This is a genomic window from Pseudomonas sp. A-R-19, assembly GCF_019956575.1.
Taxonomy (GTDB): Bacteria; Pseudomonadota; Gammaproteobacteria; order Pseudomonadales; family Pseudomonadaceae; genus Aquipseudomonas.
Map to the genome: position 1 here is coordinate 1 of NZ_JAHBDR010000080.1, position 41,797 is coordinate 41,797.

The window sequence follows — 41,797 nt, forward strand, 5'->3', positions numbered from 1 at the left end:
TTGGCCAGAAGCCGAAGACGGCTTCCACGAATAGGCCTAATACATAGATGCAACGGGGCAGCGGTTTTTCAAAAGCGGGTAGACAGTGGGGGCGAGTCCATACATAGGAGCTGGCTTGCCAGCGATGAGGCCGGTACATCCGATGCACCTGTTTCGGTCGAAATACCGCTTTCGCCAGCAAGCCGGCTCCTACAAGGGGCTGTTCAGCGTTAACAAGGGGCGAATTTCGGTCAGATGTTTTGGCCATATCGATCCCCTTTTGGCCTTTCCTGCCGTTCTCCGATTCGCCGTGCACCGCAACACTGGAGGCAACCGAATCAGCCCTGCGGAGAACAACAAATGCTGACGATCTACTCTGACGATCACCACCTGCACCACGGCCGTTGCGAATTGATAGACGGGCAACTCAAGCCCTGCTTCGAAATGCCTTCGCGTGCCGACCACGTGCTTTCACGGGTGCAAAAACAGAACCTCGGTCCCGTCGAAGCGCCGAAGGATTTCGGCCTCGGGCCAATCGAGCGTATCCACAGCCGCGACTATCTTGACTTCTTCAAAGGCGCCTGGGCCCGTTGGACCGAGTTCAACACCGATGGTGATTTGCTACCCTACACTTGGCCGGCCCGCACCCTGCGCCGCATCAAACCCACCAGCCTGCATGGCCAGCTCGGCTATTACAGTTTCGACGGCGGCGCGCCGATCACCGCCGGCACCTGGCAAGCGGCGTACAGCGCAGCACAAGTTGCGTTGACCGCCCAAGCTGAAATCCAGCGCGGCGCTCGCAGTGCCTTCGCCCTGTGCCGGCCACCGGGACACCACGCCGCCAGCGACTTGATGGGCGGTTATTGCTACCTCAACAACGCCGCCATCGCTGCCCAGGCCTTCCTCGATCAGGGTCACAAGAAGGTCGCGATCCTCGACGTCGACTACCACCACGGCAACGGCACCCAATCGATTTTCTACGAGCGCAGCGACGTGCTGTTCACCTCGATCCACGGTCATCCCGAAGCCGAGTTCCCGTTCTTCCTCGGCTACGAAGATGAGCTGGGCGACGGCGCCGGTGAAGGCTTCAATTTCAACTATCCTTTGGCCGCAGGTTCAGGCTGGGAGACTTGGAGTGCAGCGCTGGAACAGGCCTGCAAAGAGATCGAAAGCTACGGCGCCGACATCGTCGTCGTGTCCCTGGGCGTCGACACCTTCAAGGACGATCCGATCTCGCAATTCAAACTCGACAGCCCTGATTACCTGGCCATGGGCAAGCGCATCGCCGGTCTTGGCAAGCCGACACTGTTCGTCATGGAAGGCGGCTACGCAGTCGAAGAAATCGGCATCAATGCCGTGAACGTTCTCGAAGGTTTCGAAAGCGCTTAACGAGGAAGTAGAAACATGAAAAGTCTTAAGCGTTTAGTCGTGCCTGCGCTGTGCGCCACGGTGCTCAGCAGTGCCGTGCACGCCGAAGAACGCACGTTGCGCGTCTACAACTGGTTCGACTACATCACCCCCAAAGCCCTGGAAGACTTCAAGGCGCAGAACACCCAGACCAAACTGGTCTACGACATCTTCGACACCAACGAAGCCCTTGAAGCCAAGCTGCTGACCGGCAACTCCGGCTACGACGTCGTGGTGCCGTCCAACGTGTTCCTCGCCAAGCAGATCGAAGCCGGGGTGTTCCAGCCCCTGGATCGCAGCAAGTTGCCGAACTGGAATCACCTCGACCCCAAGCTGATGAAGCTGATCGAGGCCAACGACCCGGGCAACAAATTCGCCGTGCCCTACATGTACGGCACCATCCTGATCGGCTTCAACCCGGACAAGGTCAAGGCTGCCCTGGGTGCCGATGCGCCGGTAGACAGTTGGGACTTGATCTTCAAGGAAGAGAACATCAGCAAGCTCAAGCAGTGCGGCGTCGCCCTGCTCGACTCGCCGTCGGAGATCCTGCCGCTGGCCCTGCAACACCTCGGCCTGGACCCCAACAGCAAGAAGCCTGCGGACTACGACAAGGCTGAAGCGTTGTTGATGAAGATCCGCCCGTACGTGACCTATTTCCATTCGTCGAAGTACATGGCCGACATCGCCAACGGTGACATCTGCGTCGCGGTCGGTTATTCCGGCAGCTTCTCGCAAGCCGCCAACCGCGCCAAGGAAGCCAAGAACGGTGTGATCGTCGACATGCGTTTGCCGAAAGAAGGCGCGCCGATCTGGTTCGACATGCTGGCGATTCCGAAGGGTGCGAAAAACACCGAAGACGCCTACACCTTCATCAACTATCTGCTGCAACCGCAGGTGATTGCGCCGGTCAGCGACTTCGTCGGTTACCCGAACCCGAACAAGGACGCCACGGAACTGGTCGACCCGGCGATCCGCAACAACCCCAACCTGTACCCGACCGACACGGCGATGAGCACGCTCTACACCCTGCAACCGCTGCCGCGCGATGCCGAGCGTGCGCGGACCCGGGCCTGGACCAAAATCAAGTCCGGTACCTGACACCCGCCCCGCTCCCGTCGTCACCAGGACCTGCGTTTACGCAGGTCTTTTTTTGCCCGCAATATTTATTTACCGCCAATGCCGACCTCCCCGTCACTACCTTGCAGTGGTTCGCGCACCGAACGTTCAACGGTGCCGGCTTCGCCCACACAGGATGTGACCATGCCAGATACTTCCAGCCCCGCTTCTGCCTCCGGCCTCTCCGACGATCAAGACGCCCTGCTCACCCAATTGGTGGCCGGGCCCTCGATCCGGGAAGTCGCTACACATGCACTGCAACCCGCATTGAAAGCGCTGTACCCAAACCTGCACATCGACCCGCGCCTGGCGATGGTGGTGACACCTGCCTGGACTCTTCACAACCAGCGCATAGTGCCCGGGCCGCGCCACTTTGAATCACTGACCGATGCACTGGTACGCCACGGCGTAGCGGCCACTCCCGTGGTCTATCTCGATGGCGAGCACTACCTCACATTGCAACCCTGGGAGCAGACACCGGCGCAACTGCCCGTGCGCATCGACGCCATCGCACGCTTGCTCAATGAACTGGCGCCGTTGCTGTTTATCGCGTTCCAAGAGCAACAGGTCGACTACTGGAACCAGTTCACTCATGCCTCCACACCGCGCTGGCAGGGGTTGTCCAAATCACTGCGCGAACTGTGGAACATCGAAACCAGTTCGAACTGGGACAATGACCGTTACGCCATGGCCCGCAACCTGTTTGCGTATCCGGACAAAAGCACGCGCAAGGCTCACGACCGATATCATTCACGCGCCTGCCTGATCGACCTCGACTACGTGAGCAAGGGTGTCTCGACCCACCTCAACATACTCGACATGGCCGTGCTGATCGGCACCCAAGGCACCCGCAACCTGATCATCAGCCATAGCATCACCCGTGGTTTCCAGACATACGACTCGTTCCAGCAACTGGGCGAATCGTTGCTGACGTACACCGATGGACAGCTCCCCGACAACACGCTGCAATGGCGGCTGATCGAGCCCGAAGGCAATTATTTCGACCATCTGGCGTGCAACCTGATTGCCCTGCAAGCGGACTCGATTGCCGCCCTGGCGAACGATAGCTCGGCGCCAAACCCCGACCTGGCGCCCCACATCAGTCGCACAACCAACGAACTCGATCCGACGAACAAGCAGTCTTCTTCAAGATTCAATCAAGTCGAACAAGCGCTGCCGGACTGGATGAGCAGTGCCTCACCCAGTGACCTCACCGCTTACAGCCGCCACCTGATGGATCTGGCGACAGTTCAGGATCAGAACGCCGGACAGTCCTTCCAGGACGGGATCAAGCCTATCCGCGAGTTCGCCCTGGATCAGCTGCGCGATGCCATGCTCAAAGAGCATGCCGACGCCGACAAACTGGATCTGGCGGACATCGAGATCGTCATCGACAGTGTCGTGGTCTGGGGCAGCTTCTTGCCCCCGGTCGGGGCCGAGCGCACCACCCTGAGCCTGGTCGATCTGGCGCTGCAAAACCTGATTGCCCTGCCGCTGGGCAACAAGTCCGTGCGCAGCACCAAGGCCACAGCGCTGCCGGACTGGATGACGGTAGATTACCTGGAGGCATTGATTGTCAGTGTCAATATCGGTCAGACCTACCCCACGCTGATCAAAAGCAAACTGCTCGACGACCCTGTTGAAAGCCTGCGCCGGCAGAACCTGTTCACCCGTCAGTTGCGGGTTGAGCTGCCGCTGCTGGCCTTGCAACAAAAGATTCGTCAACAGGGCGGGGTCGACGGGTTGGGTTACCGCTATGTCGCTGCCGTCGTCCAGTTGCTCGATGCCAATCGCTGGGTGGATGGGCAGGAGATTGTCATTCGCCCGTTGGGCTTTACTCCCGCTCGGCGCCTCATTGCGTCTACGGACGAAGTAACCAACATGTTCGTGATTGGCCCCAAACAAATGGACAAGGGGCCTTGCCTGCTCTACCGGCCAATGCTCGACCGCCCCTTGAGCCAATACCCGACACCGGCCAACCTGATTTACGCCATCAAGCAATCGGCGGCATTGCGCGAGTCCGTGCTCGCCTGGCTGCCGGACACAGAGCGCGCCAATTACGCCAACTATGTGTTCACCGGCGACCTGCCTTCGGTCTGGTCCCTCCCGCAACTGCTGGCCGACCCGCTGACTTCTGCGCAAATGATCGGGCCGGTTTTACTCGGCTCCGCAACCATGGCCACCGAAGCCATGGCCACTTTGTACAAGACCAACGTCAATGCACTGGTCGAACTGGCGCAACGGCAATCGGTGTCCAATGCACAAAATCGCTGGGCGACGTTCAAGCATGCCGCCTGGATGATCCTCAACGCAGCGCTGCCCTTTCTCGGTCGCACCGTCGGCACTTCCGCCTGGATCTGGCAAGTACTGGATGACCTGCAACAAACCGTGGACGCCAGTGAAAGCGGCGACCGTCAGCAACAGAAAACAGCGATGACCGACCTGCTGCTGACCCTGGCCATGGTGCTCGCCCATCACGCAGCCACACGCCATCCGACCGCCCGCACAATCGAGGAAAAACCCACGTCAACGGTCGCGATCGAGCCCGAGAAAAAACCGGCTGCGCCCCCTGTAACCTTTGTCCAATTGCCCGATGTCGTCGGCGAACCTCTTTCCGCTGAGCATCACCTTTCAGTGGTGACGGATGCCGCCCTGAGCCTCACCAAAACCCTGGATCGCTTCAAGATCACCCAACCCGAAAATCTCATTCCCCCCAGTAAAGAGGGTGGCCCCCATCAATACCTCTATCGCCTTGAGAACCGCTCCTACACGAAAGTCGGTGAGCGTTGGTTTGAAGTGTCCGTCGAGGAAACCGGTGAAGTGTCGATCATCGATTCAACACCTCACCCCCCCGTTAAAGGCCCCTCACTGATCCGCAATAAGCGCGGCGAGTGGTTTGTCGATACTCGCTTGCGCTTGCGTGGCGGTGGTTTGTCGAGTCGGCGCATGGCGCTGAAAAAGCAAAACCGTCAGCGCATCACCGAGCTCAAGAAGCAGTTGAAGGACTTCAACGACCAAAGCGAAAGCGCAGGCAAAGAGCTGACGGACGCTTTCAACCAGTTGAAAACGGCCACAGACAAGACGAAGGCTGGGCTACAGCAGACATTTCTCGAAAAACTCGACCAGCGCACCAGCGACTATGCCGCCCCAATCGAGCAGCTGAATTCGTTGAACCTGCTCGACACGGTTTCCAATTACCGCAGCGAAATGGCCGATATGCTGGGCACTCAGCTGTTTTTCAACCAGGTATGGCTCGATGAAAAAAATCCGGCTTTCAGACAAACCCTACAAGAGACCTTGACCCTGCTTGAGGCTGAAGAAACGGCTGGTGCGGCCGGTGACCGTGCGACTTATCAAAAAATGGTCGACCTGACCGAGGGCGTAATCGGCAAAATCGAGTTTGCACAATCGCGTTTCCAGTTGCTGAGCCGACTGGGTAGAGGTGCTGCCGAAATGACCAGCACCTACAAGGCAAGACTGCCTGCCTTTACCCTCAACGATCTCAAGGCACTGCAGATCTCACTGGCCCGCGAGGTCTGCCTCAAGGAAGGTGACAGTCTGCCGCTGACCGAAGCCCGAAACGAACTGACACGCCTGCTCGATACAACCAACCTGGTAATCCAGACCTCCCAGGAGCTGATGCTGGAAGGCAGCACGTGGATCGCAAAGGAACGTATCGACGCGCTCAATGGCATGCTCGAACAATTTGCCACGATCGATCAGTCCTTCGAAGACTTCACGGTCAACCACAACGACGCGGTGCTGGAGCAACCGTTCAAGCATCTGCGCTCGCGAGTCGGCGAGTTCCAGCAGGATACCGAGGCCTACCTTGCTCAGTTGCTGCGCGAGCAACTGCCCCAAGAGCCTCGCCCCGGGCCTTCGAGGCCAACGCCAGCGTCGCGCAAACGGGTAGTCAAGACGCGATTCAATGGCACGGTCGTTGGCGAAGTTCGTCCTTCAGCGCCAGGAGAGCCCGTGCTGCTGGAAGTGCGCGCACCCATGACCGGCAAGGTCATCGCCACCTTTCACGAAAAAACACCCGGTGTCTGGCTTGAACGGGTACCGGCCAGGCGTCGCCGACTGCAAGCTCCACCACCGGTACTCACCGAACAAATCACCCACGGCCGGACCATGCTCGATGACCTGGAAAACTTCATCCGGCAAACCGAAGCAAACGCGAAAAAGCCAGGCCGTATCCCGGTGGAAATCGAAAAGTTGTTCCAGCACAAAGCCGATCAACTTGGCCAAGCGGCCCGATCCCTGGAACAAGCCGTATTGCGCTCGAACACAACCGACGGCCCGTCGGGTACCGCGTCAACCTTGACCAAGGAACTGAACGAGGCACGCGAGCGACTGTACGCCGAAGGTAACCGGATACGCATCGAAATGACCAAAGCCCAACCTCCAACTGCGGCCCGCGTCCAATGGCTGTTGAGCAAGGACGAAATCGACATTGTGAGCAATGCCAAGCGACGACGCCTGAAGGGCCCGCGCAAGGATTACCTGCAAGAGTATGAACTTCGCGAGCGCCGTACCCAGAAAACACTGTGGTATGCCCACTTCCACTACACCAGCCTGGATGCGCCGGCCGATGCATTCACCGCCGCCCATTTGAAACTGCGTGAACAACGACTGCTGGCAGGTGCATTCGACCTGCATTCGGCCTCGACCAACCCGCAAGTGATCGCTATTTATCGCAGCGAAATCAGCCCGCAACTGGCGCGCGAGTTGTTCTTCACTCAAGCCTGAACCGTCAAAAAGGAAAATGACGATGATTGAACACCCCGAGACTACCGAGCCACCGGTACTGCTGAAAAAAAGCCTGGTCATCCATCAGACAAGTCAGGGACCGACTGTCGATGAAGTCGCCACGCAGATGCTGCGCCAGGGCCTCAAGGCGCTGTATCCCGAGCGCGATATCGCCCCCGAACACACGATGCTCGCCACACCTCAATGGCAATGGCTCGACGGTTCGCTCGTGGCAATGCCTACGCGGTTCGAATCACTGACCCAGGTGCTGGTGCGTCAGTTCTACACCGCTGCCAACGCCAACTACCTGGAGGGTGAACACTTCCTGACGTTGAACCCGCAGGCCACACCGGTTGTGCATCTGGACCTCGACATCGAGGCCATCGCCAGGTTGCTCAACGACTACACCCCCTTGCTTTTCGTTGCCTTCAGGGAACGTCAACTCGCCTTCTGGAACGGCAGCGGACACCAGGCACCGCACTGGCAAGAACTGTCGCAAGCGCTGCGCAAAACCCTCGATGTTCAACGCGTCGACGGCTGGGATGACGATCAGTGCCATGTGGCCCGGGCTGTCTCACTTCACCCGGACAAACCCGAGCGGCAAAAACATGCACCGACGATGGCGGATATCCGGGCCAGCCTGATTGATATCGACACCGTCGATGAAAAAGGAAAAAAACAACACCTGGTCCTCGGTGGCGCTGCCGTACTCACAGGGCGCTATAAACAACGCGATCTGGTGATGATGTACACCGTGGAAACTGGCTATGAATCGTTCGATTCACTAGAGGCATTGGGGGCGTCATTACCGGCGCGCATCCAGGAACAAGTGGCCGGTCGGAACCTGCAGTGGCAGTTGTTCGAGCCCGAGGGTGATTTTTTCGACCATATGGCCTGGGCCCTGATTACCACCCAACTGGACGCTATCGCAGCGATCACCCGCGAAAGCCTCGCTGCTGATGTGGATGACAGTACCGGGCTGTCCGCTCTCCCTGAACACACCACCGTTCAAGAGAAAAACACCCGCAATGATCTGGAGAACTCAATACCCGCCTGGCTGCTCGACGCGTCGGCCGCTGATCTGGATCAGTACAGTCGATCCGTCAACGCATTGGGCAAACTGTACAAGCAGGCCAACAAAGACCTTTTCCAGATCCCTTCGATTGATGCCTTCGCCCAGCAGCGCATGCGCGAAGCGATATTTGCCGACAAGACATCTGCCGCCGGACCGCCCCTCGATAACCTTGAGATCACGATCACCAACAGTTTTGAATCCGGCGGATTGACGCTGCCCAACCCCCTCGACATCCACACCGAAACCCTGGGCGAGTACGCCCTGCAAAACGCCGCGCCGTATCAGGCAACCATTCGCTTCAATCCGCCGCAACCTGTGCCCGAATGGCTGAACGTGACGTATCTGACGAAGATCGCGAGCGAGGTCGATATTGGCCAGAAGTATCCCAGACTGATCAAGGACAAGCTGATCGATGATCCGGTGCAGGCCCGCCTGCAAGAGCACTTTTACATCAGCCAGTTGCGCGCGCTGCTGCCGCTGATTGCCCTGGAGTGCAAGGTCCGCCACATCGGCGGCGTGGATGAGTTGGGTTGCCGCTATGTAAACGAATGGCTCAACCCGACACCCGGCCACCCGCAACCGATCGTCATCCGCCCCTTGTGCTTCGTCCACGCCGCCAACACTGACGGCGACACCGTGGACAACATGTTCATCATCGCCCCGCGCCACCCGGACGTCGGGCCTTGCCTGCTCTATCGTCCACTGCTCGAACAGCCGTTGCTGCAGTTCCCCTCAGCGCAAAACCTGCTGTATGCCCTGCATCAACCGGGCGATTTGAGGGACTCGGTGCTGGCGTGGCTGCCTGACTCGAGCACCAGCTTCAAATACGCCCAATACACCTTCCCCGTCGGCCTACCCAGCCCATGGCTGGGGGCACAGTTACTCTCCGAACCCTGGACAGACGTGGACTGGGCCGGGCCGGTCGAATTGTCATCAACCGAACTGACCGGCGATGTATTCGCCACCCTGTTCCAGACCCATGCCAGGACCATGGCCGAACTCGCGGATCGCCAATCACAATCCAATGCGGAGCGACGCTGGGCATTGCTGCGCGACAGTGGCTGGGCACTGTTCAACGTCGCCGCGAATTTTCTCAGTGGGCCGGCCGGCGCCGCGGTCTGGGTCTGGCAAAGCATCAATGAAGTCGAGCAGGCAGTGGCTGCCCACCAGCACGGCGACAAGCTCACTGAGTGGAACGCGGTCGGGGATTTGCTGCTGACCCTGGGCATCCTCCTCGCCCACCACGCCGCCGTACGGCGCAAGACTGGCCGGCGCGAGGCTGCACCCATAGTCGTTAGCGTGCCCTCCCTGCCAAGCGGCGCTCCGGTCAAACCGGCAACGCCCACAGTGACACTGCTGCCCACACCATTGACCGGTGAACTGCCGTCCAGTCATTACTCCTCGCTCGAGGCCAACGGGTCCGTGCCCCATCGATCCGCCAATGCACTGGCCGAGTATCTGCAGAACCTGACAGTACCGGCACTCGATCTGCAGGCCCCAACCCTGGAGACCCTCCTGCGCGATACCGCGCCTCTTTATCGCCTCGCAGACAAGACCTACGCTCGCGTCGGCGAGCGCTGGTTCCGGGTGATGGAAAACGACGATCAACAGGTCCAGATCGTTTACCCGGATACGCCCTCGAAAACCGGCCCACTGTTGACCCACAACAAACAAGGCCAATGGTTTGTGGACACGCGGCTGCGCTTGCGTGGCGGCGCAGGTGGCCAGAGCCTGCAAAGCCAACTCAAGGCGCAGCGCAAGGAAAAGGCGCAACAGCTAAAACAACTGACCACGGTTCTGGAAACCTTCAAGCGTCAGGAAGCGGCTGGTGCGGCCGCGCTGAAGCAGGCCCTGGAAGCCATGGTCGGCGTCACCGGGCCGGCACTCGAAGAAGCGAACCGGCGTTACCTCACGCAGGTGGAAACGCTGGTTGGTGAGTACGACCAGGCGTTGAAAAATCTGCAGCAATGGCGTCTCAAGGGTGGGAGCGCAGGCTATTTCGATGATCTGCGAGCCATGACCACCCAGTTGCAGAAAAATCTCAGCATATGGTTCTTGCTCAAGCGCAACACCTACGCAACGCTTACCCGGCAGCTCGGCGGCAATACCGTCATTGATTCAAACGTTGCGTTGCAGAAGCACAGAGAAGGTGTCAAAGAGGTATTGGCGTTGAGCCAGGACATGATTGCTCGGCTGCAACTGTCCCAGACATCACTGATACCGCTGGAAATCCTTGGGGGTGCCGGCATGGCCAGCGCGCAACGTATGCGCGAACTGCTCCCGGCGTTCAATGAGTGGGACCTGAAATCCAACGAAATCGGCATGTCCCATGAAATGTGTCTGCGCGGTGCCGAAATCACGCACGTAAATCCTGCGCGAGACGCAGTCGGGACGTTGATCATTGAGGCGGCGACCGCCACCCACCGCCACGCCGCGATGATCAGAAATCCCAACAGCAATGAAGCTGTCGCACTGCGCATTGAACGCCTGAGCCGGCTGATCGATGTCTATGCCGACACCCATCAGCGCCTGCACGATCTTCTCGGTGAGTATCCGGATGACGTTGAACCTGCCCAACTTGAGCGGGTGCGCGGCGTGATCAGCGAGTTTCAGCAATTGGCTCGCCAACAACTGGATCTGCTGTTACCCGAAAGCGCAAGCATCGCCCTGCCTGAAACGCCGAAACCTGCGGTTGCCGGCCCTTCACGCCCGACAGGTAAAGTCACCAAGAGTCGTCCCCGTGATCCGGCGCCTGCCAAGGCGTCGACCTCCGAGGAACCGGCTCTCGACCAGATGCGCCCTGTCGCGCCGCACACCGCCCCCGTGCGAACGCTGGACGACATCGACACGATTGCCAATGCTTTGAGACTGAATGAAGACGTTGAAGGCTTCATTACGCGTACGCGCAAGGACGCCTTCAAACCCAATCGTATCCCTGCGGACATGCAAGACTTGTTCGATCAACAGGCCCGACGGCTGGAACAGGTAGCGATCAATGTCGATCAGGTCATGGCGCGCAGTGGGACGCAGCTTCCAGTGGCCACACTGAGTCTGGAACTCAATGAGGCCGCTACCCGGTTACGCGCCCAGGGTGTGACGACCAGAGCCAGCCTGCTCAAGGAGCGCCAGCCCCGACAAGCCTATTTGCAATGGTTGCTGGACAACGGCCAGGTCCGGATCGACAGGAACGAACAAGGTCGGATCAGGACCAAACAGCGTCGGGATTATTTTCAGGAGTACCGGATTCTCGATATTGGCAACAAAGATCAGCCGCTGTGGCTGGCGCACTTTCACTACGATTCGCTGGACGCACCGCCGGAGCAGTTCACTGCTGCACATTTGAAAATCGCCGACAATCATCTGCAGACATTCACTGCCGAACGTCGCCAGGCACTGACTACCCTGGCGCCGATCGACTATGTGCTGCGGCGCATCAGCGATTCGGCGCTGTTCCTGAATCTCGAACCGAAGCGCTAATACCCGTGCGGGCGGACTGACAACCCGCCCGCTTCAGCGGCCCCGCCACACCGCACGCAACCGTTGCAGCGCTGCCTCGATGGCTTGTTCGGGCACCGCTGCAAACCCCAGCACCAACCCCGATCGTTGATCCATCGGCGTCGTGGAATCGGGCAGCCAATAGCTGCTCAAGCCGTTGATCTCGACGTCGACACTGCTCGCCAGGTCGATCAGCTCGCGTTCACGCGCCACGCTGTCGACCGGCACGGTCAGGTGCAACCCGGCAGCAACGGTGGGTAATGGACAGACACCCGGAATATCCGTCGGCCAACCATTGAGCAGGGTATTGCGCCGGCTCAACGCCGCACGCCGCATGCGACGAATGTGCCGCTGAAAGTGCCCCGCTGCCATGAACTCGGCCATCACTGCCTGAGTGCTGACCTCGGAGTGCCGTACATCCACCGCGCGACGTTGGGCAAACGCCTGCACCAGCCCCGGCGGCAACACCAGGTAACCCAGGCGCAACGCTGGAAACGCCACTTTGCCGAACGTGCCGACATAGAGCACCCGACCCTGACGATCCAGCGCAGCCAAAGGCGCCAGCGGTGCACCGCTGTAGCGGTACTCGCCATCGTAATCATCTTCAACGATCCAGCCTTGGGTGCGCTCGGCCCAGGCCAGCAGCTCCAGGCGTCGCGCCAGACTCATGACCACGCCAGTGGGATACTGATGTGAGGGCGTGACGTAAGTCAGCCGACAATCAGCGAGCCCCGCCAGCTCACTGCAATCGATACCCTCGCTGTCCACCGCCACCCCATGCAACCGGGCACCCGCCACGGCGAACGCATGACCGGCCGCCCGATACCCCGGGTTTTCAATCGCCACCCCGTCGCCCGGCTCGACCAGCAACTGTGCACAAAGGCTGATTCCCTGCTGTGCGCCACTGGTGATCACAATTTGTTCAGCCGTGCACTGCATGCCTCGTGAACTGCGCAAATAGGCGGCGATCATCCCGCGCAAGCGCGCATCGCCAGCCGGATCGCCGTAGCACAGCTGCTGCAAATCCGGTTTGCGCCAGAAAGCCGCATTCAGCTTGGCCCAAACCTCGAACGGAAACAGATCGAACGCCGGAACACCGACCCGAAATGCCCGGGGCGGACCGCTTGGCGGGCTGGGTAAATGGTTGTTTTTGACGCGTGACAATGGATCGTTGTGGATAACTTTGCTGGATGGATCTACAGGTAAATCGAGCCAATTTGTGGATAAGGCTGTGGGTAACCCTGTTGAAAAGCCTGTGGATACTTTTGTGGATAGTTTTTTTGCCGGCAACGCTGCTTGAGGCAGTTGCGCGACATACGTGCCATCCCCGACGCGCCCCTCGATGAAGCCTTCGGCGTACAGCTGATCATAGGCGCGCACCACGCTGTTACGGGAAATCGCCAGCGCCGCGGCCAGGTCACGACTGGCCGGCAGGCGCGTACCGCTGGCCAATCGTCCATCGAGGACGCGAATGCGCAAAGCCTGATAGAGCTGGCGGCTCAGCCCCTGGCGACGGTCGAGTTCGATACCGGCCGGGTTGAACGACAAGGAAAGCGGCGCATCCGTCATGGCAATGGACCTATGAAATTGGTCGTTAATGGCTCTTACAACAGACCAATAGCCTGCCTAGGATGCAGACATTCGCCAAGGAAAATATCTCCATGTACACGCCACGTGCTTTTGCCATCGACGAGTTGTCCCAACTGCATGAACTGATCCTCGCCACCCGTCTCGCCATATTGGTGACCCACGGTGAAAGCGGCCTGCAAGCCAGTCATGTGCCGGTGCTGCTGCACAGCGAACAAGGCTCGAACGGCACGTTGTACGGGCATCTGGCCAAAGCCAACCCACAGTGGAAAGACCTGCGCGACGGCGCCGAAGCCCTGTTGATTTTTGCCGGTGCCGACGCCTACGTCAGCCCCGGCTTCTACCCGAGCAAGGCCGAACACGGCAAAGTCGTGCCCACCTGGAACTACGTCGCCGTACACGCCTATGGCCGAGCCGAAACCTTCAGCGATGGCGGGAGGCTGCTCGACATCGTCAGCACCCTCACCGACCGTCATGAAGCGGGCCGCGCCCAACCGTGGTCCGTGGCCGATGCTCCCGCCGACTACATCGACGGCATGCTCAAGGCCATCGTCGGTTTCGCCATTCCCATCGACCGTCTGGAAGGCAAGCGCAAGCTCAGCCAGAACCGCAGCGCCGCCGACATCGCCGGCGTACGCGAAGGCCTGGCCGCCAGCCCCGACGTCAACGACCAGACCCTCGCCCAATTGATGCGCTAAGGAAATCACCATGAGTCAGATCGACATTCGCCAAGTCACCGCCGCTGATCAGGCGGCCTGGTTGCCGCTGTGGCAAGCCTACCTGCGCTTCTACAACACCGAACTGGCGGATGCCGTCAGTCAAAGCACCTGGCAGCGCATGCTCGATCCGAACGAGCCAACCCACGCCGCTCTTGCCTGGGCCGACGGCAAAGCGGTGGGCATGGTGCATTTCATCTACCATCGTTCGAACTGGGCCATCGAAAACTCCTGCTACCTGCAGGACTTGCTGGTGGTCCCGGAAACTCGTGGCACCGGCGTCGGCCGTCAGTTGATCGAATTCGTCTACGCCAAGGCCAAGGCCGATGGATGCAACAAGGTCCACTGGCTGACCCACGAATCCAACGCCACCGCGATCCAGCTCTACGAGCGCATCGCCGAACGCCCGGGTTTGATCCAGTTTCGCAAAGCCATTTAAGTTCAAGGAGAACAGCATGTCGACTTCACTCGTAGACTGGAAAGGCGTCCCGGCCCCCACGACTCAACTGATCGAAGGGCGTTACATCCGCCTGGAAAAACTCGACCCGGCGCGTCATGGCGACGACCTGTTCAAAGCCCTGCAAGGTCCGGGTGCCGACCCGAAACTGTGGGACTACCTGCCTTACGGCCCCTTCCCGGAGCGCAGCGTCTTCAACGACTGGCTGAACAACCATGCGGCCAACAGCGACCCGTATTTCTTCAGCGTGATCGACCGTGCCAGCGGCGAGGTCCAGGGCATTTTGAGCCTGATGTCCATCGTTCCGGCCCAGGGCCGTATCGAGATCGGCCACGTCACCTTCGGAGCGCCGATGCAGCGCTCGCCAAAAAGCACTGAAGCGGTGTACCTGCTGGCCAAGGAATCCTTTGCCCTGGGTTACCGTCGCCTGGAATGGAAATGCAACAACGCCAACGCCCGCTCCAAATACGCGGCCGAACGATTGGGCTTCAGTTTTGAGGGCGTGTTCCGCCAGCACATGGTGGTCAAGGGGCAAAATCGGGACACCGCGTGGTACTCGATCCTGGACTCGGAATGGCCGGCGATTGGGGCGGGGTTCGAACAGTGGCTGAGCGATGAGAATCAAACGGATTCGGGGCAAATAAAAAACCTGGTCGAGTGCAGAACCCAACAATCCTGAACCCGCAAAACCCGTAGGAGCCGGCTTGCTGGCGATGGACTCAAGTACGCCGCGTATATCCTGCTTACACGCGTCATCGTTAACGACCATCGCTGGCAAGCCAGCTCCTACAAGAACCGCGTCCCGGGGTCGAAAATCACGTAATCCCGGGAAACACCGATAACGCAATCCCTGTAGGAGCCGGCTTGCCGGCGATGGACTCCAGTGCGCCGCGTTTATCCAGTTCGCACGCGTTATCGTTAACGACCATCGCTGGCAAGCCAGCTCCTACAAGAACCGCGTCCCGGGGTCGAAAATCACGTAATCCCGGGAAACACCGATAACGCAATCCCTGTAGGAGTCGGCTTGCCGGCGATGGACTCAAGTGCACCGCGTTTATCCGGTTCGCACGCGTTATCGTTAACGACCATCGCTGGCAAGCCAGCGCCTATAAGAACCGCGCCGTCCAAACCCGTGAAAACCCGAAAAAAAAGGGGAGCACATGCTCCCCCGAGGTATAAAGCGTTGTATCGAGGCTGTTAACTCAGCCTTCGATCTCGATCAGGATCTCGCCCGGGTTCACCCGGTCGCCCTTGGCCACGTGAATGGCGGTGACTTTACCGGCGATGGCCGCCTGGACTTCGGTTTCCATCTTCATCGCTTCGGTGATCAACACGGCCTGGCCGGCCTTGACGGTGTCACCCTCCTTGACCAGCACGTCGACGATGTTGCCCGGCATGGTGGTGCTGACGTGACCCGGTGCAGAGGCTTGCTTGCGCTTGCTGCTGCCACCACCGACGAACTCGTTGAGCGGCTCGAACACCACTTCTTCCGGCATGCCGTCGATGGACAGGTAGAAGTGACGCTTGCCTTCAGCCTTGACGCCCACGCCGGTGATGTCGACGCGGTAGGTTTCGCCGTGAACGTCGATGACGAACTCGGTCGGCACACCTTCGCCGCCCGCCGAAGCCACCTTGCCTGCTTCCGGAATCGGCAACAGCACTTCAGGTGTCAGGGTTCCAGCCGCGCGCTCTTCGAGGAACTTGCGGCCGATGTCCGGGAACATGGCGAAGGTCAGCACGTCTTCTTCAGACTTGGCCAGTGCACCGATGTCGGCGCGCAGCTTGGTCATTTCCGGCTTGAGCAAATCAGCCGGACGAACGTCGATCACTTCTTCGCTGCCGATGGCCTGGCGACGCAGTTGTTCGTTCACGGTGCCCGGCGCCTTGCCGTAGCCGCCTTGCAGGTACAGCTTCACTTCGTTGGTGATGGTCTTGTAGCGCTCGCCGGCCAGCACGTTGAAGAACGCCTGGGTGCCGACGATCTGCGACGTCGGGGTCACCAGCGGTGGGAAGCCGAGGTCTTCACGCACGCGCGGGATTTCTGCCAGCACTTCGCTCATGCGATTGAGTGCGCCCTGCTCTTTCAACTGGTTGGCCAGGTTGGAAATCATCCCGCCCGGTACCTGGTTGACTTGAACACGGGTGTCGACGGCGGTGAATTCGCTTTCGAACTGGTGGTACTTCTTGCGCACGGCGTAGAAGTACAGACCGATCTCCTGCAGCAGCTCCAGGTTCAGGCCGGTGTCGAACTCGCTGCCTTTAAGGGCGGCGACCATCGACTCGGTACCCGGGTGGCTGGTGCCCCAGGCGAAGCTGGAGATCGCGGTGTCGATGTGGTCGGCACCGTTTTCGATGGCCTTCATCTGGCACATCGCGGCCAGGCCAGCGGTGTCGTGGGAGTGGATGAACACAGGCAGCGACTGCTCGGCTTTCAGTGCCTTGACCAGTTCGCCGGTGGCGTACGGGGTCAGCAGGCCGGCCATGTCCTTGATCGCCACCGAGTCGCAACCCATGGCTTCCATTTGCTTGGCCTGGTTCACGAAGGCCTCGATGGTGTGCACCGGGCTGGTGGTGTAGGCGATGGTGCCCTGGGCGTGTTTGCCGGCGGCTTTCACCGCTTCGATGGCCACGCGCAGGTTACGCACGTCGTTCATGGCATCGAAGATACGGAACACGTCGATGCCATTGACCGCGGCCTTGGCGACGAAGGCTTTGACCACGTCGTCGCTGTAGTGGCGATAGCCCAGCAGGTTCTGGCCGCGCAACAGCATTTGCAGGCGGGTGTTAGGCAGCGCGGCGCGCAACTGGCGCAGACGCTCCCACGGATCTTCTTTGAGAAAACGTACGCAGGCGTCGAAGGTCGCGCCGCCCCAGCATTCCAGCGACCAGTAGCCGACTTTGTCGAGCTTGTCGCAGATCGGCAGCATGTCTTCGGTGCGCATGCGGGTGGCGAGCAGCGATTGGTGGGCGTCGCGCAGGATAGTGTCGGTAACGTGGATTTGTTTGCTCATTGTTCTATTCCTCACAGGCCTGCGTGGGCGGCGATGGCGGCGGCGATGGCCAGGGCCAGCTCTTCGGGTTTGCGCTTGATCGAGTAGTTGGTCAGTTCAGGGTGGCTTTCAACGAAGCTGGTGTTGAACTGGCCGCTACGGAATTCCGGGTTACGCAGGATTTCCTGGTAGTACGCGGCGGTGGTCTTGACCCCTTGCAGACGCATGTCGTCGAGGGCACGCAAGCCACGGTCCATCGCCTCTTCCCAGGTCAGCGCCCACACCACCAGTTTCAGGCACATCGAGTCGTAGTACGGCGGGATGGTGTAGCCGGTGTAGATCGCCGTGTCGGTACGCACGCCGGGACCGCCGGGAGCGTAGTAACGGGTGATCTTGCCAAAGCTCGGCAGGAAGTTGTTTTTCGGGTCTTCGGCGTTGATCCGGAATTGCAGGGCGAAACCACGGTGCTGGATGTCTTCCTGTTTCACCGAAAGCGGCAAGCCGGAGGCAATGCGAATCTGCTCGCGGACAATGTCGATGCCGGTGATTTCTTCGGTGATGGTGTGTTCCACCTGCACCCGGGTGTTCATCTCCATGAAGTACACCTCGCCCTCGGCGAGCAGGAACTCCACGGTGCCGGCGTTCTCGTAACCCACGGCCTTGGCTGCACGCACCGACAGGTCGCCGATGTAGGCGCGCTGTTCCGGGGTCAGTTGCGGGCTCGGGGCAATTTCGATCAGCTTCTGGTTGCGGCGCTGGATCGAGCAGTCACGCTCGAACAGGTGCACTACGTTGCCGAAGCTGTCGCCAAGGATCTGCGCTTCGATGTGCTTCGGGTTGACGATGCACTTTTCCAGGAATACTTCCGCGGAACCGAAGGCCTTGGTGGCTTCGGAAATGACCCGCGGGAAAGCCTGTTCGAGTTCTTCGCGGCTGTTGCAGCGACGGATACCACGGCCGCCACCACCGGACGTGGCCTTGAGCATCACCGGGTAACCGATGCGATCGCCTTCGGTCAGGGCTTCTTCGATGCCCGACACGTTGCCTTCGGTGCCCGGGGTAACCGGTACGCCAGCCTTGATCATGCTGCGGCGGGCTTCGGTCTTGTCGCCCATGCGGCGAATGACTTCGGCCGACGGGCCAATGAATTTGATCCCGCGTTCGGCGCAGATCTCCGCCAGTTCGGCGTTCTCCGAAAGGAAACCATAACCGGGGTGCAATGCATCGCAACCGGTTTCCACGGCCAGGTTCACCAGCTTGCGCGGGTTCAGGTAACCGGCCAGCGGCTCGGCGCCAATGCTGTGGGCCTCGTCCGCGCGCTTCACATGCAAGGCATGGCGGTCGGCGTCGGAATAGATCGCGACCGAACGAATGCCCATTTCGGCGCAGGCACGTACGATTCGTACGGCAATCTCACCACGGTTGGCGATCAGGATCTTTGTTATCACTTGGAGTTTCCCTTGAGCCGGTGTACCCACGACCTGCTAGACCAGATCGACGAGTGACTAAATGTTTCAATTTAGTCGCAGCTCCACACTAGCGCCCACAAGGGATTAACAAAAATGAATAAAAATTGGGCCGTGCATAAGTAAAGACTTATAGTTGATTTACCAGCCAGCGACGAGAGCGACAAGATAATGCGTAAGTCATTGATGCGTATGACTTTGCGGCAATTGCAGATCTTCAACGAGGTCTGTGATTTGCGCTCCTACAGCCGCGCGGCCGAGGAAATGTCGCTCACTCAACCTGCCGTCAGCCTGCAGATTCGTCAACTTGAAGAGCTGATTGGCCAGCCTTTGTTCGATTACGTCGGCAAAAAACTCTACATGACCGAAGCGGCTGAAGCGTTACAGCGAGCCAGCCGGGACATTTTCGGACGCTTGGAAAACCTCGACATGCAGCTGTCGGACATGCAGGGCTCATTGCAAGGGCAGCTGAAACTGGCGATCGAATCCAGCGCCAAGTATTTCGTGCCGCATCTGTTTGCCGCCTTCAAACGCCAGCATCCGGAAGTGAACCTGCAACTGACGGTGGTCAATCGCGGTCAGGTTATTCGGCGCCTGTCGGACAACCGTGACGACCTGGTGATCATGTCCATGGTGCCGCAGGACATGGGCCTGGAATTCCTGCCGTTCCTGAACAACCCGATCGTCGCCGTAGCGCCACCGGATCACCCGCTGTGTCATATGGGGGCGCTGCGCTTGCAGGACCTCGAACCCTACACACTGCTGCTGCGTGAGCCGGGCTCCGGGACGCGGCTGGCGTGCGAAGAGTATTTCAAAGAGAAACGCGTGCACTTCAACCAGACTCAGGAGGTCTCGTCTGCCGAAGCCCAGCGTGAATGTGTACTGGCAGGCCTGGGCGTTGCGCTGTTGACGCGCCACGCCCTGAGCCTTGAGCTGGCAACCGGTGGCCTGATCGAGCTACCGGTCGAAGAACTGCCACTGTTTCGCAGTTGGTGCCTGGTGCAGGCCAAGGCGAAACGCCTGTCACCGGTGGCTCACGCCTTCCTGGCGTTTATCCGTAGCGAACGGATTCAGATCAGCGCGCTGGTTGAGCGTTTCGACGGGAAGCTACGGGAGACGTCTGCCAGAAGTTGAGTTCCAACTCCGGGAAATCGCCAATTTCGGCCAGAAGCTGACGGCGTTCGCAGCGATCTTCGATGGCGCGACGGAATTCCATGCGGCGCTGATCTTCTTGCTGACGACGGGTTTTGACAACGCTGTTGCGTTCTTCGTAGGGCATGGCCATTTCGAGTCTCCCAAGGCGAGTACGGGAGTTTCAAGATAGGCGCGAGGGATGACGGTTTGGCGGCTCGGGCGTTACAGACTGATGAATGTTTGTTCGGCGACGCCATACCTGTGGCGAGGGGGCTTGCCCCCGTTGGGCCGCGCAGCGGCCCCAAACCAGTTAACCGCGTACATCCATTAAATCGCGTCTGCCGGATTTACGACTGCTGCGCAGCCGAACGGGGGCAAGCCCCCTCGCCACAGGGGTCAGTCGTCCAGGGCTTTCACCGACTTGGGCGACAACCGCAAGCTGCGCAGGCTGCGCTTGACGCTCTTGAGGTGGTTGACCAGGCTCGGGCCACGCGCCATGGCCACGCCCATCGCCAGCACATCGATCACCACCAGGTGAGCGATACGTGAAGTCAGCGGCGTATAGATTTCAGTGTCTTCATGCACATCGATCGCCAGGTTGACCGTAGACAGCTCGGCCAATGGCGTCTGGCTCGGGCACAAGGTGATCAACGAGGCGCCGCTTTCGCGCACCAGGTTGGCGGTGATCAGCAAGTCCTTGGAGCGACCCGACTGGGAAATGCAGATGGCCACGTCAGTCGGCTTCAATGTCACCGCCGACATCGCCTGCATGTGCGGGTCGGAGTACGCTGCTGCGGTGAGCAGCAAGCGGAAGAACTTGTGCTGGGCGTCCGCCGCGACCGCACCCGAGGCGCCAAAGCCGTAGAACTCGACGCGCTGGGCCTGGGACATCAGCGTCACCGCCCGCTGCAATTCCAGCGGATCGAGCTTCTCGCGAACCTCCATCAGGGTATGCAAGGTGGTGTCGAAGATTTTCAGGCTGTAGTCGGCGACCGAATCGTCTTCATGGATCGCAAACTGGCCGAAACTCGCACCCGCCGCCAGGCTCTGGGCCAGCTTCAGCTTCAGGTCCTGGAACCCGGAACAACCAATGGCACGGCAAAAACGCACGATGGTCGGTTCGCTGATGCCCACGCTGTGGGCCAGGTCGGCCATGGAGCTGTGCATCACGGCCGCAGGATCAAGCAGCACGTGGTCGGCGACCTTGAGCTCCGACTTGCGTAACAGGTGGCGAGACTGGGCGATGTGTTGCAGCAGATTCAAAGGGCTGGACTCTTTGTTATTGGCAGGCGCCGGGGATGTAGCACGCTTGTAGTTATACTACATGAATCGGCTTTTTGCCTCCTCAATGCGTAACCACATCCCTCGACATTCGGGCACGTGCGCTCCATGTAGCGTTCATTGCCGGTTTTTCAGGCGCTCCTCTGCGTTCGCTTTTTGGCGTTGCGGCAAAAATGCGCCTCTCGTTGCACACAGCACTATTAGTTACTTGGCCAACAACACGCCCCCAATATCAACTTACAAACAAGTTAATCGCCATCACCCACAAATTAAATAAAGCTGGATATATTAAACATGCAGGACGCAATTAACTTAATTACAGGAGTTACATACAATGACCAATAGAATTGTCAGCGGCGCTTGGACCGCTCAAAATGACCGCATGCCCGGCGCGGCCTCCCTCCGTGTCTCAGGCAACGTAACCGTAACAAATTCCGCCCATACACCAACGCTGGTAAGAAGTGAAATTCAGGACAAGTCTTGTGATCTACGACTTGACCTGCAAATTGATACCAGCGGAACTGGACTTACCGTTCTAACAGAGAAGCCCGTCAAGTATAAGTCTGCCGGAGTTTCCAGTGTCACTAGCGTCAGTATCTTTCACGAAGGTAAATTACTGGCCCACATTAATAATGTATTGATCACCGATTAAAAACTCCTGATTCAAACTTCCCGTCAGACCGCCATGGCCTGACGGGAAGCAATTCCAGTCAATCCACATGATTCTCTCGCAGCAGAACGGCCAGGTCTTGCGCCTCCACCGGCCGACTGATCAGATAGCCTTGCACCTCATCGCAGCGCGATGCCTTGAGAAACTCAAGCTGCTCCTGCCGCTCCACCCCTTCCGCGACGACCTTCAATGACAAGCCATGGGCCATGGCAATGATCGCCCGGGTGATCGCAGCATCCTCGGTGCCCTCGCCCAATCCGCGGATAAACGCCTGGTCGATCTTCACGTAGTCCACCGGAATGCGTTTGAGGTAGCTCAAAGACGAATACCCGGTGCCAAAATCGTCAATGGCCAGTTTCACCCCGAGATCACGCAACTGCTGGAAGGTGGCGATGATGTGTTCGACGCTGTCCAGCAACTGGCTTTCGGTGAGTTCCAGCTCCAGGTAGCGAGGCTCCAGTCCGGTTTCCTCCAGCACTTGGCGCACCAGACTGACCAACTTGCCCTGGCGCAATTGATGCACCGACAGGTTGACCGACACCCGAATCGCATCGAGCCCCTGCCGCTGCCACTCACAGGCTTGCCAGCAGGCCTGGCGCAGCACGAACTCACCGATCGGGCCGATCAATCCGGTTTCTTCCGCCAGGCCGATGAAATCCCCCGGCGGCACGCGGCCCATGGTCGGATGATCCCAGCGCACCAACGCCTCGGCGGCATTGAGCTTGCCCGTGGCAAGGCACAGCTTGGGTTGGTAAAACACCTTCAGCTGTTTCTCTTCGACTGCCTTGCGCAAATGGTTTTCCAGCTGTAACCGCTCCAGCGTGCTGGCTTGCAAACTGTCGGTGTAAAACTGGAAATTATTTCCGCCCAGATGCTTGGCGTGCTGCATGGCCATGTTCGACTGACTGACCAATGCCGATATTTCCCGGGCGCTGTCCGGCAACAAGCTGATGCCCATCGACGCGCTGACCACCAGCTCATGCCCGTCAATCGTCACCGGCAAACGCAACTTGCTCGCCAGGCGAGTCGCCACCCGGGCCAGGCTCGAAAGGTTGCCGTAGGAGTTGAACAGCACGGCAAACTCGTCACCGGAAAGGCGCGCGATGGTGTCTGCTTCAGGCAATGCATTGACCAAGCGCCGAGCCATCTTTTGCAACAACTGGTCGGCGACTTCATGCCCCAGACTGTCGTTGAGTTGCTTGAATCGATCAAGATTGATGTGCAGCAACGCCAGGCTGCGATACCCGCCCTGCCGCACTCGCTGATGAGCCTCACTAAGGCGTTCGCGGAACATCGCGCGGTTGGCCAGTCCGGTAAGCTCGTCGTAATGAGTCAGATAGCGCATGCGCTCTTCAGACTCTCGACGAGCTGAAAGATCAGCGAAGAAGCCCACAATATGGCTCACATTTCCCCGAGTATCGCGCACAGCATTCAGTTGCAGCCATTGCGGATACATCTCGCCGTTCTTGCGGGTCTCCACCAATTCGCCCTGCCAGCTGCCTTCCTGCTCCAGCGCCTGATGTATTGCGGCGTAATGCCGACGTGCATCGCGACTGCATGGCAACTCAACGACATTGCGTCCGATCATGTCGTCGATGTCATAGCCGGTCACCCGACTGAAGGCTTGATTGATCGCGATCAGGACGTAGTTAGGATCGAAAATCACGATCCCTTCGCTGGCCGCCTCGAACACGGTCGCCGCCAGTTGCCGCTGCTCTTCCAGGCCTTTGCTGGCGCTGATGTCACGGCGAGTGCCGACCATGCGAATCACCCGGCCGTTCTCGGCACGCTCGACCGCCCGCCCACGGTCCTCGATCCAGACCCAGTGGCCGTCGCCATGGCGCACGCGATACTCGATTTGATAGTCCTCGGTGCGGCCCTTCAAATGCTCGACCAACGCCCTTTTCAGTGCAGGAAGATCATCAGGGTGAAGGCGCGGCTTGAGGTGGCGCAGTAGTGCCGTGACCTGCTCCGGCTCCAGGCCGAACAGTTCCTGAATCTGCGTGTGATGGACTTCGTCGGTTTGCAGATTCCAGTCCCACAACCCCAACTCGCTGGCCTTCAATGCCAGCGCCAGGCGTGCTTCGCTCTTGCTCAGCGCCTGGTTGGCGGCGTCCAGTTCCAGGCTGCGTTGAGCGACGCGGTTTTCCAGGTCGACCTGTATCTCTCGCAATTCGTTGTCGGCGCGTCGGCGCTGCTCAATCTCCTTGGCCAGCTTCTGATTGAGCTGATCACTGCAGCTTTGCGCCTGCTGCAGATGCTCAATCAGTGCCTGGTTCTGAAAGCGTCGCATCAAGCCCCGATCGATCAATCGATTGACTTGCCAGGCAACCACGCTCAACGCACCGAGCAGGATCAGCCCGAACCAGCCCCAACCTTGCTGCTGTTCGTCAGCCCCCCAAAACATATAGGCGATGGCGGGCAACAGGCAGGGCAAGGTGAATGACAGAAAGGCCGGCAAGCTGACCGCATAGGCCACGCTGGCCGAAAGCGCGGCGGCACCGATGAGGCCGAAGACCCAGGCTTGCTGAATGAAGTTATCGGCGGGCACCAGGGCGATGCCGGCACCGGCCAGGGTCAGGCCGGTGAGGCCGGAGCCCAGCCAAAACATCCGTTGCCAAATGGGGTGGGCCTGACGATTGGGGATGGCCGAATCGAAGGCTGCGACCTGAATCACCCGCAATGCCACCAAAGACAACAACCACACCAGCCAGACACTGACCAGGAAATAGCGCTGCGGGCTCCAGAGCAAACCGGCACAGACCAGGCCATTGATCAGCATGAACAACGTGGGCAGCAGCGAGCCCTGATACAACAGGCGCGTGCGTTCGACCGCCATTTCCATGGCGTACTGTTTACGGATCACCCGCGGCTCCACAGTGGGGCCCGACAGGTCGAAGCTGAGGGTCATAGGCGATGTTCTTGTTCTTATAATGGTGAGCATGTGCCCGAAACTGCTCGGAGCATACACAAGCAATTGCCCGGACCAAACTGCTGCTGATCAATAAATCGCCAAATTTTTCAACCGCCGACGCCACTGAAAATGCTCAAGGCACGCCCCGCCAGCGCCTGCAGCCGATGACTGACCGGTCGTCCTTCGCATAACTTTCATCGGTTAAAGCGAAGCGGGGTTTGCCCGGTGTGTCGCGGCCCCCTAGAATGCCCCGATGCGCGATGATCTCTCCCTTCTGCTGAACTCCCTCAACGATGCCCAACGCCAGGCCGTAGCTGCCCCCGTGGGTCGTCAGTTGGTCCTGGCCGGTGCTGGTTCCGGTAAAACCCGAGTGCTGGTGCACCGTATCGCCTGGTTGATCCAGGTCGAAAACGCCTCGCCCCACTCCATCCTGTCGGTGACTTTCACCAACAAGGCTGCTGCCGAGATGCGCCAGCGCATCGAGCAGTTGATGGGTATCAACCCGGCCGGCATGTGGGTCGGCACCTTCCACGGCCTGGCGCACCGCTTGTTGCGGGCGCACTGGCAGGAAGCGGGCTTGAGCCAGACGTTCCAGATTCTCGACAGCGATGACCAGCAACGGCTGGTCAAGCGAGTGATCCGCGAACTCGGCCTGGACGAACAGCGTTGGCCGGCCCGTCAGGCACAATGGTTCATCAATGGCCAGAAAGACGAAGGTCTGCGCCCGCAACACATCCAGGCCAGCGGTGACCTGTTCCTGGCGACCATGCGCGGCATCTATGAAGCCTACGAGGCTGCCTGCCTGCGTGCGGGCGTCATCGACTTCTCCGAATTGCTGCTACGCGCCCTCGATTTGTGGCGCGATCACCCAGGCCTGCTGGCTCATTACCAAAAACGCTTCCGGCACATTCTGGTGGACGAGTTCCAGGACACCAACGCCGTGCAGTACGCCTGGTTGCGCCTGCTGGCCAAGGGCGGTGACAGCCTGATGGTCGTAGGCGACGATGACCAGTCGATCTACGGCTGGCGTGGCGCGAAAATCGAAAACATCTACCAGTATTCCGAAGACTTCCCGGACGCCGTAACCATCCGCCTGGAGCAGAACTATCGCTCCACCGCCGGCATCCTGAAGGCCGCCAACGCCTTGATCGCCAACAACACCGGACGCCTGGGCAAAGAGCTGTGGACAGACGGCGGCGAAGGCGAAGCGATCAACCTATACGCCGCGTTCAACGAACACGACGAAGCACGCTACGTTGTCGAAACCATCGAAAGTGCGCTGAAAACCGGCTTGTCTCGCAGCGATATCGCGATTCTGTACCGCTCGAACGCCCAATCGCGCGTTCTCGAAGAAGCCTTGTTGCGCGAGCGCATTCCGTACCGCATCTATGGCGGCCAGCGCTTCTTCGAACGCGCCGAAATCAAGAACGCCATGGCCTACCTGCGCTTGCTCGAAGGCCGCGGTAACGATGCCGCGCTGGAACGGGTGATCAACGTGCCGGCCCGTGGCATTGGCGAGAAAACCGTCGAAGCGATCCGCGACCATGCACGCCACAGCGATGTGTCGATGTGGGAGGCGATGCGCCAACTGGTGGCCAACAAAGGCCTGACCGGGCGTGCGGCCGGTGCCCTTGGCGCGTTTATCGAGCTGATCGAGAATCTCGCCGCCAAGTGCATGGAAATGCCCCTGCACCTGATGACCCAGACCGTCATCGAGCAGTCGGGGCTGATCGCCTATCACGAAGCGGAAAAAGGCGAGAAAGGCCAGGCCCGGGTAGAAAACCTTGAGGAACTGGTCAGCGCCGCGCGCAACTTCGAAAACACCGAAGAAGACGAAGAACTGACGCCACTGGCAGCGTTCCTCGGTCACGCATCGCTGGAGGCCGGCGATACCCAGGCCGATGAGCACGAAGACAGCATCCAGCTGATGACCCTGCACAGCGCCAAGGGCCTGGAGTTCCCCTACGTGTTCCTGGTGGGCATGGAAGAAGGCCTGTTCCCGCACAAGATGAGCCTGGAAGAACCCGGCCGCCTTGAGGAAGAACGTCGCCTGGCCTACGTCGGCATCACCCGGGCCATGCAGAACCTGGTGATGACCTATGCTGAAACCCGACGCCTTTATGGCAGCGAGACCTACAACAAGGTGTCGCGTTTCGTACGCGAAGTTCCGAAAGGCCTGATTCAGGAAGTGCGCTTGTCCAACAGCGTCAGCCGTCCGTTCGGTGGCAACCAGTCGATGAGCGGCAGCAACCTGTTCAGCGGCAGCGAGATTCCGGAAACCGGCTTCAGCTTGGGCCAGACTGTGCGCCACTCGATCTTCGGTGACGGAGTGATCCTCAACTTCGAAGGCGCCGGGGCCCAGGCCCGGGTGCAGGTGAACTTCAGCGAAGGCAGCAAGTGGCTGATGCTGGGGTATGCCAAGCTGGAAGCGATCTGATCACCCGATACAGGACCTTTATGGGACCGGGCTTGCTCGCGAAAAACGATAACGCGGTATGACTGGATGACCGCGGTGCGCCCATTCGCGAGCAAGCCCGCTCCCACAGGGTTGCGTGTGGACTTACAGACATTGATCTGAACAAGGTGCAAAAAGCATGGGCTCAGGTTTCTTTTCTTCCTGGACATTCTGGGCCCTGTTATCGGCGGCATTCGCCGCAATGACCGCCATTTTCGCGAAAGTCGGCATCGAAAACGTCAATTCCGACTTCGCCACCCTGCTACGCACGATAGTGGTATTGGTCAGCCTGGCCTTGATTTTGTACGCCACGGGCCAATATCAGTCATTGGGATCGATCTCTGCAAAGAGCTACCTGTTCCTGCTGTTGTCTGGCCTGGCCACCGGTGCATCGTGGATCTGCTATTTCCGCGCCCTCAAGGTCGGTCCGGCGTCACTGGTTGCCCCAGTGGACAAACTCAGCGTGGTGCTGGTGGCTGTTCTTGGCGTTGTCCTGCTGGGTGAAAAACTCGACCTGCGCCAATGGGGCGGAATCGGCCTGATCACGGCCGGGGTGGTCATGCTGGCGCTACGACGCTAAGCGACCGCCCTACAAACCCTGTCCACTCATCTGACAGATAAAAGTCAAAAGGCCTTCTTGCACTGACTGAAGCTGAACACGACCTGTCAGGCAAAAGCCCGAAACACTCTGCCGCTAGCCAGTAACACTTCAGCTGTGCAACATGGCGCGCGTGCCTTCCACAAATGGGAATTCCCTTTATGAAACGTTTTCTTAGCATCGCCATGGCGTTGTGCATCGGCCTGACGATGAGTCTCGACGTCAATGCCGCCAAGCGCTTCGGTGGTGGCAAAAGCGCAGGCGCTGCGCCGACGCACCAGACCAGCCAGATGGCTCCTTCTTCTCCAGGCATGGGCGGCGCCGCGGCGACCGCTGGTGCTGCCGGTGCCGCTGGCGCCGCCGCCAAGGCCGGTGGTGCTTCGCGCTGGCTCGGCCCTCTGGCCGGTATCGCCGCCGGTGGCCTGCTGGCCTCCATGTTCATGGGTGACGGCTTCCAGGGCATGCAGATCTTCGACATCCTGATCATGGCGGTCATTGCGTTCCTGGTCTTCCGCTTTATCGCCGCCCGTCGTCGCAAGCAGCAGGAGCACTACGCTCCAGCCGGCCACGCGCCGATGCAACGTGAGGCGTTCGAACAAAAGCCTGCCGGCGGTTCGATCTTCGGTGGTTCGGCAGCGCCTGTTGCCGCTCGTCCAGTGATCAACGCTCCAGCCTGGTTCAACGAAAGAAACTTCGTCGAAGCGGCGCGCAATCACTTCCAGTCCCTGCAACAGCACTGGGACGCCAATGAAATGGACAAGATCGCCGAGTTCGTGACTCCGCAAATGCTGGAGTTCCTCAAGCGTGAGCGTGCCGACCTGGGTGACGGCTTCCAGTCCACCTACATTGATAACCTCAATGTACAACTGGATGGCGTGGACGATCGCGCCGACAAGACCATTGCCACCCTGACCTTCACTGGCATGTCGAAAACCTCGCGTTTCGACCAGGGCGAAGTCTTCAGCGAAAGCTGGAACATGGAACGTGCACAGGGCGAAAACCAGCCTTGGCTGGTGGCAGGTATCCGCCAGAACGGCTGATTACCCTCCACGTTTAACTTGCTGCAATAAAAACCCCGGCTCAGGCCGGGGTTTTCTATTTCGCGGTTGCATCTATAGCGAGCTACTGTATAAACCGCCCCATATAAACCGCGCCATACAAGCAAGAGGATCCCGGACGTGGAAGAAATCATCGAACAATTGCGTGAAGCCAACGAACCGGTACCGGTCCCCTTGGAATTGCCTGACGAAGACCAGCTGGTGGAAATCGAAGAACAACTGTTCATCGACATTCCGTTTGTCTTCAGAGAGTTTCTGCTGACCGTCAGCGACGTGGTCTACGGCAGCCTGGAACCGGTCACCGTGACCGATCCGCAATCCCACACCTACCTGCCCGACGTTGCCGCCAACGCCTGGGACGCCGGTGTCGATCGCAGCATGATTCCGATTTGCCAGGACGGTGACGACTACTATCTGGTCGAAGAAGACGGCACCGTGGTGCTTTGGCAGGCCGAAGAAGAGCTGATCGCCGAAGAAACCTGGGAATCGGTGTGGCACTGGGCACGGGACGTCTGGCTGGAAAGCTGATCCAGCCAGTGCCGCAAGGGTGGTCAATGCCCGGACGACTCCTTGTGGTTATCGAGGGTTTCCAGCAACGCCACCTGCATCCGCGTGTGCACACGAATGAACCAGCGCCACAACAGCGCCGCCACGGCGGCCGCGACCACGGCGATCAGTACCAGCAACTTGTTGGTCGGCAGAATACTGGCCGACAAGGCTGCCAACAGCAAAAAGATCACCAGCAACGACAGGATCGGGATCACTTCGGCGATGACCCTACGCACTCGCTGCGTGTGACGCCCGGCCATCTCCGGCTTAACGCCCATCTCCGCCAGTAACATCGACAGTGCCTTGAGCTTGCGGTACGCCGCAATCAAAAAAGGCAGCGACAACAACAGGGCCCCACCCCAGATCAATGCCTTCTGCCAGCTTGGGTCGCTGATCCAGCCTTGCAAGTAAGCCGACATGCGCTCGGCGAAGAACGCCCCCGAGAAAAAGATCGCGATCACCAGCGCCAGATTGACCCCAACCTGCAGCAAAATTCTTCTGATCATCGACGCCAGCAAGGCCCCCTCGCCCTGTGGCTGAATGCTGCGCAACCATTCGCCGTACATCCCCAGCACTCGCCCCAGACGTTCGGGCATGATCTCGCCAAGCTTGATCGACAGAGGATCCGCTGCGCGAATCAGATAGGGCGTCAGTAACGTGGTAATCACCGATACCGCCACGGCAACCGGGTAGAGAAAATTACTGGTGACCTGCAACGTCATGCCCAGCGCCGCGATGATGAAAGAAAATTCGCCAATCTGTGAAAGCCCCATCCCGACCCGCAGTGAGGTGCGTCCGTCGTTGCCGGCGATAAACGCACCGAGGCCACAGGACAGCATCTTGCCGAGCACCACGGCTACGGTGATTACGGCGATTGGCCACGCGTACTGAAGCAGGATCGCCGGATCAAGCATCAGCCCGATGGCCACAAAGAAAATCGCACTGAAGAGATCACGAACCGGCTCAATCAAACGCTCGATTTTCAGCAGTTGCCGGGACTCAGCCATGATCGCGCCGATCAGGAACGCCCCCAGGACCATGCTGTACTCAAGCTTGACCACCAGCAGGCAGAAGCCAAAACACAGGCCCAGCACGGTAATCAGCAGCATTTCGTTGCTTTCGAACCTGGCGACGTAGGCCAGCAGGCGCGGCACCATCAGGATGCCAATGACCAACGCAACGATCATGAACAGCGACAGTTTGCCGACCGTGGAAAACACTTCGCCGGAGCTGACCGTACCGCTGACGGCGATGCTGGACAGTAACGCGATAATGCCGATGCCCAGGATATCTTCGACGATCAGCACACCGAATATCAGCTGTGCAAATCGCTCGTTCTTCAACTTCAGATCATTGAGTGCCTTGACGATGATGGTGGTCGAGGAAATCGCCAGGATCGCGCCGAGGAATAGCGAGTCCATGGTGTTCCAGTCGAACCAGCGACCGATTTCGTAGCCGATCCAGATCATCAGCACGATTTCCAGGAACGCCGCGATGAATGCCGTGGCACCCACCTTGAACAACTTGCGCAGGCTGAACTCCAGGCCGAGGCAGAACATCAGGAAAATCACCCCGAGTTCGGCCAGGGTCTTGATGGTCTCTTCGTCATGGATCAGGCCGAATGGCGGAGTGTGCGGGCCAATGATGAAACCGGCGACGATGTAGCCCAGCACCACCGGTTGTTTCAGGCGATGGAATACCACGGTTACCACGCCTGCGATCAACATGATCACTGCCAGATCCTGAATGAAACTGATGGCATGCATGGCGTGAGACTCCCTGGATGACATGGCTCGATCCGCGGACGTAGGAAAAGTCTGATCGAGCAGAACAAGAATCGGAATTGCGCGTAGGAAAGGCCCTTGTGGCAGGGCTTTTTGCAGGGTAACACCGCGACTTCTGGCAAAAAGGCGGTGCAATATATGGAAACAGATCGATCCGGCGTGACGGCGACCCTGCACCCGGCGTCCCGATAACTGTTGGTTTGAAAAAACCGCCGAGGCACCCGCAGAGGTGCATCCCTCAAACCTGGCCTTGACCCGTGAGAATGCTATGGAACCCGGAAACGCCCAGCTGTCGATGACGGTATTGATGACCCCTGACATGGCCAACTTCTCTGGCAATGTTCACGGCGGCACCCTGCTCAAATACCTCGACGAAGTGGCCTACGCATGCGCGAGCCGTTATGCCGGTCGCTATGTGGTGACCCTGTCGGTGGACCAGGTCATTTTCCGCGAGCCGATCCATGTCGGCGAACTGGTGACCTTTCTCGCCTCGGTGAACTACACCGGCAACACCTCCATGGAGGTTGGCATCAAAGTGGTGACCGAGAACATCCGCGAACGCTCGGTGCGTCACACCAACAGTTGCTTCTTCACCATGGTCGCGGTGGATGACCAGCGCAAACCTGCCCAGGTACCGCCGCTGCAACCGGACAACAGCGAGAGCAAGCGCCGCTTCATCCAGGCTCAACAGCGTCGGCAGATTCGTCAGGAACTGGAAAAGCGTTATCAGGAGATCAAGGGCGACGCCTGAGTTATTCAGGCAGGCTGATGGTGTTCTCTAGATAGCTTTCGCGAGCAAGCCCGCTCCCACACTGGATCTGTGCAACACCAAAGATCAAATGTGGGAGCGGGCTTGCTCGCGAATGGGTCCAACGCTCAATCAGAGGCTGATCGGGGTCGCTTCGAACCGCACCCGCGGATGGGCAATCCGGTCCTGAGCCCGAACCAGTTCCAACTCGTAGCTGGCACACGCCTGGGTTTCCAGCAGCACTTCATGCACCGCCGACGCCGTGAACTCGAACGCGGCCACCAGGCTATCGCCTAACAAAACGCGCGCCAGGAACAGCCCCGACGTCAGATCGCCCACACCCACCGGCTGACGCGGGAACGCCAGCAACGGGCGCTGCAAATGCCAGCTGCCTTCGGCCGTCACCAGCAGCATCTCGAAAACCTCTGTCGATTTGCCTGGGTAGTCCAGATGCTTGACCAGCACTGCTTTCGGGCCGCGCACCAGCAATGCACGCGCCATTGCCAGGCAATCGAACAGCGACTGCGGCTTGCGCCCGGAAAAACTGTCTAGTTCCAGCTGGTTCGGGCACATGAAGTCCGCCACGGCGGCGGCCTCTTCCAACAGGAAATCACTGACCTCCGCCGGAACACTGCAGCCCTTCTCCGGATGTCCCATGACCGGATCACACAGGTACAGCGCCTTGGGATTCATCGACTTGATCCGCGCCACACCCGTCAAAATCGCTCGGCCCTGGGCCGCGCTGCCGAGGTAACCGGAGAGCACCGCATCGCAGTTGCCCAGCTCGCCAATCGCCGCGATACCTTCGACCAGGTCGGGAATCTGCTGCGGCGCCAGCACTTCACCGGCCCACTGGCCGTACTGGGTGTGATTGGAGAACTGCACGGTGTTGAGCGGCCAGACATTCACCCCGACCCGTTGCATCGGGAAAACCGCGGCACTGTTGCCGGCGTGACCGAATACCACGTGGGACTGGATAGCGAGCAAATGCGGTGTACGTTTCATGCGGTGGATTTCCGTAAAACGATTGAAATTCTAGCCGCGCAGTATGCGACTAAACGCAGCCTGTACGACAGACCAGCGACGCAGTTAAGCTGACACTATCTTGTTGGAGCACCCTGTTGATGCTGACCCTTGGAAATATATTCGTGCTGATGCTGTTCGCCACTGCTGGCGCATGGTTATGGCACAACCACGGCTTGCGCGAGCGCGCGCTGGAGCGGGTCAAGCAGCATTGCGGCAAGCTCGGGATCGAGTTGCTGGATGGCAACGTGGCCTTGAAAAGAATCGCCTTTATCAAAGATGCCAGTGGTCGCCGACGCCTGGCCCGCGTGTACAACTTCGAATTCACCGTGACCGGTGAAACCCGCCACAACGGCACCATCACTCAGTTCGGCGCCCACAGCGCACAGATTGAACTGGCGCCCTACCCGGTCCCGTTCGATGAAACCGAACCAGTGGTCGATGTGGTGAAGCCACGCGCGGAAGTGATCGAGCTGAGCCAGTGGCGTCAGGATCATACCAAGTGGCGGCCTTGAGCCGTTAACCCGATCCGGATCGGCACGCTGCCAGCCCACTTCGCAGTCTTTCTGCATCCTGCGCCTCACTGAAAATCAGCTCGATACGCGAATCCTGCCGCCATTCACTGGGTTTCCAGTCCAGCGCCGAGTTATCCACCGCGTTCGCCGAGACCCAGCCGTGGGCGCTGTGGATAACCAGCTTCGCCCGCCTCCAGGCAAGGCTTTCAAGCCAATGGCCAACCAGAGCAGCATCAAACACCTGGCTTGGGTGCCAACGCCATCCGATGCTCCAGCCTCCGTCCTGTTCCTGACTCAAGCAAATGGGCAGCGCGGGATCGCTCCAGACTGCCGGCAGCTGCGCCAATCCCTTGGGCAAAACGAAGTTATCCACACCTGCCCGCGCTTTGGCATTCAGCCCCGGCAACTCGCTCAAGGGTAAAGCCGCCTGCTGCGTCCAGCACAGGGGGAGCGGCGGCAATTGCCCGGCGATTCGCTGGCGGCCTTCTTCTTCAAGACCTTCAGATTTGTTCAGCAGTAACAATCCCGCATGGCTCAGCGCTTGCTGTTGCGCCTGCGGCAACGGTTTTCCAGCGGCAAGCGACTGGGCGTCCAACACCAGCACGCATGGCTGCACAGCCAAGACGCCTTGCCACGGCGCTTCGCTCAATTGCCTGAGCAGCTGCGCAGGATGGCCCAGCCCCGAGGGTTCGATAAATAACCGATCCGGACGCGCCTTGCGCAACAAACGCCCAAGACCAATCTGAAACGGCGCACCGTTGACGCAACACAGGCAGCCCCCGGCCACTTCCCCCAGTGCGATACCATCAGCGTCCCGGGTCAGTAGCGCAGCATCGAGACCGATCTGGCCAAACTCGTTGATCAACACCGCCCACCGCTCACCGGCCGGGCGCTGGGCCAGCAGGTGCTTGATCAGGCTGGTCTTGCCGGCGCCCAACGGGCCGGCAATGACATGAGTGGGGATATTCTGCAGCATGGTCGATGATTTCTGAGGAGGTAATGGATGCGGTTGATTGGCTTGTCGTTGCTCCTGGCACTCGTTTCAGGCGAGGCGCTGGCCCAGGCTTGTGTGGTTCACAGCCAGGCCGAGCGGCTTGATGTCCAGGTTTGCCAGCAGAACCGCACCATCCCGCCAAAACTCTTCGCCGATGGTTTCTGCCAGCCGAACCTGGCGGGGCAGAAAGTCGATGTGCGGTATGTCGATCAATGTCCCGTCGGCGCATTTGGTATCTGCAGCAACGCCCAAGTCGCCAATATGCCCTACCGCCAGGATATTCACTATTACGGCGTTGCCACCGACGCGGCGTATTTGCAGCCGTACTGCGAGGCCCAGAGCCAGGGCACCTGGCTCAAGCCTTGAAGCGCCAGTAGTGGATCAGGCGGCTTCTTCATACCAAGGGCCGAATGGATCAGGGAGCAAACGCCAGCCCTCTACGCCCAACGCCATTTCTTCATCGGTCAGCAGGCAGGCATCCAGTTCGGCCGTGAGTAACGTGAAGTCGATGTTCTGGCCGATGAATACCAACTCCTGGCGACAGTCCCCGCTGTCGGCGGTCCAGTGCTTCATGATCCCGGTGGTACTTTCCGGGTCCTGCGGCCATTGGTTTTTCGGTACGTAACGCCACCAGCGCCCGGCAAAACCATAGCGCATCAAACCGCCGGCCTGGGACCAACTGCCAGCGTCCCTGTGCTTGCTCGCCAGCCAGAAAAAACCCTTGGAGCGCAGCAGCTTGCCGTTGTCCCAGGGGCCATCGATGAAGTTGAAGAAACGCTGCGGATGGAACGGCCGGCGTGCCCGGTAAGCACTGGAAGCGATACCGTACTCGTCGGTTTCCGGCACGTGTTCGCCGCGCAGCTCCTGCAACCATCCCGGTGCCTGAGCAGCCTTTTCAAAGTCAAAACGACCGGTGTTGAGAATTTTATCCAAGGGGATTTCGCCCATCACCATCGGAATGATTTCCGCCCGGGCGTTGAGCCGTTCAAGTATGGCGATCAGTTCCTCGCGTTGGTGGCTGCTGATCAAGTCGATCTTGCTGAGCAAAATCACATCGGCGAACTCGACTTGCTCGATCAACAGGTCGGTGATCGAACGCTCGTCCTCTTCCCCTAGTGTTTCTCCCCGGGAGGCCAGGCTTTCGGCAGCCTGGTAATCGAGCAGGAAGTTCATGCCATCGACCACCGTGACCATGGTGTCCAGGCGTGCGATGTCGTTGAGGCTCTGCCCGTTTTCATCGCGAAAGGTGAAGGTTTCCGCCACTGGCAGGGGTTCGGAAATACCTGTGGACTCGATCAGCAGGTAGTCGAAGCGACCTTCCTTGGCGAGTTGACTCACTTCCTTGAGCAAATCTTCACGTAACGTACAGCAAATACACCCGTTACTCATCTCAACCAACCGTTCTTCAGCGCGATTAAGGCTGACATCACGCTGAACTTCGGTGCCATCGACGTTGATTTCGCTCATATCGTTGACGATTACCGCAACCCGTAAACCATCGCGATTACGTAGTATGTAATTAAGAAGTGTACTTTTCCCGGCACCAAGAAAGCCGGAGAGAACGGTCACGGGGAGTCGATTGGACATCTGCATATTCCTCACAGGGATGCCCGGTCGCTGCGTCGGGCTTTAGGCAATGTTATAGTATAACTATACAAATTAACCATCCCCTTGCTCAACAGGGCAAAGGACAGGATGCTGAACGTCGCTCCCTTTGTGAGATTCCCCATGCGCAACGCCCTGAAACCTGCATTGATCATGCTGTCCCTGCTGGTGGCTGCCGACGCGATGGCCCAGATCCCGAGCCTGGCCAAGTGCACCCGCAGCGCCAATCTGCTGGCCTGCGTGGATGCGGATGGCAACGCCTACAGCGTCAATACCGCTGGCAGCACCCTCTATCTGCGGGGTTTCGAGACAGCCGGAAAACGCTATTGGGTGCAGACCAACAGCCGCTACGGTCAATTTACGTTTTTCACCGGCATCGCTTCCGATGGCGAGGCCTGGGGTTGGCTACAACCAGCGCATCGGCTGGACCACGATCAACCGGTTTTCCAGCTCCGGCGGCAGCAGCGCCAAGTTCACCTGCAGCCGGATCGCTGGCTGTTAGGCCTGCGTATTTTTCTGCTCCTGCTGCCAGGCGAGGTAGCTGTTGATCGGCGGATTTTTCTGGAAGTAGCGCTGCAACCCTTCGAACAGGCCGTCCGCCACCGCTTGCTGATGGCGTGCGGTCACCAGCCGCTGACTGTCGCGGGCATTGGAAATGAAGCCGGTTTCGACCAGGATCGACGGCACATCCGGCGACTTCAACACCGCGAAGCCTGCCTGTTCCACGCGCTTCTGATGCAAGGTGGTGATACCCGCCAGGCTACCGAGTACGGTGCTGCCCAGCTCCAGACTGGCGGCGAGGGTGGCGTTCATCGACATGTCGAGGATGACCCCGGCGAGCATCGGATCCTTGTCCTTGAGATTGAGCAGGCTCGTCGCACCCAGCAGGTCCGCGCCGTTCTCTCGTTGCGCCATGAAACGCGCAGTGGCGGAGGTTGCGCCGCCTTCAGACAGGCAGTACACCGACGCGCCTGATGCCGTGAGACGCGGCGCCGCATCGGCGTGTACCGAGATGAACATGTCGGCATTGTGCTTGCGGGCGATGTCCACGCGCTTGCGCAACGGCACGAAGAAATCGTCATTGCGCACCAGTTTCACGTCGAATCCTTTTTCGCGCTTCAGGCGCCTGGCCAGCAACTGAGCGATGGACAGCACAACGTCTTTTTCTCGCTCGCCTTTGGCCCCGATCGCTCCCGGATCCTTGCCGCCATGGCCGGGATCGACCACCACGATGATGTCGCGCTTGGGGTGGGCCTTGGTTGTGATCACTGCGGGCGCTGCTGGCGTCGCTGATGGCAACGCAGCGGTAGCCTTCAGGTCGAGCACCAGCCGATGTCCCTGCCCATCCTGGGGTGGCAACAGGAAGCTGTCGAGCTGCACCGGCTCACGGAGGTCGAGGACGACCCGCGTATCGCCCTTGCCGAAATGCCCGGAGCGAATCGAACGGATCACACCATCGCCCAGGGCCAACTGACTGAAGTCGCCGCTGAGGCCGGCGCTACAGAGGTCGATGATCAGTCGCTCTGGGGCACTCAACGAGAAGGTCTTGTACTGCACCGGTCCGCTCAGATCGAACACCAGTCTGAGCTTCCCGTCCGTGTGCCAAAGCCTTGCGTTACGAATTTGCGAAGCCGCCGCGCCGAAGGGTAAAGCGAAGGCCGCGCTGGCGAGAATCAAGTTGAGCAGGTGGCGTCTGTGCATGATGAAAGCCTGTTCATGAAAAAGGCATCGTCGATTGTATTGTTATACTATAACATGGCAATTCAACTCCCACGATGGACCTGCTCATGAATGCGCTGACTCTGCCGGATATCGCCGCGCAGGCCTCACGCCAAGCCCTGCCACTGGAGTGGGTGGGCATGTGCGGCATTGCTCTTCCTGTTTTGTTTGATGGCCAACGACTGAATGCAAAGGCCGATGCCGGCGTGAGCCTCGACGATGGCAATGCGCGCGGCATTCATATGTCACGGCTCTATCTGGCGCTTGAGTTGTTGGAGCAGGAACGCCTCTCTCCGGCTTTATTGCGACGGGTTTTGCAGCGTTTTCTTGAGAGCCATGAGGGGCTATCCAGCAGCGCTCACTTAACCATTCACGCCGATGTGTTGCTGAAAAGGCCGGCTCTGATCAGTCCATTGGCAGGTTGGAAAAGCTATCCGGTCAGCATCGAAGCGCGCTTGAAAAACGCAATGTTCCACGTGGAACTAAAAATCGACCTGCCTTATTCCTCAACCTGTCCATGCTCTGCGGCCCTTTCTCGACAGTTGATTCAGCAGCAATTCGTCGACGATTTCGCCAACAAGTCACTGCAACACGCTGACGTTTTAGCGTGGCTTGGGACCACGAACGGCATCGTCGCTACACCTCACAGTCAACGCAGCAACGCAAAGTTGCGCGTGCGGCTGGCTGATTTTTTGGACGAGTTGCCTCTGATCGCCGTCATCAACGACGCCGAAGCCGCACTCGGTACAGCTGTTCAAACAGCAGTAAAACGCGCCGACGAACAAGCCTTCGCCCTGGCCAATGGTCAGAACCTGATGTTCTGCGAAGACGCCGCACGCCGTTTGAATCAGGCCCTGAAACGCTCCACCGGCATCAATGCCTTCCACATTCGTGTGATCCACGCCGAAAGCCTGCACGCCCATGACGCCGTAGCCGAAAGCCGATTCAACTGGGAGGTCGCATGATTGCTTGCCACGCTTTGCGCTGGGGCGCACCGGGCCAACCACTCACCCCAGCGCTGAACCTCGAACTGCCGAGGGGCAGCCTGACCGCCATCATCGGTGCGAACGGTTCTGGCAAAAGCAGCCTGCTGAAAGTCATCGCCGGCTTGCAAAAACCGTTGGCCGGAAAAGTGCGACTGAATGTTCCATTCAAGGGCGGCGTGTCGTTCCTGCCCCAGCAACAACACTTGGACAGGCAATTTCCGATCAGCCTTCAGGCATTGGTCGCCGCCGGTTTCTGGGGCAACATACAATCCCCGGAGATCCGTAGCCAACGACTGAATACCGTCCTCGAAAACTGGTGCCTGAAGGGTCTGGAAGATCGGCCCTTGATGGCCCTCTCCGGCGGTGAATTGCAACGTGCCCTGCTCGCCCGTTTGAGCCTGACCGACGCACCTTTGCTGCTACTCGATGAACCCCACGCGGCCCTCGATGAATGGGGTCAAGAGTTGCTCTGGAAGCACCTGCACGAGTGGCACCACGAAGGCCGGACACTGATGGTCGTGTGCCATGACCTCGCCGCTGTCCGCGACCACATCCCCCACACGTTGCTGATCAAAAGCAGCGGTTGCGTACTCGGTTCGAGCTTCGAACTGATCCGCCAACAACCACGAGCGCAGGTGGCCTGATGATCGCTGCCGTGCATCTCTGGCAACCCTTCCACGAATTCGTCTTCATGCGGCGGGCGTTGCTCGGTGGCTTGGTCCTGGCGTGCAGCACGGCGCCCCTGGGCGTGTTTCTGATCCTGCGGCGCATGAGCCTGATTGGCGATGCCGTCGCCCACGGCATCCTCCCGGGTGCGGCCTTGGGTTTCTGGTTTGCCGGATTGAGCCTCCCGGCATTGACCATCGGCGGCCTCGGTGCCGGCCTGAGTATGGCCGGCCTCGCGGCCTGGATTACCCGACGCACCGGCCTGCGAGAGGACGCCAGCCTTGCAGCGATCTACCCGATTTCCCTGGCCATCGGCGTGCTGATTCTCGGCATCGCCGGCAAGCGCCTGGACCTGTTGCACCTGCTGTTTGGCTCGGCGCTGGCAGTAGACGGCCCGACCTTGACCGGCATGCTCTGGGTCTCGGGCCTGAGCCTGATTGCCATGGTATTGATCTACAAACCACTGTTGCTCGACACCCTCGACCCGCTCTTTCTGCAAACCGTCAGCCGCCTCGGCCCACTGGCCCACGGCGTGTTCCTGACGCTGGTGGTGCTGAACCTGGTCATCGGTTTCCAGGCGATCGGCGCGTTGATGGTAGTCGGCCTGATGATGTTGCCGGCGGCTGCAGCGCGCTTCTGGAGTCGCCGCTTGCCTGTGCTGATCGTCATTGCCGCCTTGCTCGGCAGCCTCTCGGTATGGCTCGGTCTATTGATCTCGTTCTACTTCTCGCTGCCCAGTGGCCCGGCAATCGTGCTGGTGGCCGGTGCTGGATATTTGTTGTCCGTGGTGTTCGGGCCGGTACACGGCTTGCTGCGCCGCCCGCCTTTGCTCACATCCCAATGAGGTGTTACCCGATGCGCGCTTTACTCGTGCTGTTCAGCTTGATGGTGTCGATGTCGCTGTCTGCCGCCGAAAAACTTCAGGTGGTCACCAGCTTCAGCATCTTGGCCGACATGACCCGACAGGTCGGCAAGGATCATGTCCAGATCACCAACATGGTCGGCCCGGACGCGGATGCCCACACCTACGAGCCGACACCGGACGACGCCAAGGCACTGCTCAAAGCCAGGCTCATCATCAAGAACGGCCTGGGTTTCGAGCCCTGGCTCGATCGCCTGGTGACGAGCACAGAGACCCGTGCGCCGGTCATCAGCGCGAGCCACGGTGTCATACCGCGTAGCCTGGATGAAGACGGCGAAAACGTTCCCGACCCGCATGCCTGGCATAACCTGGCGAACACCGAGTTGTACATCGCCAACATCACCAAGGCGCTGATCGCCGCTGACCCGGCGAACACCGCCGACTACGAGCGCAACAGCAAGGCGTACCTGAAACAGGTCTACGCCCTGCTCGCCGAAGCCAAGGCCAAACTCGGCTCGCTGCCACCGGGCAACCGCAAGATAGTGACGTCCCATGACGCCTTCGGTTATCTCGGCCAAGCCTACGGCATCGAGTTCATGGCGCCTCAAGGCCTGTCCACCGAGCGCGAACCTTCAGCCGCGGAAGTAGCCGCCCTGATCACCCAGATTCGCCAGGCCAAGGTCAAGGCGGTGTTCATGGAAAACATCAAGGACGCGCGCCTGCTCAAGCAGATCGCCGATGAAAGCGGCGCGCAGATCGGCGGCACTTTGTACTCCGATGCGCTCGCGGCGAGCGGTCCGGCCAGCACCTTCACCGGGTTGTTCGAGTACAACCTCAACACCCTGTACAACGCGTTGAGCCAGCCATGATCCGCAAGAATCCTTCCGGAGATTTACCGCTGATTGCCGAGTCGGCCTATGTCGACAAGACGGCGATCATCTGCGGCAAAGTGGTGATTGGCGAGAACGTGTTCGTCGGGCCCTACGCGGTGATCCGCGCTGACGAAGTCGATGACTCAGGTGACATGCAGCCGATCACCATCGGTGCCAACTCGAACATCCAGGACGGTGTGTGTTGCCGCTGACCGAAAACTGACCCAGTAAAGGCTGTTCTGCCGACTGAAAACTGACCCAGGTGTTCAACTGCTTCTGCTCAATTTTTGAGCAGGAGAACACAGGGTGATCAGCATGGAAATGATG

General features: G+C 59.4%; 31 protein-coding genes and 3 pseudogenes. 22 read left to right on the forward strand and 12 right to left on the reverse strand.

Going from position 1 to position 41,797, the window contains the following annotated elements; all coding sequences use genetic code 11:
- Window positions 1-247 (reverse strand): annotated as a pseudogene (locus KGA88_RS22765) (hypothetical protein); the annotation flags it as partial.
- A 92-nt stretch (window positions 248-339) separates the two neighbouring features.
- On the opposite strand from KGA88_RS22765, the gene KGA88_RS22770 reads away from it, so the two are divergent.
- From KGA88_RS22770 to KGA88_RS22785, 4 genes are all read left to right on the forward strand, one after another.
- Window positions 340-1,368 carry a histone deacetylase family protein gene (locus KGA88_RS22770; RefSeq protein ID WP_110658593.1) on the forward strand — a complete coding sequence of 343 codons (1,029 nt, stop codon included), beginning with the start codon at window positions 340-342 and terminating at the stop codon, window positions 1,366-1,368.
- 15 nt (window positions 1,369-1,383) lie between these two features.
- On the forward strand, window positions 1,384-2,484 hold the full coding sequence (locus KGA88_RS22775; RefSeq protein ID WP_110658594.1) for a polyamine ABC transporter substrate-binding protein: 1,101 nt from the start codon (window positions 1,384-1,386) through the stop codon (window positions 2,482-2,484).
- A 162-nt stretch (window positions 2,485-2,646) separates the two neighbouring features.
- On the forward strand, window positions 2,647-7,251 hold the full coding sequence (locus KGA88_RS22780) for a dermonecrotic toxin domain-containing protein (RefSeq protein WP_223594423.1): 4,605 nt from the start codon (window positions 2,647-2,649) through the stop codon (window positions 7,249-7,251).
- A gap of 22 nt (window positions 7,252-7,273) precedes the next feature.
- Window positions 7,274-11,803 carry a dermonecrotic toxin domain-containing protein gene (locus KGA88_RS22785; RefSeq protein ID WP_223594425.1) on the forward strand — a complete coding sequence of 1,510 codons (4,530 nt, stop codon included), beginning with the start codon at window positions 7,274-7,276 and terminating at the stop codon, window positions 11,801-11,803.
- Between the two features lie 33 nt (window positions 11,804-11,836).
- On the opposite strand, the gene KGA88_RS22790 is transcribed toward KGA88_RS22785, so the two are convergent.
- Window positions 11,837-13,390 carry a PLP-dependent aminotransferase family protein gene (locus KGA88_RS22790; RefSeq protein WP_223594428.1) on the reverse strand — a complete coding sequence of 518 codons (1,554 nt, stop codon included), beginning with the start codon at window positions 13,388-13,390 and terminating at the stop codon, window positions 11,837-11,839.
- A 92-nt stretch (window positions 13,391-13,482) separates the two neighbouring features.
- Here KGA88_RS22790 and KGA88_RS22795 point away from each other — a divergent pair, with 92 nt between their 5' ends.
- Genes KGA88_RS22795 through KGA88_RS22805 form a run of 3 tightly spaced genes read left to right on the forward strand, consistent with a single transcriptional unit; the run spans window position 13,483 to window position 15,260 of the window.
- On the forward strand, window positions 13,483-14,106 hold the full coding sequence (locus tag KGA88_RS22795; protein WP_223594429.1) for an FMN-binding negative transcriptional regulator: 624 nt from the start codon (window positions 13,483-13,485) through the stop codon (window positions 14,104-14,106).
- 10 nt (window positions 14,107-14,116) lie between these two features.
- Window positions 14,117-14,563, forward strand: a complete 447-nt coding sequence (locus tag KGA88_RS22800; protein ID WP_223594430.1) for a GNAT family N-acetyltransferase — start codon at window positions 14,117-14,119, stop codon at window positions 14,561-14,563.
- Between the two features lie 16 nt (window positions 14,564-14,579).
- Complete coding sequence (locus KGA88_RS22805) at window positions 14,580-15,260, forward strand: GNAT family N-acetyltransferase (RefSeq protein WP_223594431.1); 681 nt, start codon at window positions 14,580-14,582, stop codon at window positions 15,258-15,260.
- A gap of 523 nt (window positions 15,261-15,783) precedes the next feature.
- Here the strand turns inward: KGA88_RS22805 and oadA are convergent.
- The gene (gene oadA, locus KGA88_RS22810; protein ID WP_223594435.1) at window positions 15,784-17,592 is read right to left on the reverse strand and encodes a sodium-extruding oxaloacetate decarboxylase subunit alpha; all 1,809 of its coding nucleotides are present in this window, start codon (window positions 17,590-17,592) and stop codon (window positions 15,784-15,786) included.
- An 11-nt stretch (window positions 17,593-17,603) separates the two neighbouring features.
- Window positions 17,604-19,019, reverse strand: a complete 1,416-nt coding sequence (locus KGA88_RS22815; RefSeq protein ID WP_046038868.1) for an acetyl-CoA carboxylase biotin carboxylase subunit — start codon at window positions 19,017-19,019, stop codon at window positions 17,604-17,606.
- Between the two features lie 189 nt (window positions 19,020-19,208).
- On the opposite strand from KGA88_RS22815, the gene KGA88_RS22820 reads away from it, so the two are divergent.
- The gene (locus KGA88_RS22820) at window positions 19,209-20,171 is read left to right on the forward strand and encodes a LysR family transcriptional regulator (RefSeq protein WP_110662046.1); all 963 of its coding nucleotides are present in this window, start codon (window positions 19,209-19,211) and stop codon (window positions 20,169-20,171) included.
- Here the strand turns inward: KGA88_RS22820 and KGA88_RS22825 are convergent.
- Window positions 20,113-20,322: a PA3496 family putative envelope integrity protein gene (locus tag KGA88_RS22825; protein WP_110662045.1), complete on the reverse strand. Its 210-nt coding sequence runs from the start codon at window positions 20,320-20,322 to the stop codon at window positions 20,113-20,115. The genes KGA88_RS22820 and KGA88_RS22825 overlap by 59 nt on opposite strands.
- A gap of 245 nt (window positions 20,323-20,567) precedes the next feature.
- Window positions 20,568-21,434, reverse strand: a complete 867-nt coding sequence (gene hexR, locus KGA88_RS22830; RefSeq protein ID WP_007954250.1) for a transcriptional regulator HexR — start codon at window positions 21,432-21,434, stop codon at window positions 20,568-20,570.
- 352 nt (window positions 21,435-21,786) lie between these two features.
- Here hexR and KGA88_RS22835 point away from each other — a divergent pair, with 352 nt between their 5' ends.
- On the forward strand, window positions 21,787-22,104 hold the full coding sequence (locus KGA88_RS22835) for a hypothetical protein (RefSeq protein ID WP_110661207.1): 318 nt from the start codon (window positions 21,787-21,789) through the stop codon (window positions 22,102-22,104).
- A 58-nt stretch (window positions 22,105-22,162) separates the two neighbouring features.
- Here the strand turns inward: KGA88_RS22835 and KGA88_RS22840 are convergent, their stop codons facing one another.
- The gene (locus KGA88_RS22840) at window positions 22,163-25,033 is read right to left on the reverse strand and encodes an EAL domain-containing protein (RefSeq protein ID WP_223594438.1); all 2,871 of its coding nucleotides are present in this window, start codon (window positions 25,031-25,033) and stop codon (window positions 22,163-22,165) included.
- A 256-nt stretch (window positions 25,034-25,289) separates the two neighbouring features.
- Between KGA88_RS22840 and uvrD the strand changes: the two genes are divergently transcribed.
- The 4 genes from uvrD to KGA88_RS22860 all read left to right on the forward strand — a co-directional run bounded on the left by uvrD (window position 25,290) and on the right by KGA88_RS22860 (window position 29,675).
- Window positions 25,290-27,473 carry a DNA helicase II gene (uvrD, locus tag KGA88_RS22845; RefSeq protein ID WP_223594440.1) on the forward strand — a complete coding sequence of 728 codons (2,184 nt, stop codon included), beginning with the start codon at window positions 25,290-25,292 and terminating at the stop codon, window positions 27,471-27,473.
- 157 nt (window positions 27,474-27,630) lie between these two features.
- Window positions 27,631-28,071, forward strand: a complete 441-nt coding sequence (locus tag KGA88_RS22850; RefSeq protein ID WP_007971691.1) for an EamA family transporter — start codon at window positions 27,631-27,633, stop codon at window positions 28,069-28,071.
- A 179-nt stretch (window positions 28,072-28,250) separates the two neighbouring features.
- Window positions 28,251-29,129, forward strand: coding sequence for a Tim44 domain-containing protein (locus KGA88_RS22855; RefSeq protein ID WP_223594442.1), 879 nt, complete (start codon window positions 28,251-28,253; stop codon window positions 29,127-29,129).
- Window positions 29,130-29,267: 138 nt separating this feature from the next.
- Complete coding sequence (locus tag KGA88_RS22860) at window positions 29,268-29,675, forward strand: SMI1/KNR4 family protein (RefSeq protein ID WP_110657681.1); 408 nt, start codon at window positions 29,268-29,270, stop codon at window positions 29,673-29,675.
- Window positions 29,676-29,698: 23 nt separating this feature from the next.
- On the opposite strand, the gene KGA88_RS22865 is transcribed toward KGA88_RS22860, so the two are convergent.
- Entirely contained in the window at window positions 29,699-31,462 is a 1,764-nt protein-coding gene (locus KGA88_RS22865; RefSeq protein WP_110657683.1) for a cation:proton antiporter, read from the reverse strand.
- A 286-nt stretch (window positions 31,463-31,748) separates the two neighbouring features.
- Between KGA88_RS22865 and KGA88_RS22870 the strand changes: the two genes are divergently transcribed.
- The gene (locus KGA88_RS22870; protein ID WP_007971685.1) at window positions 31,749-32,231 is read left to right on the forward strand and encodes an acyl-CoA thioesterase; all 483 of its coding nucleotides are present in this window, start codon (window positions 31,749-31,751) and stop codon (window positions 32,229-32,231) included.
- A gap of 129 nt (window positions 32,232-32,360) precedes the next feature.
- Here KGA88_RS22870 and pdxY read toward each other — a convergent pair whose 3' ends face one another.
- A complete protein-coding gene (gene pdxY / locus KGA88_RS22875) occupies window positions 32,361-33,233 on the reverse strand; it encodes a pyridoxal kinase PdxY (protein ID WP_223594444.1) in 873 nt (290 codons plus the stop codon).
- 119 nt (window positions 33,234-33,352) lie between these two features.
- Between pdxY and KGA88_RS22880 the strand changes: the two genes are divergently transcribed.
- Window positions 33,353-33,766 carry a DUF3301 domain-containing protein gene (locus tag KGA88_RS22880; RefSeq protein WP_110657687.1) on the forward strand — a complete coding sequence of 138 codons (414 nt, stop codon included), beginning with the start codon at window positions 33,353-33,355 and terminating at the stop codon, window positions 33,764-33,766.
- Window positions 33,767-33,770: 4 nt separating this feature from the next.
- Here the strand turns inward: KGA88_RS22880 and KGA88_RS22885 are convergent, their stop codons facing one another.
- The gene (locus tag KGA88_RS22885) at window positions 33,771-34,742 is read right to left on the reverse strand and encodes a CobW family GTP-binding protein (RefSeq protein WP_223594446.1); all 972 of its coding nucleotides are present in this window, start codon (window positions 34,740-34,742) and stop codon (window positions 33,771-33,773) included.
- A 27-nt stretch (window positions 34,743-34,769) separates the two neighbouring features.
- On the opposite strand from KGA88_RS22885, the gene KGA88_RS22890 reads away from it, so the two are divergent.
- Window positions 34,770-35,126, forward strand: coding sequence for an NADH:ubiquinone oxidoreductase (locus KGA88_RS22890; RefSeq protein ID WP_110657691.1), 357 nt, complete (start codon window positions 34,770-34,772; stop codon window positions 35,124-35,126).
- Between the two features lie 15 nt (window positions 35,127-35,141).
- Here KGA88_RS22890 and zigA read toward each other — a convergent pair whose 3' ends face one another.
- On the reverse strand, window positions 35,142-36,347 hold the full coding sequence (gene zigA, locus KGA88_RS22895; RefSeq protein ID WP_223594447.1) for a zinc metallochaperone GTPase ZigA: 1,206 nt from the start codon (window positions 36,345-36,347) through the stop codon (window positions 35,142-35,144).
- Window positions 36,348-36,488: 141 nt separating this feature from the next.
- Between zigA and KGA88_RS22900 the strand changes: the two are divergent.
- A pseudogene (locus KGA88_RS22900) lies at window positions 36,489-36,867 on the forward strand (glutamine synthetase).
- Here the strand turns inward: KGA88_RS22900 and KGA88_RS22905 are convergent.
- Entirely contained in the window at window positions 36,864-38,066 is a 1,203-nt protein-coding gene (locus tag KGA88_RS22905) for an N-acetylmuramoyl-L-alanine amidase (RefSeq protein WP_223594450.1), read from the reverse strand. The pseudogene KGA88_RS22900 and the gene KGA88_RS22905 sit on opposite strands and share 4 nt — an antisense overlap.
- An 86-nt stretch (window positions 38,067-38,152) precedes the next feature.
- On the opposite strand from KGA88_RS22905, the gene folE2 reads away from it, so the two are divergent.
- The 5 genes and pseudogenes from folE2 to KGA88_RS22930 form a co-directional block, all read left to right on the forward strand.
- Window positions 38,153-39,049: a GTP cyclohydrolase FolE2 gene (gene folE2, locus KGA88_RS22910; RefSeq protein ID WP_223594452.1), complete on the forward strand. Its 897-nt coding sequence runs from the start codon at window positions 38,153-38,155 to the stop codon at window positions 39,047-39,049.
- Entirely contained in the window at window positions 39,046-39,714 is a 669-nt protein-coding gene (locus KGA88_RS22915) for a metal ABC transporter ATP-binding protein (RefSeq protein ID WP_223594454.1), read from the forward strand. Before folE2 ends, KGA88_RS22915 begins: the two co-directional genes overlap by 4 nt.
- Window positions 39,714-40,580: a metal ABC transporter permease gene (locus KGA88_RS22920; protein WP_223594456.1), complete on the forward strand. Its 867-nt coding sequence runs from the start codon at window positions 39,714-39,716 to the stop codon at window positions 40,578-40,580. The genes KGA88_RS22915 and KGA88_RS22920 overlap by 1 nt, the downstream gene beginning before the upstream one ends.
- Window positions 40,581-40,591: 11 nt before the next feature.
- The gene (locus KGA88_RS22925) at window positions 40,592-41,467 is read left to right on the forward strand and encodes a metal ABC transporter substrate-binding protein (protein ID WP_223594458.1); all 876 of its coding nucleotides are present in this window, start codon (window positions 40,592-40,594) and stop codon (window positions 41,465-41,467) included.
- A pseudogene (locus tag KGA88_RS22930) lies at window positions 41,464-41,670 on the forward strand (carbonate dehydratase); the annotation flags it as partial. The gene KGA88_RS22925 and the pseudogene KGA88_RS22930, both read left to right, overlap by 4 nt.
- Window positions 41,671-41,797 lie beyond the last annotated feature (127 nt).

Coding starts and splice junctions, on each gene's coding strand:
- KGA88_RS22770 (WP_110658593.1), top strand. CDS start 340: ATGCTGACGATCTACTCTGACGATCACCACCTGCACCACGGCCGTTGC.
- KGA88_RS22775 (WP_110658594.1), top strand. CDS start 1,384: ATGAAAAGTCTTAAGCGTTTAGTCGTGCCTGCGCTGTGCGCCACGGTG.
- KGA88_RS22780 (WP_223594423.1), top strand. CDS start 2,647: ATGCCAGATACTTCCAGCCCCGCTTCTGCCTCCGGCCTCTCCGACGAT.
- KGA88_RS22785 (WP_223594425.1), top strand. CDS start 7,274: ATGATTGAACACCCCGAGACTACCGAGCCACCGGTACTGCTGAAAAAA.
- KGA88_RS22790 (WP_223594428.1), bottom strand. CDS start 13,390: ATGACGGATGCGCCGCTTTCCTTGTCGTTCAACCCGGCCGGTATCGAA.
- KGA88_RS22795 (WP_223594429.1), top strand. CDS start 13,483: ATGTACACGCCACGTGCTTTTGCCATCGACGAGTTGTCCCAACTGCAT.
- KGA88_RS22800 (WP_223594430.1), top strand. CDS start 14,117: ATGAGTCAGATCGACATTCGCCAAGTCACCGCCGCTGATCAGGCGGCC.
- KGA88_RS22805 (WP_223594431.1), top strand. CDS start 14,580: ATGTCGACTTCACTCGTAGACTGGAAAGGCGTCCCGGCCCCCACGACT.
- oadA (WP_223594435.1), bottom strand. CDS start 17,592: ATGAGCAAACAAATCCACGTTACCGACACTATCCTGCGCGACGCCCAC.
- KGA88_RS22820 (WP_110662046.1), top strand. CDS start 19,209: ATGCGTAAGTCATTGATGCGTATGACTTTGCGGCAATTGCAGATCTTC.
- KGA88_RS22825 (WP_110662045.1), bottom strand. CDS start 20,322: ATGGCCATGCCCTACGAAGAACGCAACAGCGTTGTCAAAACCCGTCGT.
- KGA88_RS22835 (WP_110661207.1), top strand. CDS start 21,787: ATGACCAATAGAATTGTCAGCGGCGCTTGGACCGCTCAAAATGACCGC.
- KGA88_RS22840 (WP_223594438.1), bottom strand. CDS start 25,033: ATGACCCTCAGCTTCGACCTGTCGGGCCCCACTGTGGAGCCGCGGGTG.
- uvrD (WP_223594440.1), top strand. CDS start 25,290: ATGCGCGATGATCTCTCCCTTCTGCTGAACTCCCTCAACGATGCCCAA.
- KGA88_RS22850 (WP_007971691.1), top strand. CDS start 27,631: ATGGGCTCAGGTTTCTTTTCTTCCTGGACATTCTGGGCCCTGTTATCG.
- KGA88_RS22855 (WP_223594442.1), top strand. CDS start 28,251: ATGAAACGTTTTCTTAGCATCGCCATGGCGTTGTGCATCGGCCTGACG.
- KGA88_RS22865 (WP_110657683.1), bottom strand. CDS start 31,462: ATGCATGCCATCAGTTTCATTCAGGATCTGGCAGTGATCATGTTGATC.
- KGA88_RS22870 (WP_007971685.1), top strand. CDS start 31,749: ATGGAACCCGGAAACGCCCAGCTGTCGATGACGGTATTGATGACCCCT.
- pdxY (WP_223594444.1), bottom strand. CDS start 33,233: ATGAAACGTACACCGCATTTGCTCGCTATCCAGTCCCACGTGGTATTC.
- KGA88_RS22880 (WP_110657687.1), top strand. CDS start 33,353: ATGCTGACCCTTGGAAATATATTCGTGCTGATGCTGTTCGCCACTGCT.
- KGA88_RS22885 (WP_223594446.1), bottom strand. CDS start 34,742: ATGCTGCAGAATATCCCCACTCATGTCATTGCCGGCCCGTTGGGCGCC.
- KGA88_RS22890 (WP_110657691.1), top strand. CDS start 34,770: ATGCGGTTGATTGGCTTGTCGTTGCTCCTGGCACTCGTTTCAGGCGAG.
- zigA (WP_223594447.1), bottom strand. CDS start 36,347: ATGTCCAATCGACTCCCCGTGACCGTTCTCTCCGGCTTTCTTGGTGCC.
- KGA88_RS22905 (WP_223594450.1), bottom strand. CDS start 38,066: ATGCACAGACGCCACCTGCTCAACTTGATTCTCGCCAGCGCGGCCTTC.
- folE2 (WP_223594452.1), top strand. CDS start 38,153: ATGAATGCGCTGACTCTGCCGGATATCGCCGCGCAGGCCTCACGCCAA.
- KGA88_RS22915 (WP_223594454.1), top strand. CDS start 39,046: ATGATTGCTTGCCACGCTTTGCGCTGGGGCGCACCGGGCCAACCACTC.
- KGA88_RS22920 (WP_223594456.1), top strand. CDS start 39,714: ATGATCGCTGCCGTGCATCTCTGGCAACCCTTCCACGAATTCGTCTTC.
- KGA88_RS22925 (WP_223594458.1), top strand. CDS start 40,592: ATGCGCGCTTTACTCGTGCTGTTCAGCTTGATGGTGTCGATGTCGCTG.